35 protein-coding genes, 1 tRNA gene and 2 pseudogenes are annotated in these 49,323 nt (G+C 45.0%); 24 read left to right on the top strand and 14 right to left on the bottom strand.

All coding sequences use genetic code 11. From position 1 onward, the window contains the following. Positions 1–164: 164 nt before the first annotated feature. The gene (gene rmuC, locus AAC033_RS06995) at positions 165–1,478 is read left to right on the top strand and encodes a DNA recombination protein RmuC (RefSeq protein ID WP_339736634.1); all 1,314 of its coding nucleotides are present in this window, start codon (positions 165–167) and stop codon (positions 1,476–1,478) included. 197 nt (positions 1,479–1,675) lie between these two features. On the opposite strand, the pseudogene AAC033_RS06990 reads toward rmuC, so the two are convergent. The 9 genes and pseudogenes from AAC033_RS06990 to tatC form a co-directional block, all read right to left on the bottom strand. Next, positions 1,676–2,020: pseudogene (locus AAC033_RS06990) on the bottom strand (hypothetical protein); the annotation flags it as partial. Positions 2,021–2,214: 194 nt separating this feature from the next. Further along, positions 2,215–3,222 carry an alpha/beta hydrolase gene (locus AAC033_RS06985; RefSeq protein ID WP_339736633.1) on the bottom strand — a complete coding sequence of 336 codons (1,008 nt, stop codon included), beginning with the start codon at positions 3,220–3,222 and terminating at the stop codon, positions 2,215–2,217. 138 nt (positions 3,223–3,360) lie between these two features. Next, complete coding sequence (locus tag AAC033_RS06980) at positions 3,361–3,981, bottom strand: ATP-binding cassette domain-containing protein (protein WP_339736632.1); 621 nt, start codon at positions 3,979–3,981, stop codon at positions 3,361–3,363. Between the two features lie 141 nt (positions 3,982–4,122). Continuing rightward, positions 4,123–5,337, bottom strand: a complete 1,215-nt coding sequence (clpX, locus tag AAC033_RS06975; protein ID WP_339736631.1) for an ATP-dependent Clp protease ATP-binding subunit ClpX — start codon at positions 5,335–5,337, stop codon at positions 4,123–4,125. Positions 5,338–5,361: 24 nt separating this feature from the next. Then, positions 5,362–6,036 (bottom strand): ATP-dependent Clp endopeptidase proteolytic subunit ClpP, encoded by a 675-nt coding sequence (gene clpP, locus AAC033_RS06970; RefSeq protein ID WP_339736630.1) that lies wholly within the window; start codon positions 6,034–6,036, stop codon positions 5,362–5,364. Between the two features lie 144 nt (positions 6,037–6,180). Then, on the bottom strand, positions 6,181–7,536 hold the full coding sequence (tig, locus tag AAC033_RS06965; protein WP_339736629.1) for a trigger factor: 1,356 nt from the start codon (positions 7,534–7,536) through the stop codon (positions 6,181–6,183). Between the two features lie 145 nt (positions 7,537–7,681). Beyond that, positions 7,682–7,762: transfer RNA gene (locus tag AAC033_RS06960), tRNA-Leu, on the bottom strand. A gap of 89 nt (positions 7,763–7,851) precedes the next feature. Continuing rightward, the gene (gene lptB / locus AAC033_RS06955; protein ID WP_339736628.1) at positions 7,852–8,574 is read right to left on the bottom strand and encodes an LPS export ABC transporter ATP-binding protein; all 723 of its coding nucleotides are present in this window, start codon (positions 8,572–8,574) and stop codon (positions 7,852–7,854) included. A 33-nt stretch (positions 8,575–8,607) separates the two neighbouring features. Further along, positions 8,608–9,474, bottom strand: coding sequence for a twin-arginine translocase subunit TatC (gene tatC, locus AAC033_RS06950; RefSeq protein WP_339736627.1), 867 nt, complete (start codon positions 9,472–9,474; stop codon positions 8,608–8,610). A gap of 229 nt (positions 9,475–9,703) precedes the next feature. Between tatC and recQ the strand changes: the two genes are divergently transcribed. Beyond that, positions 9,704–11,890, top strand: coding sequence for a DNA helicase RecQ (gene recQ / locus AAC033_RS06945; protein ID WP_339736626.1), 2,187 nt, complete (start codon positions 9,704–9,706; stop codon positions 11,888–11,890). 125 nt (positions 11,891–12,015) lie between these two features. On the opposite strand, the gene AAC033_RS06940 is transcribed toward recQ, so the two are convergent. The 3 genes from AAC033_RS06940 to ald all read right to left on the bottom strand — a co-directional run bounded on the left by AAC033_RS06940 (position 12,016) and on the right by ald (position 18,401). After that, positions 12,016–14,643 carry a valine--tRNA ligase gene (locus tag AAC033_RS06940; RefSeq protein WP_339736625.1) on the bottom strand — a complete coding sequence of 876 codons (2,628 nt, stop codon included), beginning with the start codon at positions 14,641–14,643 and terminating at the stop codon, positions 12,016–12,018. Between the two features lie 154 nt (positions 14,644–14,797). Further along, positions 14,798–16,795: a hypothetical protein gene (locus AAC033_RS06935; RefSeq protein ID WP_339736624.1), complete on the bottom strand. Its 1,998-nt coding sequence runs from the start codon at positions 16,793–16,795 to the stop codon at positions 14,798–14,800. Between the two features lie 493 nt (positions 16,796–17,288). Then, positions 17,289–18,401, bottom strand: coding sequence for an alanine dehydrogenase (gene ald / locus AAC033_RS06930; RefSeq protein WP_339736623.1), 1,113 nt, complete (start codon positions 18,399–18,401; stop codon positions 17,289–17,291). A gap of 261 nt (positions 18,402–18,662) precedes the next feature. On the opposite strand from ald, the gene AAC033_RS06925 reads away from it, so the two are divergent. From AAC033_RS06925 to AAC033_RS06835, 19 genes are all read left to right on the top strand, one after another. Next, the gene (locus AAC033_RS06925; protein WP_339736622.1) at positions 18,663–19,868 is read left to right on the top strand and encodes a pyridoxal phosphate-dependent aminotransferase; all 1,206 of its coding nucleotides are present in this window, start codon (positions 18,663–18,665) and stop codon (positions 19,866–19,868) included. Between the two features lie 181 nt (positions 19,869–20,049). Further along, a complete protein-coding gene (locus tag AAC033_RS06920; protein ID WP_339736621.1) occupies positions 20,050–21,555 on the top strand; it encodes a glutamine synthetase family protein in 1,506 nt (501 codons plus the stop codon). Positions 21,556–21,598: 43 nt separating this feature from the next. Next, the gene (gene glmM / locus AAC033_RS06915) at positions 21,599–22,987 is read left to right on the top strand and encodes a phosphoglucosamine mutase (RefSeq protein WP_339736620.1); all 1,389 of its coding nucleotides are present in this window, start codon (positions 21,599–21,601) and stop codon (positions 22,985–22,987) included. Between the two features lie 520 nt (positions 22,988–23,507). After that, positions 23,508–24,917, top strand: a complete 1,410-nt coding sequence (locus tag AAC033_RS06910; protein ID WP_339736619.1) for an efflux RND transporter periplasmic adaptor subunit — start codon at positions 23,508–23,510, stop codon at positions 24,915–24,917. 8 nt (positions 24,918–24,925) lie between these two features. Further along, complete coding sequence (locus AAC033_RS06905) at positions 24,926–26,281, top strand: ABC transporter permease (protein ID WP_339736618.1); 1,356 nt, start codon at positions 24,926–24,928, stop codon at positions 26,279–26,281. A gap of 20 nt (positions 26,282–26,301) precedes the next feature. Then, positions 26,302–27,789, top strand: coding sequence for a TolC family protein (locus AAC033_RS06900; RefSeq protein WP_339736617.1), 1,488 nt, complete (start codon positions 26,302–26,304; stop codon positions 27,787–27,789). Between the two features lie 5 nt (positions 27,790–27,794). Next, positions 27,795–29,027 (top strand): efflux RND transporter periplasmic adaptor subunit, encoded by a 1,233-nt coding sequence (locus tag AAC033_RS06895; RefSeq protein ID WP_339736616.1) that lies wholly within the window; start codon positions 27,795–27,797, stop codon positions 29,025–29,027. A gap of 84 nt (positions 29,028–29,111) precedes the next feature. After that, a complete protein-coding gene (locus AAC033_RS06890; protein WP_339736615.1) occupies positions 29,112–31,286 on the top strand; it encodes a DUF5916 domain-containing protein in 2,175 nt (724 codons plus the stop codon). 388 nt (positions 31,287–31,674) lie between these two features. After that, positions 31,675–32,601 (top strand): malate dehydrogenase, encoded by a 927-nt coding sequence (gene mdh, locus AAC033_RS06885; RefSeq protein WP_339736614.1) that lies wholly within the window; start codon positions 31,675–31,677, stop codon positions 32,599–32,601. Positions 32,602–32,627: 26 nt separating this feature from the next. Further along, the gene (locus tag AAC033_RS06880; RefSeq protein WP_339736613.1) at positions 32,628–33,098 is read left to right on the top strand and encodes an aspartyl protease family protein; all 471 of its coding nucleotides are present in this window, start codon (positions 32,628–32,630) and stop codon (positions 33,096–33,098) included. A 95-nt stretch (positions 33,099–33,193) separates the two neighbouring features. Beyond that, positions 33,194–33,601 carry a hypothetical protein gene (locus AAC033_RS06875; protein ID WP_339736612.1) on the top strand — a complete coding sequence of 136 codons (408 nt, stop codon included), beginning with the start codon at positions 33,194–33,196 and terminating at the stop codon, positions 33,599–33,601. Positions 33,602–33,713: 112 nt separating this feature from the next. After that, positions 33,714–36,716, top strand: coding sequence for a protein translocase subunit SecDF (gene secDF / locus AAC033_RS06870; protein ID WP_339736611.1), 3,003 nt, complete (start codon positions 33,714–33,716; stop codon positions 36,714–36,716). A 125-nt stretch (positions 36,717–36,841) separates the two neighbouring features. Further along, positions 36,842–37,330 (top strand): twin-arginine translocase TatA/TatE family subunit, encoded by a 489-nt coding sequence (locus AAC033_RS06865; protein WP_339736610.1) that lies wholly within the window; start codon positions 36,842–36,844, stop codon positions 37,328–37,330. Positions 37,331–37,335: 5 nt separating this feature from the next. Further along, positions 37,336–38,373: a calcium/sodium antiporter gene (locus AAC033_RS06860; protein ID WP_339736609.1), complete on the top strand. Its 1,038-nt coding sequence runs from the start codon at positions 37,336–37,338 to the stop codon at positions 38,371–38,373. A 32-nt stretch (positions 38,374–38,405) separates the two neighbouring features. After that, positions 38,406–39,059 carry an ABC transporter ATP-binding protein gene (locus AAC033_RS06855; RefSeq protein WP_339736608.1) on the top strand — a complete coding sequence of 218 codons (654 nt, stop codon included), beginning with the start codon at positions 38,406–38,408 and terminating at the stop codon, positions 39,057–39,059. A 168-nt stretch (positions 39,060–39,227) separates the two neighbouring features. After that, on the top strand, positions 39,228–39,992 hold the full coding sequence (locus AAC033_RS06850) for a TIGR02757 family protein (RefSeq protein WP_339736607.1): 765 nt from the start codon (positions 39,228–39,230) through the stop codon (positions 39,990–39,992). 80 nt (positions 39,993–40,072) lie between these two features. Further along, positions 40,073–40,849, top strand: a complete 777-nt coding sequence (locus AAC033_RS06845; RefSeq protein WP_339736606.1) for an NIPSNAP family protein — start codon at positions 40,073–40,075, stop codon at positions 40,847–40,849. A 255-nt stretch (positions 40,850–41,104) separates the two neighbouring features. Then, positions 41,105–42,421 (top strand): Na+/H+ antiporter NhaA, encoded by a 1,317-nt coding sequence (gene nhaA / locus AAC033_RS06840; RefSeq protein ID WP_339736605.1) that lies wholly within the window; start codon positions 41,105–41,107, stop codon positions 42,419–42,421. Positions 42,422–42,572: 151 nt separating this feature from the next. After that, positions 42,573–43,271, top strand: a complete 699-nt coding sequence (locus AAC033_RS06835; protein WP_339736604.1) for a hypothetical protein — start codon at positions 42,573–42,575, stop codon at positions 43,269–43,271. Between the two features lie 131 nt (positions 43,272–43,402). On the opposite strand, the gene AAC033_RS06830 is transcribed toward AAC033_RS06835, so the two are convergent. Both AAC033_RS06830 and AAC033_RS06825 read right to left on the bottom strand, forming a co-directional pair. Beyond that, positions 43,403–43,894, bottom strand: coding sequence for a DUF305 domain-containing protein (locus tag AAC033_RS06830; protein ID WP_339736603.1), 492 nt, complete (start codon positions 43,892–43,894; stop codon positions 43,403–43,405). Positions 43,895–44,196: 302 nt separating this feature from the next. After that, positions 44,197–44,397, bottom strand: coding sequence for a hypothetical protein (locus tag AAC033_RS06825; protein WP_339736602.1), 201 nt, complete (start codon positions 44,395–44,397; stop codon positions 44,197–44,199). Between the two features lie 189 nt (positions 44,398–44,586). Here AAC033_RS06825 and AAC033_RS06820 point away from each other — a divergent pair, with 189 nt between their 5' ends. The 3 genes and pseudogenes from AAC033_RS06820 to AAC033_RS06810 form a co-directional block, all read left to right on the top strand. Next, positions 44,587–45,801, top strand: coding sequence for a glycoside hydrolase family 88 protein (locus AAC033_RS06820; protein ID WP_339736601.1), 1,215 nt, complete (start codon positions 44,587–44,589; stop codon positions 45,799–45,801). 22 nt (positions 45,802–45,823) lie between these two features. Then, positions 45,824–49,072 (top strand): TonB-dependent receptor, encoded by a 3,249-nt coding sequence (locus AAC033_RS06815; RefSeq protein ID WP_339736600.1) that lies wholly within the window; start codon positions 45,824–45,826, stop codon positions 49,070–49,072. A 12-nt stretch (positions 49,073–49,084) separates the two neighbouring features. Further along, positions 49,085–49,323, top strand: a pseudogene (locus AAC033_RS06810) (RagB/SusD family nutrient uptake outer membrane protein); the annotation flags it as partial.

Below are 49,323 nucleotides of genomic sequence, written 5' to 3'. Positions count from 1 at the left end.
TTTTTTTTCTATGTGTCTATTGTTGTTTTTTTGAATTCTAATGTATTAGAAGAACCGCTACAAATGTTGACAAGCCTCAATCCAGCATCCAGCACTCCGCCGCTGATTTTATCCTTTCGCCTTCTCTTTCTTCTTTGTACTTTTAGCCTTCAAAGCTAAGGAAGATGGAAATTGTTTATTTGCTTGCCGGGCTGGCTGTTGGATTTGTTGTTGCTTTTCTGTTGTCGAAACTGAATGCCATGAACTCTGAGAATGAGTTGTTGGCGGTACGCAGTGAGTTTGAAAGAAACAAAGCTCAACTGGAGGAGCGGGTGACTTATTTGCAGGACGACAAGGAAAAGCTTACTGCGCGGCTGGAAACCAAGGAGACCGAAAGCGAGCAGCAGGCGCAACGCCTGATCAAATCAGAGGTTGAATTTGCCAACCTTCGCGAGACGCTGACCACGCAAAAACAAGAGATGGAAGAACTTCAAAAGAAGTTTACGACAGAATTTGAAAATATCGCCCACAAAATCTTAAAGCAAAACTCGCGGGATTTTACACTGGTCAATCAGAAAAATATCAGCGAAATACTGAATCCTTTGCGGGAGAAGATTCAGCTTTTCGAAAAGAAAGTGGAGGATACTTACGAGAAAGGCCTGAAGGATCAAACGGATTTAAAGGCCGAACTGAAGAAATTGCACGACCTGAACATTCGGATCAGCGACGAGGCCAGCAACCTGACTAAAGCCCTGAAAGGCGATGTGAAAAAGCAGGGAAACTGGGGGGAAGTGATTTTGGAGCGTATTCTCGAACGTTCGGGCCTGACTGAAGGGCGCGAGTATGAAAAGCAATTCAGTATGCTTGGCGAGAATGGCTCCCGTTTACAGCCCGATGTGGTAATCTATCTGCCCGATCAGAAGCACATTGTGGTCGATTCGAAAGTATCGCTGGTGGCTTATGAGCGTTTGGTTAATGCAACGGAAGAAGCCGATCGGGCGGGCTACATCAAAGCCCACTTACTCAGTATTAAAAGCCACATTAAACAGTTGAGCGAAAAGCATTATCAAAGTGCACCCGGGATGAACAGTCCCGACTTTGTGCTGTTGTTTGTGCCCATTGAGTCCTCCTTCAGCGTAGCCATCCAGGCCGATCAGGATTTATTTTCGTATGCCTGGGATAATAAAGTGGTTATTGTCAGCCCGTCGACCCTGCTGGCCACCTTGCGCACCATCGCTTCCATTTGGCAACAGGAAAACCAAACCCGCAATGCCATGGAGATTGCCAGACAGGGCGGCCTGCTCTACGATAAGTTTGTGAGTTTTATTGCCGACCTCGAGAAAGTAGGATACAACATTGAGCAAACCCGCAAGAATTACGATCTGGCTATGAACAAGCTGAATGATGGACGCGGTAACCTGATCCGCTCGGCCGAAAAGCTTCGCGAACTTGGCTCAAAAGTCAGCAAGGAATTGCCTCAGAAATATTTGGACGAATAGTCCGGACTTGGGGGCCGTCTGCGGATCTACTTGTTCGGTCACCGCTGTCAATGACTGTCATTCCTGGCCATTGATCGTTGTAGGACTATAATCACCTCATGGCGATGAATGACTACTAATGACGATGAATGACCACCCAATGATCATTTTAATAACTTCAACATCAGGTAATCATGCAGATATTCATCCCCGCTATTTTAATACTTGCTGGTTTTTGATTTGCTGTAATCCGGGTGTTTTTCCGCCCGCTTTAGGCGTGGAGTCGGCCGAAAACTGATGTCAGCGGATTTTATCAGGCGGAAACTGTCCGTCCGGGGTTCGTCTGATGCTTCGCTTTTCAGATTCAGGCTAAAGGCTCGCAGCTCACCCAACTCCACGGTCCGGTTGTCGAGTAGCAGTTCAGGTATCAAATCAATCAATCCCACCAAGGTCGCCACTACGTCTCCTCGCGTCTGCGATGATCGGAGGGCAAGTTCGTCAGCTAGTTCATTCAGGGTCGCTTCGGTGCGGTCGCAGGCCCGAGCGTAATACTTGTATTGTCCCCGCCTTTTGCTCCCGGCGGTGCTTGCTTAATAGGCCGGTACTTTACAGTCATTTCCTTTTGTTTTTATAAACGGTTAATACTTGTCTATTGCACATTTAATACGTATTAAAAAGTCATAATGACGAAAGAAAAGTATCAATCGCACCCTGCCTTTTTGGCCTGATGCCGGTATCATTTCTTTCTGAAATCCGCTTATTTATTTAGAAACTCCACGAGTGGTCCGATAAAACGGTCAAAGGCTTCGATGTGGGGAAGGTGCCCAATATCATCCAACTCCACCAGGCGGGCATTCTGGATTTGTTGTTGGGTTCGTTTTCCCAGTTCGGGGTAGTTGCCCATGGTTGCCCTCACTTCGTCACTCACCAGTTGTTTTCCCAGAGCTGTGCGGTCGCGTTGCCCAATAATTAGCAGGGTAGAGGCTTTAATGCGTCCAAACTCATAGCAAACCGGCTGCGTAAAAATCATGTCGTAGGTCAGGGCTGCATTCCAGGCAATGCGCGGATAATCGATGTTCAGTGTCCAGCCGGCAAGCAGGTTCACCCATTCGTCGTATTCGGGTTTCCACTGGTTGTTGTAGTAACTTTCCAGTTGGTATTTTTTGATGCCTTCGTAGGTTTTTCCCAATTCGTTGGTATACCACCATTCCACTGGTTTGTAGGGGACTTTTAGCTTCCAGTCTTCGAGCCCGATGGGATTGGCTAAAATCAACTTGTCGGTTTGTTCAGGATACATCAAGGCGAAGCGCGTGGCCAGCATGCCGCCCATGGAGTGTCCCAACACGGCGATCGTTTCAATTTGAAGGGTATCGAGCAGCGTTTTGGTGTTGGCCGCCAGTTGCTGAAAGGTGTAGTGATAGTGTTTGGGCTTCGACGACTTTCCAAAGCCAATCTGGTCGGGAATGATTACGCGAAAGCCCTGTTCCCCGGCCAGTACGTTGGCGGTTTCGCGCCAGTAGGCACCGTTGAAGTTTTTGCCGTGAAGCAGCAGAACGCTTTGTCCATTGGGTTTAGCGGGCCTTACATCCATATAAGCCATTTGGTAGGTTTCGTTTTGACTGGCAATGGTGAAGTAGTTTACGTCGAAAGGATAATCGTAATTTTCGAGGTTGAGGCCCAAAGTTTTTATGCCGGTTTGTTGGGCCGGAACGCTGATGCCCATGATCAAAGCAATGATCAGCAACAAAAATTTATGGTATTTCATGATTTTCCTGTTTAAGGGTTTATGTGGTTTAAAACAGGAAGCGTGGAGGATGGTTTAATTTTCGGAGGACAACATGAGTTAATAGCTTGGTTTTTGGCTGTTTGTTCTGGTACAAAATTAGCGCTGATAACGGTCAAATTAACTGATTAGGTTGGTAATGACTTTTATATCACGAATTTGCCATGCTTTGTCGTGACTGACACACACTACTGTTTTCTTTGTATGGATAACATAGTTGATGAAGCGATGTTTCTGCTTTTCGTCCATTGCAGAGGTGGGTTCGTCGAGCAACAGCACGGGGCGGTCGAGCAGTTGCACCAAGATCCAGCCGAGTCGCTGTCGTTCACCACCCGAAATGAGACTGGTATTTTTTTGCATCAGTTCTTCCGGCAGTTCGAACTCCTTGATCTTCTCCAATAGTTTTTCGTTGGTGTATTTCAGGTGTTTGTTGGTTGGGAGTTGAAAAATCTCCTGGAATACGTCCTGAACTTTTCCGTTGGGAAAATCAACGTCCTTGCTGAGGTAGGCAATCTGGCTACGGATTTTGTACACGTTCTCTGCTGTGGCTTCTTTTTTGCCGAAAAGGATTTTTCCGGAATCGGGACTGGTAGAGCCCAGAATTAAACGCAGCAGACTTGTTTTTCCACTACCCGACGGGGCGGCCAGCAATACTTTATCGCCTTTGTTGATGCGAAGATTGAAATTTTTCAGCAATTGCTTATTTCCCAGCGTGAGGGAGACTTCTTTAAATCGAATCATTGGAAGAATCAGAAAAAGTAAGACAAAAAAGCCGGAACATGGTGTCCGGCTTTATATATTCTATCTTGCAACACGATCATTTCTCAATTCATATGTTTTTAAAAAACGAAGTGTCATTTGCGTTGTTTTGACTACGCGCCTTTAACTTGCTTTTAAACGGTGCGAGCTACTTGGGTCAATCTTTTGCATGGCATAGTCCTTTGTTATCACCAATTCCCGAATGTCATTGGACGGACTGTCAAACATGGCATCAATCATGATGCTTTCGCAAATTGACCGGAGACCACGGGCGCCGAGCTTAAACTCAACAGCCTTGTCAACAATGAATTCCAAGGCCTCTTCCTCAAAAGTCAGTTCAATGTCGTCGAGCTTAAACAGCTTGACGTATTGTTTGATGATTGAATTCCGGGGTTCGGTCAAAATGGCTCGCAAAGCTTGACGATCAAGTGGCTCCAGGTAGGCAAGCACTGGTAAGCGGCCAATAATTTCGGGAATGAGTCCGAAACTTTTCAAATCCTGCGGTGAGATATATTGCAACATATTCTCGCGATCCAGGTTGTCAACCAGCTTTTGTGCGCCGAAGCCAACCACCGATGTGTTTAGGCGTTTGGCAATTTTCTTTTCGATTCCATCGAAGGCACCACCACACACAAAAAGGATGTTTTTGGTGTTCACCGGAATCATTTTTTGTTCCGGGTGCTTACGGCCTCCTTGCGGTGGTACATTGACAATGGCTCCCTCCAGCAGTTTCAGCAAGCCTTGCTGAACACCTTCGCCCGACACATCGCGCGTGATGGATGGATTGTCGCCTTTGCGGGCGATTTTATCCAGCTCGTCAATAAAAACGATGCCGCGTTCGGCTGCTTCCACATTGTAATCGGCAGCTTGCAAGAGCCGGGTCAGCAAACTTTCAATGTCTTCGCCCACGTAACCAGCTTCGGTCAAGACCGTGGCATCAACAATGGTGAACGGAACATGAAGCATTTTGGCAATCGTTCGTGCCAGTAAGGTTTTTCCGGTACCCGTTTGCCCAACCAAAATGATGTTGGATTTTTCAATTTCCGTTTCGTCGCTGGTCACTTTCTGGGTTAACCGTTTGTAATGATTGTATACAGCTACTGATAAAATCCGCTTGGCCTGATCTTGTCCGATAACATATTGATCAAGAAAATCCTTGATTTCTTTCGGTTTCAATAATTTCAACCCTTTCAGGTCAAATTCGGTATCTCTCTTTAATTCTTCCTCAACAATGGCAAAAGCCTGCTCAATGCAGTGGTCGCAAATATGACCATCCATTCCTGCAATCAACAAGTTCGTGTCTTTTTTCTCTTTTCCGCAAAAAGAACATTTATCCATGATCTACTCCTCTGTCTCTAATGCTTACTTACTCTTAATTAAAATATCATCGATCATACCATATTCTTTGGCTTCTTCCGAGGTCATCCAGTAATCCCTGTCCGAGTCTTTCTCGACTTTTTCATAGGTGTTTTCTGAATGCTTGGCGATGATTTCGTATAATTCTCTTTTCAGTTTTAAAATTTCGCGTGCGGTAATCTCAATGTCTGAGGCTTGCCCTTGCGTTCCGCCCATGGGTTGGTGAATCATGATGCGTGAGTGTTTCAGGGCTGAACGTTTGCCTTTGGTTCCGGCAGTTAGCAATACCGCTCCCATTGATGCGGCCATTCCGGTACAAATAGTGGCGATATCGGGTGAAATGTATTGCATGGTGTCGTAGATTCCTAAACCGGCATGTACCGACCCGCCTGGGCTGTTAAAATAGATTTGAATGTCTTTACTTGGATCGGTCGATTCAAGGAACAGCAACTGGGCCTGAATGATGTTGGCAATGTAATCGTCGATTGGTGTTCCCAAAAAGATAATCCGATCCATCATTAAACGGGAAAAAACATCCATTGAAGCCACGTTCAATTGTCTTTCTTCAATAATATAAGGGGTCAGGCTGTTGGTAAACAGCGAATCAAAACGATGCAAGTTCAGACTACTAATTCCCATGTGCCCTTGGGCGTATCTATTAAATTCTCTTTTATCACTCATTTCTCTAATCTCTAAATTCTGGTTAAAAAAAAACTTTGTAAACTCTGGATTTCTAAAGCTTTTCAACTGAATAAACAGTTTTAGAGCCGAATCCAAGGGTTACAAAGTTATAAAATAATGCTATTAGCCTAAGCTACAGCCGGATTATTTTTCGAGTAATTCATTAAATTCATCCTGGCTGATTGGTTTTTCATCCAGATTAACGTTTTGCTTAATGACTTCCATGATTTTATCTTCCTGAACTTTGGTGGTGATGCGGCGTCTTTCGTCTTCATTCTGAAGAATTTGATCGGCGTAAGCGCTCAGTTGCTCGTCAGGCATGCTAAACATACCGTATTGGCGGAACTGCATGGCAGCAATTTCCTTAGCCATGGCTTTCACATCTTCCTGCTTAATTTCAATTTCATTGTCTTTGGCAATGCGGTCTTTAATCAGCTGCCAACGTAAATCTTTCATGAAATTGTCAAAATCTTCATCAATTTGCTCGTCTGTCAGCTCGTTGTTTGTCGCTTTCAACCAGCGCTTCAGAAATTCCTCTGGCAGTTCCATTTCGATTTTTTCGAGCAGGATTTCACGACTATCGATGGTGAATTTGTAATCACTTGAGTATTTCAGTTGCTCTTCGATATCGGCTTTCAGCTTGTTGCGGAATTCTTCTTCGGTCTTGATCTCAGTTTCGTCACCCAAGGCTTTTTTGAACAGCTCTTCGTTGACTTCTGCTTTTTTGAAGCGAAGAATTTCGGTGATGGTGAATTTGAAATCGCCTTCAATGGTTTCAGCTTCTTCATGCGAAACATTCAGCATGTGACCTACTTCGTGTTTGTTTTCGTACACTTTGATCGGGTCGAATACGATGGTGTCGCCAACCTTTTTACCTTGAATTTCTTTTTTGACTTCCTCGTCTTTCATCACATCCACTGCGATGATCACTTGCTCTGCTTTGATTCCATCTTCCAGTTCGTTTCCTTCGGCATCCAACTGCACAAAATTTCCGCGGATGGTGTCTTTTTCCTCTACGACATCAACATTTTCATTTTCTCCAAAGCGGCTGGTGTACGAGTCAACTTGTTGGTCAAGCATTTTGTCATCCACCTGAATCAGGTAGTAGGGGTATTTTTTGCGCTTGTCGAATTTTACTTCCACTTCGGGAGCAACAGCAATGTCGAAGGCGAATTCAAAATCTTCGGCTGTTTCCCAACTGAATTCGGGCGTTTTTTCTTCGTTTGGAAGTGGTTCACCCAAAATATTCAGTTTTTCATCAACAATATATTTGGTGAGGTTGTGAGACAACATCTTGTTTACTTCTTCAGCCAGAATTGCCTTGCCGTACATTTTTTTCACCAAACCTGCAGGTACTTTCCCCGGTCTGAATCCAGGCATGTTGGCTTTTTTACGATATTCTCTCAATTGTTCATTGATGGTAGCTTCGTAATCGCTTTTTTCAATTTTAACTGTAATCGTCGCATTCAGCTCGTTGATGTTCTCTTTTGTAATATTCATATAATTCCGCTTATAATTTTGGAAAATGTTCAAGTAACCAAATAGTTAACTCTTTTTGTCAAGATAAACTAAAGCCTATAAATCAATAAAAACCGCAGGCTTGGATTCGGTGAACCAAGCTTTGCGGTTGTTTTTCTTTTTCTAGTGCGGGCGAAGGGACTCGAACCCCCACGTCAAAGACACTAGATCCTAAGTCTAGCGCGTCTACCAATTCCGCCACGCCCGCTAATTGCGGTGCAAATGTATATTAATTTTTTTTATTCCCCAAACGCAGAATTGAAACTTTTTCGTGAAAAAGTGGCGTGCTTAAGTGGCTTACCTAAGTGTGAAATTCTGTCCCAGGTAAACCCGGCGGACATCCTCGTCGTTGGCCAGGTCTTCGGCCGATCCGGCTTTCATGATCGATCCTTCAAACAGCAAATAGGAGCGGTCGGTAATGGACAAGGTTTCGTGCACATTGTGGTCAGTGATCAGGACCCCAATGTTTTTTTCCTTCAGGGTCATCACAATTTCCTGAATATCTTCCACCGCAATGGGGTCAACACCGGCAAAAGGTTCGTCCAGTAAAATAAATTTGGGATCAATAGCCAGCGCCCGGGCAATTTCCGTGCGCCGTCGTTCGCCTCCCGATAGCTGGAACCCTTTGCTTTTTCGAATGTGTTGTAGCCGGAATTCTTCGAGCAGCGATTCTGTTTTTTCTTTCTGATAGGCTTTGGTGTAGTTGGTCATTTCCAGCACAGCACGCAGGTTGTCTTCAATGCTAAGTTGCCTGAAGACTGAAGCTTCCTGTGCCAGATAACCGATTCCCAGTTGGGCACGTTTGTACACGGGGAGTTTGGTAATGTCGCGGTCGTCTAAAAATACTTTACCCGACAGGGGCTGGATCAGTCCAACAATCATGTAGAAAGAGGTGGTTTTGCCAGCTCCGTTTGGGCCCAGAAGCCCAACAATTTCGCCTTGTTCAACCTCGATAGACACGCCTTTGACAACGGTTCTTTTTCGATATTTCTTGACTATGTTTTCGCCCCGTAGTTTCATATCTATTTGCTTAACGCCCGTTTCAAAAATTCATTATAAAGCTTCCAGGTCTTCTTCAGCTTTTTTGTTTACCCTCCGCGAAATGACGATCCCGATTTCGTATAGAAAAACCAGCGGGATACATACCATAATTTGGCTGAAAACATCAGGTGGCGTTATGATTGCTGAAATTAGTAGTAGCGCAACGTAGGCATGACGCCGGTATGTTTTCATTAAGCCGGGAGTCAGGATCCCCACCTTGCTCAGAAAATAGACAAAGATAGGTAATTCGAAAATAACCCCGCTTGCCAGGCTGATGGAGGTAACTGTGCCGATGTAGGATCGCATGTTGATTTGATTCACTACTTCGGCTGATATGGAATACGAACCCAGAAAGTGAATGGAAAGTGGTACAATTAAAAAGTACCCAAACATCACGCCTAAAATAAAAAGTACCGACATGTAAAAAACTGCTCCGCCGGAATGTCTTCGTTCTTTTTCATACAAAGCAGGACTGATAAATCGCCAGATTTCATAAAAAACATAGGGTGACGAAACGATTAACCCTGCAATGATGGAAACCATGATGTGGGTCATGAAATTGTCTGCCATCTTGATGCTGATGAGTTGCAGCTCTTTTGAGTTGATGATCAGGTCTTCGATGCCGGTAAATTCTGCCAGTTTGGCAAACATCCGGTTGGTCCAAAAGTCTGCTGTCTTTGGGTTGAAAATTACCGTGTCGAAAATAAAATCCTTGTTTACAAAAGCCAGAATAGCAAAAAAGACAATCGCTAAAAATGCCCGGATCAGGTGCCATCTTAATTCTTCCATGTGTTCGAGGAATGACATTTCCTCCTGTTTATCTTTCTTTGTCTTTTTCTTTTTGGTACTTTGCTGCTCTGAATATTTAGTGTCGGTCATATTGGCAATTTGGTTCAGAAAAAAGAATTAAAATTTGTTTTTCAAAAATCACGACAAATATAGTTTATATTACCGATTAAGCTTTTGTGTGCAGTCTAAATTTTTATGAAAGAAAGGGGACAAAGTTGTTACTTTAATAAAAAGCTTGCGATTTCAATTAGATTTTGTCTATCTTAGATTCTGCGATTGTGAAAAGAGAAAATTTTAACGACAACAAATTCAGGCTTTTATGAAGAATGAGCTATCATTAGCCGGGCAACTCCAAAAGTATTTTGGGTTTGACCGGTTTAAGGGGCAGCAGGAAGAGGTCATCAAAAGTGTGCTTGATGGCCACGATTCTTTTGTGCTGATGCCTACGGGGGGAGGAAAGTCATTGTGTTATCAGCTGCCGGCTTTAATAATGGAGGGGACTGCCATTATTGTTTCGCCACTGATTGCCTTGATGAAAAACCAGGTGGATTCGATTCGTAGTTTTGGAACGGAGGATGGAATTGCCCATTTTTTAAATTCATCATTGACCAAGCTGGCAATTCAAAATGTGAAAGACGACGTACTGAGTGGCAAAACAAAATTATTGTATGTCGCTCCGGAGTCATTGACCAAGCAAGATAACATCGACTTTCTGAAGAATGTGAACATATCTTTTTATGCCATTGATGAGGCACATTGTATTTCGGAATGGGGTCACGACTTCAGGCCTGAGTATCGTCGCATCCGTGCGATTGTTCAGGATATTGGCTCAGCGCCGATTATGGCATTGACGGCCACCGCAACTGCCAAAGTGCAACACGACATTCAGAAAAATTTGGGCATGCTCGATGCCCGGGTGTTTAAGGCTTCTTTTAACCGGCCAAACCTGTATTATGTGGTTAAGCCAAAAGTGAAGCCTGAAAACCAGATCATTCGTTTTATCAAAGAGAATGAAGGAAAATCAGGGATTATTTATTGCCTGAGCCGTAAGAAAGTGGAAGAGCTGGCCGAGGCGTTGCAGGTGAACGGAATCAAGGCCCTGGCTTATCATGCCGGCATGGATTCGGCCACCCGGTCGGGAAATCAAGACAAGTTTTTGATGGAAGACGTGGATGTTATTGTCGCAACCATTGCCTTTGGGATGGGGATTGATAAGCCCGATGTGCGTTTTGTGATGCACTATGATATTCCCAAAAGCCTGGAAGGTTATTACCAGGAAACCGGACGGGCAGGACGTGATGGCGGCGAGGGGCAGTGCATTGCATTCTATTCGTATAAGGATATTCAGAAACTTGAAAAGTTTATGCAGGGCAAGCCTGTTGCCGAGCAGGAGATCGGGCGGCAACTGTTGCTGGATACTGCTTCGTATGCAGAGACCGCTATTTGCCGCAGAATTATGTTGCTGAATTATTTTGGCGAGAAACTGGATGAGCCCTGCGGCAATTGTGATAATTGTCTCAACCCGAAAGAACAGGTGGAGGCCAGCGATGAAGTGGTGCGTGCGTTGAAAGCCATTGCCGAAGTGAATGAAAAGTACAAGGCAGATCACATTTCGGATATTCTGACCGGGAAATTGTCTGCGGCAGTTAAATCATTTAAACATGATGAGCTCGAGTCCTTTGGCTCGGGCGATGATCATAGCGACCGATTTTGGAATGCTGTCTTTCGGCAAAGCATGATTGCCGGTCTGATCAACAAGGATATTGAAAACTATGGCTTGCTGAAAATCAATGAAAAAGGGCACCAGTTTATGGCTAATCCCGAATCGTTTTTGCTGGTTCGAAACCACAACTACGATGAGCTGGAGGAAGAGGCAACATCATCAGGAACTGGGCCATCAGGTGGTTCCGGTGGTGATCCGGAGTTGTTTGCCATGCTCAAGGATCTGAGAAAGAAAGTAGCCAAGAAACACAATCTACCGCCTTTTGTTATTTTTCAGGATCCGTCCTTGTCTGATATGTCTATTCAATACCCGGTCAACTTGGATGAGTTGAAATTTATTCAAGGAGTGGGCGAAGGCAAGGCCCGGCGGTATGGAAAAGAGTTTGTGGAGCTGATAAAAACCTATGTGGACGACAACGAGATTGAGCGGGCACAGGATATGGTGGTGAAGACAGTGGCCAACAAGTCAAAACTAAAAGTATATATTATTCAGAGTATCGACCGGAAATTGTCGCTGGATGATATCGCTGACTCGAAAGGCATTGAAGTGAAGGACGTGATTACAGAGATGGAGGCGATTGTCAATTCGGGAACCAAAATCAATATTGACTACTATATTGATGAGGTTATTGATGAAGACCATCAGGAGGAAGTGTTCGACTATTTCCGCGAGGCTGAAGATGATTCAATCATGGTGGCCCTTGACGAGCTGGGTGAAGATGAATACTCGGAGGAAGATATCCGGCTGATGCGCATTAAGTTCATGTCAGAAATGGGAAATTGATCCAAAAGCCACGCGATAAAAAAGAGGCTGATTCAATGAATCAGCCTCTTTTTTGTGCGCGGTGACCAGTCTCTGCTGGCGGGCAACGAGATGCGAATATCAGGAATTCCGAATTATTCCGGTGCTTACTTCAAATTGGCAATTTGTTCCTGCAGCACTTTTATTTTTGCTTCAGCGTCGGCTTGCTTGGCCTTTTCCTTAGCTACTACCGCTTCGGGTGCGCCACTGACAAAGCGTTCGTTGCTCAGCTTTTTTGTGACTGAATTCAGGAAGCCTTCGGTGTATTTCAGTTCTTCCTTCAGTTTTTTAAGCTCCTCTTCCACATCAATCAGGTCACCCAAATCAATAAAATAGCTCGATGAAAATACACGGTACGAAGCGGCGCCTTTCACTTCTTCGTTCACCAATTCGATAGCCGAAAGGTTGCCCATTTTGACGAGAATCGGATCGTATTTTTGATGATATCCTTTGTCGCCGGGCTGAATTTTCAGCTCCAGCTGGTCTTTCATGGGAAGATTGTTGTTTTTACGAACGGTTCGAATTCCGGCAATCGCTTCCTTCACCGACTCAAAATCATTCAGCAAAGCGGCGTCCACTTCGCCAGCGTCGGGCCATTGGCTGATCATGATGCTTTCACCCTCTTTTCGTTCGCGCAACAGTTGCCATATTTCTTCAGAAATAAACGGCATAAACGGATGCAGCAGGCGCAACACCTTGTCCAGCGCCTCCAAAACCTCTTCGTACGTTTTTTTGTCGATGGGCTGCTGGTAGGCCGGTTTCACAACTTCGAGCAACCACGACGAGAATTCATCGCGAATGGTGGTGTAAATCGTCATTAGTGCGTCCGAAATGCGAAACTTGTCAAAGTGGTCGTTCATGATGGCAATTTGCTCGTCCAGCTTTTGGTTAAACCAGTCGATGGCCAGTCGTGAGTGGTTGGGCTGTTTTAGAAAACCCGCCACTTCCCATCCTTTAATCAGGCGGAAGGAGTTCCAGATTTTTGCGGTAAAGTTTCGTCCTTGCTCGGTTAGCGCTTCATCAAACAGCAGGTCGTTCCCTGCGGGCGAGCATAACAGCATGCCCACGCGAACACCATCGGCGCCATATTGGTTAATGAGTTCAAGTGGATCGGGTGAATTTCCCAGCGATTTGCTCATTTTACGATGTAGTTTGTCGCGCACAATACCGGTGAAGTAGACATTTTTGAACGGTTTGTCCTGGCGGTATTCGTAGCCGGCAATGATCATGCGGGCCACCCAGAAAAAGATAATCTCCGGGGCTGTTACCAAATCGTCGGTGGGGTAATAATAGTTGATGTCTTTGTTATCGGGATCTTTTATACCGTCGAAAACTGAGATGGGCCATAACCACGACGATGCCCAGGTGTCGAGCACATCATCGTCCTGTTTAAGATCAGCCATCGTCAGGGCAGGATCGCCTGTTTTTTCCTTGGCCAGTTCCAACGCTTTGTCGGCTGTTTCGGCTACCACAAAGGTACCGTCGGCCAGGTAGTAGACCGGTATTTGATGTCCCCACCACAGCTGCCGGCTAATACACCAGTCTTTGACGTTACCCATCCAATGGCGGTACAGGTTTTTAAATTTCTTGGGGTGAAACTCCACGTCGTCAGATTCTACCGCTTCGAGGGCGGGTCTGGCCAGTTTTTCCATCGCCAAAAACCACTGGGCCGACAATTTGGGTTCAATCACTACATCTGTCCGTTCCGAATAGCCCACCTTATTTTTATAATCTTCAACCTTCACCAGGTTGCCGGCTTCCTCCAGCATTGGGACAATTTGCTTGCGCGCTTCAAAACGGTCAACGCCAACCAGTATTTGTGCTTTTTCGCTCAGTGTACCATCGTCGTTAAAGGTGTCGATGGTTTCCAGGTTATGCCGCATGCCGATTTCGTAATCGTTGATGTCGTGCGCCGGCGTGATTTTCAAGCAGCCAGTTCCAAACTCCATGTCCACGTAATCGTCCATAATAATGGGGACACTGCGCTGTACCAAGGGCACCAAAACCCGCTTGCCTTTCAGGTGCTGAAAACGTTCATCATTGGGGTTGACACAAACGGCCGTATCACCTAAAATGGTTTCCGGACGCGTGGTGGCGATGGTTACAAAATCCCCTTCTCCTTCAATTTGGTAACGGACATAGTAAAGTTTTGACTGCTCTTCCTTATAAATTACTTCCTCGTCGGATACGGCAGTTTTTGCCTGCGGATCCCAATTGACCATTCGTACGCCACGATACACCAAGCCCTTATTGTACAAGTCCACAAATACCTTGATCACCGATTCGGAGCGGGCCTCGTCCATGGTGAAGCAGGTGCGTTCCCAGTCGCAGGATGCTCCCAGCTTTTTCAACTGCTCCAGGATAATGCCGCCGTGCTTGTCGGTCCAGTCCCAGGCATGCTTCAAGAATTCGTCGCGTGTCAAATCTTTTTTTGCGATTCCTTCGTTTTTCAGTTTGGCCACCACTTTGGCTTCGGTGGCGATGGATGCGTGATCGGTACCCGGCACCCAGCAGGCGTTTTTACCCAACATGCGCGCGCGACGCACCAAAATATCCTGAATGGTATTGTTGAGCATGTGTCCCATGTGCAGCACCCCGGTCACATTGGGCGGCGGAATAACAATGGTGTAGGGCTCACGCTCATCGGGCTCGGAGTGAAAATAGTTTTGCTCCAACCAATATTGATACCACTTATCTTCTACTTCCACCGGATTGTACTTGCTCGGAATTTCCATTATGCTATGTGATTTTTGTCGAATTGTGAATTAAGGCACAAAAATATAAAAATTCCGCTAGTGCCCGTCGGTTTTAAACCGGATTATCCTGCCGGACCATCAGACGGCGGCCGGGGAATCGAATTTACAACGACAAGCGGTTTTGTAACGCATGCTATGTCAGAAGTCTTTGTTTTACCTTTCGAAGAAAAAGAAACAAATGCAAGCCAGGTACTCCGAAGGTGTAGGAAACGGATCCTTGCATCCATACCAATCCGGGTGGCCTCCGAACCGAATTCAGTTTTGATTTCAAGAGTTGAAACAAGATGTGTGGCGATATCCGCACTATAATCTGTTCATTGTCATTGAGGTTATTTCCCACCTTGAATTTTTCAAGGATTTTTGTTTCTTTCCTTTCCGGCTGGTCTATTAAAAGGTACAAGGAGTTGAGTCCGCATGAGGATATGGCTGACTTCGCGTTGGCCATTAACCAGTGAAAAGACGAATACTCTTTGGAAAACAATACAATGGTGTCGTACAACAGGCGCAGGTACTCTTCGGTGTGCCCATCTGGGTTTTCTTTTTCGTCAAACTCCGGAATGATTTTATTCCCAGCCTTTTTATAGGTAATGGTACTGCCGTGGTTGGTCATGGCGAACACTTGCTCAGCCACGGCAATAAAACCACCATTCAACGACCGGTCGATTCTCTCCGACCAGATGGTTTCTTCGGGGTAGAATCCAGCTGTATAAGGTCCGGCCAGGTCAGACAGCATCCGGTCCTTAAATACACCGAAGTAATATCCAAACACTTCGGTTGTGCCGAGGATTGAATTGATAGATTTTTGACAGGTTCGTGTCCATCCCAAATCCACTATGGCTACACGCGCGTTTTCGTCAAGCATCCCTTCCTGCTTCAGGTATTGGCGTGCAGTGGCTTTTTGTTGTACGGCTTCGCGCAGTATTTTGGGCAAGCTGCTCTCATTGGTCAGAAGGTCGAGAAACTGCTCAGAACTTTCCGCGGTTAGTTTTTTGTCATAAAATTGTTGGTCGATAGCGCTGGCATTTAGGGAACTGTCCAGAATATGAACATTCAGGTTGAGGCGCTTCATCATTTGCCTTGGCGTACGTCCGTTGCTTCCGCCCATGATTCTCCGAAACTCCTCTCGGCTTCCATTTTCCAGACCAGCCAAATAAAACGTCCGGCGTGAGCCATACAAGTAAGAGAATTTGATGTCGGGATAGCTCCTGCCAAAAGCCTTTGCGATCTGCATGAAGATATAGGCATCGCGTGCCAGAAAGTAAATCCGATTAATTCCTCGTTTGTGGGCATCTTCCAAAACACCTGCCACAAACGGGACAAACAGCGGAGCAACCACATCAGCAATTAAATCGGTTACGGGTGATTTTTCTGAGCACAGGCGGATAGTCCGGGCAATTCCGGCCATTAATACACCTTGGAGTGGATTATCGGAAAGGGTTGCCGATTTGATCCACTCCAACTCATAACGGGAAAAACCGATGTCGGGCATCAGTTTTGTCGTAATCCCTTTGCTTTTGGGAACCCGGTAGTCGTTTTTTTTGTCGTCGCCGAAGTGATGCCATTTTTTAAAAGAGATCCCTTCTTTTTCTGAAATGAGATCAAATAGTCCGCCGCTTGCCTTAGTGCAGCCCGCTTCGTTCGAAACGTATAGCTTGTCGCCTTCCTGCCAAAAACCGTGCTTGATCAATTGTTTTTTAATGAATGCCGACGGTAAGTACATGTCGGATATGTACATGACGCTTTTTCCCTGGCTGTGAAGAGATTCGATTTCCTTTTTGGTTGAATATATGGGCCGCAAAACCTGGTCTTCAATCTGTAATTCCAACTGAATTAATCTTTCTGAGCCAAATTGTTTTAAAATACCAAGGTTGAAACAAGCATAGATTTCCTGTATGGAAACATCGTCTTGCGTTGAGGTATTTCGCGCAGAAACAGCCTGCTTTTCGGCAGACATTCTCGCATTTACAAAATCATAAATAAGGGTGTCCGCTGCATCTTCGCCATACAGTTCGAGCGCCATGAGGTAGAAAACAACGCTTGGTTTGCCGCAAGCCCGAAGAAGACAGGTATCAAAAATATCAAAAGAATACAGTTGGCAGGAAGGTTTTAGAATGTTACTATATTTAATCATGTGAGTTTTCAATTAGAAATAATGATCGCTTTTCGCTTTCTGTTCAGTGTTCACATGAACTATAACGTTTCTTTGGGCTAACTGATATTAGTCAAAGTCAATATTAACGATTTGGTAACCATTTTTTTTCTGCTGTCAATCCGCTCGGTGATCTCCGAATCTCGATTTTGATTCAATTGCGCATTCGAAGGATTGGAATTGAGATCGAGTCAACTTTCTGCCAAAAGATTAACTTTTGGTGTTTTGTTTGCTTAGCTGAGCTTCAGCAGGCTTGCTTTTTTTCCGTTTCTCTTTAGCCGAGCCTCAGTTGGGGTGTCGCGTTCCTGATTCTGCTCAGCTGAGGCTCAGCCGAGCTGTTGTCGTTCTGCTTCTGACCATCTGAGGTTCTGCCAGCATCAATATTTGCTTCCCGTCTCATGTTTCTTTTTCTGCAAAAAAAAGGTGATCTTAATCAGCAAGATCACCTTCATGGAAATTATCAATCGGTTGGTTTTTACAAGACTGCTTCAACTGGCACATAAGGTAGCCCGAAAGCGTCGGCCACTTCCTTATAAACGATTTTCCCTTCCACCACATTCAGTCCTTTGCGTAAGGGAAGGTCATCGGTGCAAGCTTGTTTCCATCCTTTGTTGGCCAGGTGAAGGGCATTAGGTAAGGTGGCATTGGTCAGCGCAAGTGTTGATGTGCGTGGCACCGCACCCGGCATGTTGGCCACACAATAGTGAATCACATCGTCGATCACAAAATTTGGATGATCGTGCGTAGTGGGTTTGGTGGTTTCAAAACACCCACCCTGGTCAACAGCTACATCCACCATCACCGTTCCCGGGCGCATGGTCGGCAGCATATCGCGCGTAATCAGCTTGGGTGCTTTGGCTCCCGGAATAAGCACAGCGCCTATAATCAAAATGTGCGTCTGCACCATTTCGCGAATATTGAATTCGTTGCTCATCATCGTATTCACATTGGCCGGCATAATGTCGTCTAGGTAGCGCAGGCGTTTCAGGCTTACATCCATAATGGTTACATCGGCACCCAGTCCGGCAGCCATTTTAGCTGCTTCGGTTCCCACAATACCACCCCCAATAATCAGTACTTTGGCAGGCGTTACTCCGGGCACTCCGCCCAGCAATACGCCGTAGCCACCGTAGGTTTTTTCAAGGTACTTGGCCCCTTCCTGTACAGACATGCGCCCAGCCACTTCCGACATCGGAATCAGCAAGGGCAGCGAACGGTCGTCAAGCTCTACTGTTTCGTAAGCCAGGCAAATGGCTTCGCGCGCCATCATGGCTTTGGTTAGTTCTTCCGACGAAGCAAAATGGAAATAGGTGTATAAAATTTGGCCCTTTTTTATCAGCGGATATTCGGAGGCAATGGGTTCTTTTACCTTAATAATCATGTCGGCAATAGCGTAAACATCCTCAATGGTGGGCAACATTTTTGCTCCGGCCATTCGGTAGTCCTCGTCTGTAAAGCCACTTCCGATACCAGCAGTAGCCTGCACATAGACTTCGTGCCCGCGTTTTACCATTTCCGCAGTTCCGGCAGGTGTCAGCGCGACTCTATTCTCGTTGTTCTTAATCTCTCTGGGTACACCAACTATCATCTTATTTTACTTTTAATTTGATTTGCTTTGAGTCCAAAAGTAGCCGATTCGGATTTCGGAAAACATGATAAAAAACAAGAAAACGGACTCTCTTATGGCCTTGTTTCCAAAAAATTAGGGTAAATTTTTCAAGGATCCAAATTGCTTGATAAAATCATAGTCATTTCGATGTTTAAATGTCAAATTACAAGCAAAAAGACTGTTTTTATTTAAAATTGTTAATCGTATCTTTGTCGCCCTAGCGAAATTATATTATTCAACATGCCAACAACATCAATTCGAGGAAACAGGATGCCCGATTCACCGATCCGCAAGCTTGTACCGCTGTCGGATCGTGCTAAAGCGATGGGTAGAAAGGTATATCACCTGAATATTGGACAGCCAGACTTGCCCACGCCCCAGCGTGCACTGGATGCCATTCGGAATATTGACCGGAAGATTCTGGAATATAGTCCAAGTGAAGGAATTTTTTCGTTGCGGCAAAAGCTGGCGGAATATTATCATAAGTACAGCATTTATGTTGATGTAGAGGATATTATTGTTACCACGGGAGGCAGCGAAGCGGTGACCTTTGCGTTTATGTCGTGCCTTGATCCGGGTGATGAAATTATTGTTCCTGAGCCGGCTTACGCCAATTACGAAGCCTTTGCCATTGTGGCGGGTGCGGTTATCAAGTCGATTCCGGCGAAGATTGAAGAAGGTTTTGCCCTGCCGCCTTTTGAAGAATTCGAGAAGCTCATCACTCCCAAAACCAAGGGTATCATGATCTGCAATCCGAATAATCCGACCGGCTATTTGTACACGCAGGAAGAAATGAATAAAATTCGCGACTTAGTTAAGAAGTACGATTTGTACTTGTTTTCTGATGAGGTTTATCGCGAGTTTTGCTATACTGGAGCGCCCTACATTTCGGCTTTCCACCTCGAAGGAATTGAGCAGAACGTGATACTGATTGACTCGGTTTCGAAACGCTACAGCGAATGTGGATTGCGAATTGGCGCTTTAATTACAAAAAATAAAGAGGTTCGAAAAAACGTGATGAAGTTTTGCCAGGCGCGGCTAAGTCCACCACTGATTGGGCAAATTGCCGCCGAAGCTTCGCTGGAATATACCGACGAGTACCTGCTAAATTCATATAACGAATATGTGAGCCGCCGAAATTTTCTGATTGACGGACTGAACCGAATCAATGGGGTTTATTCGCCGATCCCGATGGGTGCGTTTTATACTGTAGCGCAACTACCGGTAGATGATGCCGACCAATTTTGCTCGTGGCTGCTCAGCGATTTCGAATATGAAAATCAAACCATTTTTATGGCTCCGGCATCGGGTTTTTACACTACGCCCGGGCAAGGGAAAGACCAGGTTCGTATCGCCTACGTATTAAATAAAGTAGATTTAGGTAAAGCCCTGAAAGTTTTGGACGAAGCCCTGAAAGTTTATCCGGGAAGTACACTCAAGCGATAGAGGAAGAGATTGGATAAAGGGGTCGCTGGTTGCCGGATGCTGCTTCAAAAGCCTGATATTTTTTGAGCTAACGTTTGAATTTTGATTCTTCGAGCTTAGCTCGCTTTTACTGGATGGAATTTGTCCTGTTCCTTTTAATTTCCGATTGGGCTGACTATTTTTAGGGCTTAATTTGAAACATATGCCGTCAATTCAGAATAATCCAAACTTGCTGGTACAGTACCTTCAAAAACCAGCCTCGGAGTTTAAAAAAGAAGACTTGATCCGGTACATTGAAGAACGGGAGATTGAAATGGTCAATTTTCGCTATGCCGCCGAAGATGGTAAGCTGAAAACCATCAATTTTAAAGTGACCGGTCGCGATGAATTGGATATGATTTTATCAACCGGCGAACGCGTTGACGGCAGCAGTATTTTCTCCGTTCTCGAAGCCGACTCGAGCGATCTATACCTTGTTCCACGTTATAAAACTGCTTTTCTGAATCCGTTTGCGAGTATTCCTTCAGTCGATATTTTGTGTTCTTTTTACAGCCAAAATGGAGACCCCTTGGAAAGTTCGCCTGAGAATATTCTGAGGAAAGCCCAAAAACAGTTCTTTAAGGAAACCAGCATGACGCTCAAGATGATGGGCGAACTGGAGTTTTACGTGATCAGCGAGACCACTGAAGAGGAAGATGTTTCCGAAAACGGATATCAAAGCGGCCAGCCTTTTACCCTTCATGAAGACCTTCGGGTGGAAGCACTTAAGCTGATTGCACAGTGCGGAGGCATGGTGCGTTTTGGACATGCTGAAAATGGACGATTTACCCATCACGGCAAACATTACGAACAACATGAAATAGAGTTTGGACCGGTTGATCCTGAAGATGCGTCCGACCAATTGGTAGTTGCCAAATGGATTCTTAGGATGCTTGGCTTGAAATACAGGGTGAATGTCACGTTCATCCCTAAAATATCACTCAATCAGCCTGGAAGCGGCATGCATATCCATTTTCTGGCCGAACAGGGTGGCAAAAATTGTCTCATCGAGAATGGTGAATTAACGTCAACCAGCTTACGGATGATTGCTGGTGTATTGGATTTGGCGGCAGCCTTAACAGCATTTGCTAATCCAACGCCCATTTCATATCTGCGTTTCATGCCGGGTCAAAATGTGCCGCGCCATATTTGCTGGGGAAAACAAAACCGTTCGACCTTGGTTCGTGTACCTTTGGCCTGGAACAGCAACATTCCTTTCGGGGCAATATTGAATAAGCAGGAACAGGCAAAAATCGACTACACGTTCAGGCAAACCATTGAGTACCGTGGTTCCGATGGATCAGCCAACCCCTATTTATTATCAGCAGCACTGATTGTCGGATTTATGAAAGGTCTTTCAGATCATGAAGCCGTTAAAAAGTCGGACGATTATTACTGTTCTGGTAATTTATTTTTAACTGAACAGCAGATGAAATCCGAAGAAAAGCAATTTGACCATTTGCCGATGTCGTGTCGCGAATCAGCTGAAGTGCTGGAGAATTTCCGACAGGATTTTGAGGCGAATCAAATTTTTCCGAAGTCAATTATCAATCATACCATTTTAAAGTTGCGTTCTTACAATGATAAGGACTTGAGTGAAAACTTTAAAACCTATGGCGAAAATCAGGATTTGCTGGACCTGATTGACGAGTATTTGAATTACATGTAAACAAACAATCTTATATCATAACTTCATCCAAATCAGAATTCATATGACACTTATAAAATCCATCTCAGGAATTAGAGGGACCATTGGAGGAAAACCAGGCGATGGCTTAAGTCCGCTCGACGTGGTCAAATTTACAGCGTCTTATGCCCGTTGGGCTATTGAAGATACGGGCAAGAAAAGCCCCACGATCGTGGTTGGGCGTGATGCTCGTATTTCGGGAGCCATGGTCGAGTCGTTGGTGTGTGCCACACTTTGCGGCATGGGCTGCCAGGTGGTGAACATCGGTCTGGCTACGACACCCACAACCGAGCTGGCGGTGGTGAAGGAAAAGGCCGATGGCGGAATCATTCTCACAGCGAGCCATAATCCGGCCCAGTGGAATGCGCTGAAGCTCCTGGATGGAAAAGGTGAGTTTTTGTCGGCCCACGAAGGTGCTAAAATTCTGGCTTTTGCCGACATGGAAGATTTCATTTTCGCCGATGTTTACGACTTGGGGACCATTTCTGAAAAGGACTATTTGCAGGCCCATATCGATCATGTACTGAATTTGGAGTTGGTAGATGTGCCGGCCATTGCCAAAGCCAATTTCAAGGTGGCTTTTGATGCGGTTAATTCTGTTGGTGGAATTGCCATCCCAGCTTTGTTGAAAGGACTGGGCGTGAAAAGTATTGTGCCAATCAACGAAAAGCCCACCGGTTATTTTGCCCATGTGCCCGAGCCGCTTCCCGAAAATCTGGTAGAAACGTGCCAGCTGGTCAAGGAAAAACAGGTGGATGTTTGCTTTGTGGTCGACCCGGACGTTGATCGCCTTTCCATCATTAGCGAAGACGGTAGCATGTTCAACGAAGAATATACTTTGGTGGCTGTTGCCGATTACGTGCTTTCAAAGACACCGGGCAACACGGTTTCGAATTTGTCGTCCACCAGGGCCTTGCGCGATGTGACGGAAAAACATGGCGGAAGCTACACGGCTTCGGCGGTTGGCGAGGTGAATGTGACCGCCCAAATGAAGGCGACCAACGCCGTGATCGGTGGAGAAGGCAATGGGGGTGTGATTTACCCTGCCTCCCACTACGGACGAGATGCTTTGGTTGGAATTGCCCTCTTTCTGTCGCATCTGGCCAAATCGGGCAAAACATGCACCGAACTACGAGAGACCTATCCGAACTACTTTATTTCGAAAAATAAGATCGAATTAACGCCTGAAATTGATGTGGATGCGGTATTGATACAGATGAAAGAAAAATATAAGCACGAAAATGTTAATGATATCGACGGGGTGAAAATTGACTTCAAAAACGAGTGGGTTCACCTTAGAAAGTCTAATACCGAGCCGATTATCCGAATTTATGCCGAAGCCGGAAATGCCGATTCGTCCCGCAATCTGGCTGAAAAAATCATATCTGAAATAAAAGCGATTACTACCAATTAAACTTTGGCTTCTGGGGCTGGTCTATGTTTAAGAACACAATAAAATTGTGTTCTTAAATTGTTGTGGCAAAACCAAGCCCTTTTTAACGGGCCGCAAAGCAGGAGTATGTTTGCGTCGCTGTGCTCAGTTGTGGGGGTGGTGAACCATTGGTATTTTCAATTTTCTTGAATTGGAGGAAGTTAACTTTGAAAAAAATCGTTCTGATTTATGACAATTGGCATAAATATTGTTAACCTGACCCTCGATTAACAGACAAATTAGTTTCATTGCGTTATTTGCGTGTTGACCGGGTATAATTCTTCCGGGCCAGAAGCTCAATTTAAATCAGTAATCGGTTTTGAAAGTATTGACAAGAATAGTCCAACTAAACGCAGTCAAATTGCAACATTCATGAAGCGAACAATGAAAATCAATTTTGCATGGGAGTAAGTTTCTCCCGGCGGGCTTTGATTATTTTTGAAAACCTGGAAAGTAATTTTTATGACAAAACTTGTACGATCTAAAATGAAAAAATGAATACATGAAAAACAAAAAGACGCTACTCATTGCACTTGTTCCTCTATTATTAATCGTTGGCTATTTGATTTTACAAAGCAGCGATCAGGCCGTTACCGACATTACCGTGAGCGTTGAAAGGGGGCCATTTGAAATCCAGATTTATTCATCAGGCGAACTGGAGTCAGAGAATTCTGAAAATATCACCATTCCTGAAAAAATGAAAGACCGTAATTTGCGGATCTACGAATTGACAATCACCGATCTGATTGATGAAGGCACCTATGTTGATTCGGGTGATTACGTCGGCACACTGGATCACAAGGCAGTGGAAGAAAATATAAAAAGCACCCAAGATGATCTGGAGACGCAGCTGACAGAGCTTCAGGATGCCAAGATTGATTCGAACCTGAATTTGAGTAATCAACGTGACGTGATTATCAATGCACAACTTGATCTGGAAGAAAAGCAGATTGTAATGGATGAATCGATATATGAGTCCCCTTCCGTTCAGAAAAAAGCGGCAATGGATTATGATAAGGCTCTGCGTAAATACGAGCAGGAAAAAAATGCTTACCGGTTGAAGCGGGAACAGGAGGAAAACCGGGTGACCCGCCGGTTTATTGACTACCGCCAAACGGAAGAACGGCTGAGAGAACTTCAGGAGCTGTATAATTCGCTTGAAATTTACGCTCCCAAATCAGGATTGCTTACCTATTACAAATATGGTTACGGCGGGGTAACCAAAGTTGGCTCGCGGGTGACCATGTGGAATCCGATTATAGCTACCATTCCTGATATGACCAATCTGATATCAAGAACGTTTATCAACGAAATCGATATTTCGAAAGTAAAAGTTGGATTGCCGGTGAAAGTTGGTGTTGACGCATTTCCTGATAAGGAGCTTGCCGGAGAAGTCATTTCGATGGCTAATGTCGGGCAAAACATGCCCAACAGCGATGCCAAAGTATTTGAAGTAAAAATTAAGGTTTTTGACGTTGATCCTGATTTGCGGCCAGCCATGACCACCAGCAATGTGATTCAAGCGATGACTTTGAAAGATACCTTGTTTATTCCCCTTGAGTCGGTTTTTTCGAACGACAGCTTGCAGTATGTCTATAAGTCGAATCGTGGCGATTTGGTGAAACAAATTGTTTCACTGGGCGATGCCAACGAAAATTATGTCCTCGTAAGGGATGGTCTTGCCGAAGGGGATGAAGTTTTTCTTTCGGCACCGGACGAAACGGATAATTTAAGCTATGAAGGCCTTGAAATTTATGCGCAGTCGTTGAAAGAAAAAGAAGAGCGCGAAGCGGCCGAGAAAGAAGCTAAAGAGGCTTTCGATAAGAAAGCGGCAACAAAGCCGGCTACGCCGGGAGCACCTGCCGCACAGATGGGAACCATTCGAAACCAGTCAACTTCAACCGGTAACTAGTAGTAGCTATGTGGATCGAACGATATTTTCACGATGTAATCATCGGAATTCAAGCCATTTTTGATAACCGGTTAAAATCAATGCTGACTGCCCTCGGAATTATTTTTGGAGTCGCAGCGGTAATCAGCATGATGGCTATTGGAAATGGAGCTGAACAGGAAATTTTGGAGCAGATAAAAATGGTAGGAGTCAACAATATTGTGGTGACACCAACTGCTGTGAGTGTAGATGGAAAGGATTCGGGCAGTGACGACGAAGGAGCTTCGGCCCGATCAAAGTTTAGCAAAGGATTGAGCTTGATGGATGCTGAAGCGATAGCTAAGGTCATTCCGGCAGTCGATAAAGTCAGTCCGGTAATCTCATTTAATTATTCGGCCATTCTGGATGGAAAGAGTAACCCGGTAGTTCTTGAAGGAGTTGATGCCAGTTATTTTGATGTGTTTAGCATCAATTTGCAGGGGGGCGAGCTGTTTAACGAGTCGCAAAGCACCTTGGGTCAACCGGTTTGCATTATCGGCGATAATATTCGCAATGTCTTTTTTAATCAGGAAGACCCGATAGGAAAAAGTATCAAATGCGGACAGGTTTGGTTGAAGGTGATCGGCGTGGTTGAAAAACGTGATTTTACCAGTTCGGCGTCTGACGAAATGGGGATCAGCAGTTCGGATAACAAGATTTTTGTTCCGGTACAAACGGTTCTGTTGCGGTTTCGAAACCGTTCGCTCATTCGTGCCGACGAGGTGGAACTGGCGAATTCGCGCCAGGAAAACGGCAACAATGGTAGTTCGGGGGCAGTCCTGGATCAGGATAAAAACCTGAACCAGCTAAGTAAGATTATCATTCAGGTAAAGGAAACGGAGCAGTTAGGTGCAACGGCTAATGTGGTAAAACGAATGTTGTATCGTCGCCACTCGCAGTTATATGATTTTGAAGTGACGATTCCTGAGCTGCTACTGAAACAACAACAACGCACAAAAAATATTTTTAATGTGGTGTTGGGCGCCATCGCAGGCATCTCGCTGATCGTTGGCGGCATTGGAATTATGAATATTATGCTGGCTTCAGTGATGGAACGCATCCGTGAGATTGGCACTCGTCAGGCCATTGGTGCATCGCAGAAAGATATTATTGTCCAGTTTTTATCCGAGTCAACGCTGATTAGTGTTTTTGGCGGAATTATCGGAATTATTTTAGGGGTCGCCTTATCCAAAATTATTACGGCAGTTTTCGATATAAAAACCATCGTATCCTTTTTCAGCATCTTCATTGCCTTCGGGGTGTCGGCTGCGGTTGGAATCATTTTTGGTTATTTGCCGGCCAAGCAGGCTGCCGAAAAAGATCCTGTAGAATCACTTCGATATTAACTTGAAACGATAAATCAATTATGAGATCAAAATATTTACAAGCTGCGCTGCTTTTCTTCTTACTTTCTTTTTATGCAACCGCCCAGGAACAACACCTGAAATTGTCATTGGATGATGTTATTGAGCTGGCTTCACAGCAGTCGTTGGATGCCTTTCGGAATGAAAATATGTTCCGAGCCAGTTACTGGGAATATCGTTATTTCAAAGCCGACCGGCTTCCAAGCCTATCGCTTGACGCTACGCCGTTGGATTTTAACCGCTACCGGGCACGCGAATACAACTTTCAAACTAATGAGGAAGAATACGTTCAACGGGAGTATCTTAACTCGGATTTTGGGTTGGCCCTGAATCAGAATGTGGCTCTAACCGGAGGGAGTCTGTTTTTACGTTCCGATTTGGGAATTGTTAAAAACCTGGGAGACGGACAGAATGATTCGTATCAATCCACACCCATCAGCATTGGTTATCGGCAGGACCTGAATGGTTACAACCGGTTGAAATGGCAGGCGAAGATTGAACCGCTGAAATATGAAAAGGCCAAAAAGGTCTTTATTGAATCGAGAGAAGAGCTGGCAATTAAAGCCAATCAGCGCTTTTTTAGCTTGGTTTCCGCCGAAATTAACCTGGCTATTGCCGAAAATAACAAAGCCAGTGCGGATACCTTGTACAAAATTGGTAAAGGACGTTTCCAAGTGGGAACAGTGACGCAGGACGAGTTGCTGAACTTGCAGCTCAGCCAATTGAAAGCCGAACAGGCCTTAAATACGACTAAGTTGGAATTGATGCGTGCCCAGGCCGATTTGAACTCCTTTTTGGGATTGGATAAAAACACAAAGATTTCGTGCATTGTGCCCAGCGAAATCCCCAAACTTGAAGTCCAGGCGGCGGATGCCATTTCGGAGGCATTGGCCAATAATCCTGAAATTCTGGATCAAAAACAACGGCTCTTGCAGGAAGATCAGCGGGTAGCACAGGCGAAATCGGAAACAGGATTGAATACCAGTATTTTTGCCTCCTACGGACTGGATCAATCCTCCAATGATTTTGAAAATGTTTATGACAATCCCGGGAAAAGCCAACGCTTGCGTTTGGGTGTCAATATCCCAATCATTGATTGGGGACGCCGAAAAGGGCGATACCAAATGGCCGAGTATAGCCGCGAAGTGGTAAAAGCCACCGTGAGACAAGCTCGTATTGATTTCGAGCAGGAAATCGCGCAAACCGTTATGGAGTTTAACCTGCAGGGGGCTCAGGTGCGAAATGCTGCCTTGGCCGATACGGTGGCCCAGCAAGGTTTTGAGGTGACCTTCCAGCGCTTTCTGATTGGAAAGGTGGATGTGATTAACCTGAACCAGGCCCGAAACGACCGCGAACAAGCCCGTAAAGACTATATTTTGGCACTCAGCGCCTACTGGCGCTATTATTACACCATCAGGCGTTTGACCTTGTTCGATTTCGCACAAGGGGCAGCATTGTCTGAAGAGTATGAACAAATCCTTGAAAACTAAAGGGCATGACGAAGAATAAAAAACTGTTGATTTGGGGAGTTCCTACTGTTCTGATTCTTGCCACCGCCTTGTTTCTCATACTGGAGGGGGGAGTTGTGGCTGGAGGAAGAAGTTACGTGGTTAAACGTGGCAAACTGGATGCTAGCATTGAAAGTGTTGGCGAAGTGAAAGGCGAGAAAGCAACCGAGATTAATATCCCATTGATTATTCGCGATCGGGAACTCCGAATTTGGCAAATTAAGATTGTTGATATGGTTGAAGAGGGGAAGATCGTCAAGAAGGGCGATTATGTTGCTCAACTGGATCAAACGGAGATTTCAAACCACTTGCGTGACCGAATGCAGGAGAAAGAAAAAAGAGACGCGGACCTGAAGAATGCCAGAATTGACAGTACGGTTAGGCTTACCCAGCTACGCCAGGAGATTGCCAATTCGGTTCTTGACCTGGAATACAACAAAATTGATCTGGAGCAATCACAGTACGAGTCAGAGGCTTATCAGCGTAAAGCCCAGATGGCCTACCAAAAGGCTGAAATTCAGGTTGAAAAGAGAAGGCGTGACTATTTGTTGGAGCAAAACCGCTGGAAAATGCGGGTTCAGCGACACGTTAACCAGTTAGATTGGTTAGACGGACTGATTGCGCGATATGAAGAGGCGATGGAAGCTACCCGGATTATGACCCCGGAAGACGGTATTGTGATGTTCGGAACAAACTGGAACGGATCTAAATATTCGAAAGATGATGAAATAAGCATCTGGCGACCACTGATTGCCACTCTGCCCGATATGTCATCTGTGATTTCAGAAACCTATGTCAAAGAGATCGATATTTCTAAAATCAGCAAGGGAGACAGCGTGAACATCACCATTGATGCTTTGCCCAACAAATCGTATGCTGGAGAAGTAGCGTACATCGCCGCGATTGGCGAAGATCATCCAGGTTTTGAAATGAAAGTATTTAAGGTAATCGTTCGGTTTCAGGATCGTGATGATGATTTGAAACCGGGAATGACCTGTACCAATAGTATTGTTTTTGAACATTATTTGGATCAGCCGCTGATCCCGCTTGAGGCTGTTCATAGTGATAGCTTGCAAAGCATTGTTTATCTAAAAAGTGGTGGTAATGTCACAAAACAACCTGTTAGGCTTGGAGCTGAAAATAAGGGGATGACCGTTGTTTTGGATGGTCTAAAGGAAGGCGATCGGATTTTAATGAATCCACCGGAAGATATGCTTTAGAATGCTTGGTTTTTTCGAAAGTGTCCAGTGTTTGGTTTTTTTTGTACTTTTGTGCACCTAAGCTAACACCCAGTAAACCAAACAATGAAAAAGATGCTTCTGCTATTGGCGCTTATGCTGGCTTTGGGAGGTGTTGTGTCCGGAATCGAAAGCTATCAGCCCGACAGCGTCCAGCAAACGTTCAACAAGGATTATATCCTTCAAGTTAAGAAAGCTCATGAGCCAATCATCATCGACGGGAAAATAGAAGAACCGGATTGGCATCGGGCTGAAAAGGCCGCAAATTTTTTTCGGGTACTGCCGGTCGATACTGGTTTGGCCGAAGCCAAAAGCGAGGTGGTCATGACCTACGATGATCAGGCGTTTTATCTGGCATTTACTTTTTTTGATTCCATTCCGGGTAAGCGGATCATGGAATCTTTTCGGCGCGATTTCGTTTTCGGAAACAATGATAACTTCTTGGTTTTTTTTGATACGTTCCTGGATCAAACCAATGGGTTTTCATTTGGAACTTCTGCATCGGGTGCAAAATGGGATGGAATTATGCATGATGGAAGCGCCATCAACCTAAACTGGGATTGTAAATGGGAATCGAAAACCGTGCACTACGATGACCGTTGGGTAACCGAGATGCGTATTCCCTTCCGTTCTATCCGATTTAAATCGGGCACTGATCAATGGTATGTGAACTTTAGCCGGCTCGATCTGAAAACGAATGAAAAGTCTTCCTGGGCTCCGGTTCCACGACAGTTTCCAACGGCGTCCCTGGCCTATACCGGCATGTTGAAATGGGAGGAACCGCTGCCCAAGTCTAAAACCATGTTTTCGCTAATTCCTTATGTTTATGGATCAGTGGCCAAAGATTACGAAGCTGGTACTTCGACAGACTATCAGAAAGATATTGGGTTCGACGCCAAAATTGGAGTCACTACTTCGATGAATCTGGATCTGACCTATAATCCGGACTTTGCGCAGGCCGAAGTTGATCAGCAGGTGACCAACCTGGATCGTTTCGAATTATTTTTTCCGGAGAAAAGACAATTCTTTTTGGAGAATTCGGATTTGTTTGCCGGTTATGGTTACGATGTGGTCACGCCTTTTTTTTCCCGCCGGATCGGGCTTGATGCGCCTGTGCTTTTTGGGGCGCGGCTCAGTGGAAAACTGAATAACAACTGGCGCCTTGGGTTGATGGATATGCAGACCGAAATGACCACGGATTTGCCAGGGCGTAATTTTGCTGTGGCCTCGGTGCAGCGAAAGTTATTTGCCCGATCAAGTGCCGGATTGATTGTAGTGAATAAGGAGAATATCAATGAGCCCGATGGAGAGCAGGATTTTAATCGGGTAATTGGATTTGATTACAACCTCGCCTCGAGCGACAACTCCTGGAACGGGAAATTCTTTTATCATCAATCGTTTGATGAAGAAGAGCGCGAAGGCGGGCAATATGCCCAAGGCGCCTATCTGGAATATAAAACCCGAAGTATAGGGCTTGGATTTGCTCAAACCAGCGTAGGGACCGGCTACAATGCCGAGGTCGGGTTTGTGCGCCGTAAAGGCTATAATTTTTTGGGACCTTCATTCAGCTACACCTGGGTGCCGAATAGAAAGATTATTTCACATGGTATTTTTGCTGAAAGTGAAAATTTTTATGACACCGAATTTCATAAAATAGATCATGAGCAAACCTTGGGCTACAAGTTTGAGTTTCGGAGCAGGGCAACGGCCCAATTTGGATGGCTGGATTTTTATATCCACTTGTTGGAAGATTTTGATCCGACACACACGAACGACGTCTATTTACCAGCCGGTTCGGAGTATCGATATGGTGGTGCCTGGGTTGAATTTGCATCGGATAACCGAAAAGCATTAAAATGGTCCGGGTCCTACACAAAAGGAACCTTCTACAGTGGTAAGATCGATTTGGTGGAAGGAATGTTGGGCTATCGATTTCAGCCTTATGTTAATTTTGCACTGAATATGAGTTACAACAGCATTCGCCTTCCACAGCCGTTTGAAACAACAAATCTTTGGCTTATTGGACCAAAAATGGATGTGACTTTTTCGGATAAGGTGTTTCTTTCAACCTATGTGCAATATAACGAGCAAATTGATAACATGAACGTCAATTTGCGCTTTCAGTGGCGATATGCGCCGGTTTCTGACTTTTTTGTGGTCTATACAGATAATTATTTCACGGGGGACTGGACATCAAGAAACCGCGCTTTGGTCGTGAAACTTTCATACTGGCTCAACTAAGAACCTTGGTTGGTTTACTTAAAAAATTTCATTTGGTCTGACCTGAATTGGCAGGCCGATGCCCACCAGTGCAACTCGTCTTTGCCAGCAAGCCGAAGAGGTCAATGAGCGGGAGAGTGCTGGATCAGCACCGGCGAATTGGTTGTTGAGTTAATTGTTTATTTCAAAATTGAAACATTTGCTAACAATATTGATGCTTTGTGGTGCTGAAAATATGTGATTGTTATAAATTTCAGCTATTCGGTTTGAATCAGCAATAAGAGGCCTTCAAACCCTTGATCAATCAGTTATTAAATTGTTAAGGCAGTTCAATATTTTTAGGCTTTTTGAAAATACATTTTATCTTTGTCAACGTTTACAATTTTATATAAAACCAAAAAACAAAATTATGAAAGTAACAGTTGTTGGTGCAGGTGCTGTAGGTGCTAGTTGTGCTGAATATATCGCAGTTAAAGATTTCGCGGACGAGATTGTCTTGGTTGACATCAAAGAAGGATTTGCCGAGGGCAAAGCCATGGATTTGATGCAAACAGCATCGTTGAATGGTTTCGATTCAACCATTACCGGAACGACAAACGATTATTCAAAGACAGCAGGTAGTGATGTAGCTGTGATTACCAGCGGTATTCCCCGTAAACCGGGCATGACTCGGGAAGAACTGATTGGGATCAACGCAGGCATTGTGAAATTCGTAGCTTCAAACCTCATCGAGCATTCTCCAAATGTGATTATCATTGTGGTGAGTAACCCGATGGACACCATGGCTTATCTGGCCCACAAAGTAACAGGCCTCCCTAAAAACCGGATCATCGGTATGGGTGGAGCCTTGGATAGCGCCCGTTTTAAGTATCGTTTGGCCGAAGCATTGGATTGCCCGCAGTCTGATGTGGAAGGTATGGTGATTGGTGGTCATTCGGATACCGGTATGGTGCCATTGATCGATAAAGCCGTACGCAACAGCGTTCCCGTTTCTGAATTTCTTACCGAAGAAAAAATGGCCGAAGTGGTGGAAGCCACGAAAGTTGGCGGTGCTACCCTGACCAAATTACTGGGAACCAGTGCTTGGTATGCTCCGGGTGCCGCTGTTTCTGAGTTGGTGAAAGCGATCGCTCTGGATTCTAAAAAGATGTTTGCTTGTTCCGCGTTGCTGGAAGGTGAATATGGCTTGAATGACATCTCACTGGGTGTTCCTTGTGTGTTGGGTAAAAATGGAATTGAGAAGATCATTGAGATTTCGCTTTCTGATGCCGAAAAGGAAAAACTGGTTGCCAGTGCCGAAGGTGTAAAGGCAGTGAATGACCTGCTCGAAGTATAACAAATCGAAGTTAAACACTATATTTAATGCCTCTGCATGTGTGGGGGCATTTTTTTAGTTTTATGGCGAAAATACCGGTCGAATTAATTGAGTTGGAGCATCATAACTACCACTTGTTGGTGCAGGGGAAATTTGAAGATGGCGAAAAAGGCTACTGGATTATTGATACCGGGGCTTCAAAAACAGTATTTGATAAACGTTTGGAGAAGTATTATACACTTGTTGAACCAACAAACGACGAAGAGTACCAAAGTGCCGGAATCAGCGAAGGGATGGTTGAAACAGGAGTTGGGGAACTTCGCTCCATGGCGTTTGGAAAACTAAAAATCACGGCGCAGAAAGTGGCGCTGATAAACCTTGATCATGTGAACGAAATTTACCGGAAGTACCGCGATGTTCGTATTTGTGGATTGCTTGGAAGCGACCTGTTGAAAAAGCACCAGTGCGTGATCGATTACAAATACGAAACAATTTCATTTTCAAGACCCCGGAAATGAAAGAAACTGTTTTAAAATACCCTGCTGTTTTCAGGCGATAATTCATGTTCGTTTCACAAAAATGAATATATTTGCGACCTGTTGACTAAAAGCTGGTGAAATTAAAAAGAATCATATCAAAACAAATTGCCCTGCGCCTGCTGGTGTTTATTACACTGGCAGCCGGAGCAGTAATTTTCGATTTGTGCCATGATCAACTGCCTGAGCAGTTGGTAAAACACCGGCAGGATGCTTCTGAACCACAGGTTGACGTGTCGCCGGCTTACTTTTGTAATCCGGCCAGCAGCTTCAAAATTCGCATGGGTTGCGACCGATTGGTTTCCAAAATCTTATTTACCATTGGGCAGGATAGATTTCTGACTGCCTTTCACAATCAGGAAGCTTACCATTTGCTAAAAGCCGAATCGCTGAAAGAGCGATCGCCGCAAAACCTCATGGTTCATTTTCGTAAATTCATCATCTGTCATCATTCCAGTTCCGATGACAATGCCCCGAAAGCATAAGGTTTATTCGAATTCTCCAATTCGTTTAAGTTTTTGTACGATAGCCGGTTCCGGCCCGAAGTTGATTTCATTAAGAAAATAAACAAACACATAAAATCTAAATTTTAGACAAATGCAAAACAAAGGATTAATCAGAACTTTTGCCATTTTACTGGCTTTGGTTTGTGTTTACCAGCTTACCTTTACTTTTAAAGCCAAGCAGGTAGAACGCGACGCCCGCGAATATGCCCAGGGCGACGCAACAAAAGAGCGGAATTACCTGGATTCAATCGCAGGTGAGGAAGTTTACAACCTTTTAGGAATACGCAGTTACACCTATAAAGAAGTGAAAGCCCAGGAAATGAACCTTGGTCTTGACTTGAAAGGTGGGATGAACGTTACACTCGAGGTGTCGGTGGTTGATTTGATCAAATCATTGTCCAACTACAGTGCCGACGAAACTTTTAACGCAGCGATCAAGCGGGCACAGGAAATGCAGCGCGACAGCCAGGATGATTTTGTAACCCTGTTTGGACGTGCCTTTGAGGAGATTGATCCCGATGCGCGTTTGGCGGCGATCTTCAACACCCTGGAGTTGAAAAATAAAGTGAACTACAATTCATCGAATAGCGATGTTTTGCGTGTGATTCGTCAGGAAACGGATGCTGCCATCGAAAACTCATTTAATATCATCCGAACCCGTATCGACCGTTTTGGTGTGGCCCAACCCAATGTTCAGCCGCTGCAAACGCATGGCCGTATTTTAGTTGAACTTCCCGGAGTTGACAATCCGGAACGGGTTCGCCAACTGTTGCAGGGAACTGCCAATCTTGAGTTTTGGGAAACCTGGGATAACAGCGAAGTGTATCCATACCTGATGCAGGTAAATCAGCAACTGAAGGAAATCCTTGACTTAAAAGCTGCCGCTTCTGAAACTGACTCAGCTGAGGTTGAGGGCGAGGGAGTTGCTGAAGAGGACACAACAACCAGCGAAGAAGGTTCGTTGCTTGATGAGTTGCAAACAGAAACAGACAGTTTGGGCGAATTGGACAACATGGCTGATATCAGACGGAATTTCCCGTTGTTTTCTGTGTTAAATCCAAGCACAACAGCTGATGGACAGTTGTTCCCCGGACCAGTTGTCGGAACTGCACATTCTAAAGATACTTCTACGGTTAATACCTACCTGAATATGCCCCAGATCAAGTCGATCATTCCGCGGAGCATGGATTTTAAATGGACTTCAAAAGCGGTGGACGAAGGCGGAAATTTCTTCCGCTTGATCGCCATTAAAGTGACCAGCCGCGATGGCCGTGCACCACTTGAAGGAGACGTGATTGTGGATGCCCGTCAGGACTACGAACAGTTTGGCAGCCGTCCGGAAGTTAGCATGACCATGAACGCGGAAGGTGCTAAAACTTGGGCCCGCCTGACCAAAGAGAATATTGGCAAATCAATTGCCATTGTATTGGACGATTACGTTCGTTCATTCCCCAATGTAAACGGTGAAATTACCGGTGGTCGTTCGAGTATTACAGGCTTGGAAACTGTTGAAGAGGCGAAAGACTTGGCAAACATCCTGAAATCGGGTAAAATGCCGGCTCCGGCACGCATCCTTCAGGAAGAAATTGTTGGGCCTTCACTGGGGCAGGAAGCCATTAACAGCGGTATGTGGTCATTCTTCATCGCCTTCTTGTTGGTATTGGGCTATATGTTCTTCTTCTATAGCAAAATGGCTGGTCTGACAGCCAACATGGCCTTGCTGGCCAACCTGTTCTTTGTGATTGGAGTACTGGCTTCAATTGGAGCTGTGCTGACGCTTCCGGGTATTGCCGGTATTGTGTTGACCATTGGCATGTCGGTTGATGCCAACGTGCTGATCTTTGAGCGGATTCAGGAAGAACGGAAAGCCGGAAAAGGTTTGAAGCTGGCTATAGCCGATGGTTATAAAAATGCTTATTCAGCGATTATTGACGGACAGGTAACGACCTTGTTGACCGGTATTGTACTTTATATGTTTGGATCCGGTCCGATTAAAGGTTTCGCGACTACCTTGATTATAGGTATTTTTACTTCGCTGTTCTCAGCCATTTTCCTGACTCGGTTGATTTTTGAGCGTCAGTTGGGTAAAGACGCGAAGATTACATTCACCTCTAAAATTACTGACAACTGGTTGAGGAATGCCGATATTAAATTCCTGGAAAAAAGGAAAATTGCTTACATCGTTTCCGGAGCCCTGATTGTAATTTCGATTTTCTCATTTGTAATCCGTGGGTTTAACTACGGTATCGACTTCAAAGGTGGACGTACCTACGTCGTTCGTTTTGACGAAGAAGTGAAAGTGGCTGAGGTAGGACAGGCACTGGCTTCTTTTTACGGACAAGCCCCCGAAGTAAAAACTTTTGGCGGAAGTAACCAGGTGAAAATCACGACCGAATATAAAATTGACGAACTGACCGATGATGTTGACAATGAAGTGGAACAACTCATGCTACAGGGTTTGCAGGAAGGTGGTTTTATTGGTGGTGATATGGATATGGATACCTTCATCAGCGAGCATCGTATGAGTTCGGCAAAAGTTGGGCCGACCATTTCGGACGATATTAAAAAGGATGCCTTGATCGCGATTTCATTCGCACTGGTGATCATCTTCCTGTATATTCTGATCCGGTTCCGAAACTGGCAATATGGATTGGGTGCAGTTGCTGCATTGGCGCACGACTCAATAATAGTGTTAGGGATCTTCTCGATCTTCTACGGGTTGTTACCCTTCTCGCTGGAAATCGACCAGGCTTTTATTGCGGCGATTCTGACGGTGCTTGGTTACTCGATCAACGACACGGTGGTTGTTTTCGACAGGATTCGCGAGTACATTGGCCTGCACCCTAAGCGTAACCGCGAAGAGAATGTTGATGATGCCATGAACTCGACCTTACGTCGTACTTTCAGTACCTCGTTAAGTACGTTTGTGGTGCTGCTGGCCATCTTCATGTTTGGTGGCACATCTATCCAGGGCTTCACCTTCGCCTTGTTGGTAGGGGTTGTGGTTGGTACCTACTCTTCTTTGTTTATCGCAACGCCAATTTCTTACGACACACAACGCAGCGCTTTGAAAGTAGCAGCTAAAAGAAAATAGTCTGAACAGATAATTTATTGGGAACCCCGGCTATTTTAGTCGGGGCTTCTTTTTTTAAACCGAAAAAGGACTTCGGTTACCGATGTACTAAACTTGTTTGTATATTTGTTGAAAATTTTGAAAAAATGACCCTTCATATGCTATTTATTAGTGGTGGTGAGATTGTGCTGGTGATGATGTTGGCTCTTTTGTTTTTCGGATCAAAAGCCATTCCCGATATTGCTAAAACCCTGGGGAAGGGAATGCGCGAGTTTAAAAAGGCAACCAACGAAATTAAACGGGAGTTTGAAGATAATACGGGCGATTTCAAGCGCGAAATCAATGATATTCGCTCAACCGTGAAATCTGAAACCAAAAGAATCAGCCAGGATATTGATCAGGTTTCGTCTAAAATGAAAGATGAAGCGAACAAACTGAACAAAGAAGTTGAACATATTTCGGCTGAAGCAGAGAGAACAACCACAAAACTTGAAAAGGAAGTGGACGATGCTTCGACAAAAGTTGAAAAGAAAACCACAAAGCTTGAAAAAAAGATGGATGAGGCGCCTTCTGAAGCTTCGCCAGAAACGACCAGTATCTCACAGGATATGGATAAAAAAGAAAAAGATCAGTAAATGATATGTCATTAATACTTCCAGGTTTGGCAATGTTGCTCAGTTTTATTTTGCTGGCACGCATTGTCGATAAGTTCTTTGTTGCTTCCCTCGATCGGATTTCCCATGATTTGAAATTGTCTTCGGATGCTGCCGGAGCCACGCTTATGGCAGTTGGATCCAGTGCTCCCGAGCTTTTCGTGGCGCTTTTTTCGGTGTTGAAACCAGGAAGCCATGAAGCAATCGGGATCGGTAGTATCGTTGGGAGTGCCCTGTTCAACCTGTTGGGCATTATAGGCGTGGTTGCACTGGTTAAAAAGTCATTGCTTACCTGGCAACCTGTTGTTCGCGATATTATATTTTATTTTATTGCCGTAGGCCTGCTGCTATGGGGGATTTTCGATGGTAGTTTCGGCCTGTGGAATGCCATCGCTTTTTTGGGTATTTACATCATTTATGTGGTTGCCGTGGTGAAGTGGCGGAAAATATTTCCCTACAAGGACATGAAATACATCCAGGAAGCGGCAGCCGAAGAATGCACCGAAAGCGGGAAAGCCAACTGGCTGGATAAAGGCCTCTGTTTTGTTTTTCCGAACGCCGAGAGATATTACTGGGTATTTTTTATTTCGATTGTTTTGATTGCCGCACTGAGCTGGGTTTTGGTCGAAGCGGCCATCGTGTTTTCCTATGTTCTGAACATCCCCGAAGCCATCATCGGCTTAACTGTTTTAGCCATCGGTACTTCAATTCCCGATCTAATTTCGTCGCTGATTGTGGCCAGGCAGGGACGGGGCGATATGGCTGTGAGTAACGCCATTGGCTCCAATATTTTTGATGTTCTGGTGGGCTTGGGCTTACCGTTTTTGATTGCCATGCTTATTTATGGTGGCGAAATTTCAGCAAGCGGACAAAACTTGTTCGAATCGTCTGCGATTCTGTTTGCATCGATCATCGTTTTTGGGTTGCTGCTAATCATCAAACGCTGGAAGATCAACTGGGTGACCGGCGTTGTTTTGCTGGGTTTATACTTGTTATACCTTGTTCGTGAAATCGTCTTACTTTAGCTATCTTTAGCGATCACAAAAATTCAATCCGTTTGATTCAGGTTCAAAATATCACAAAATCGTTTGGTAAACTTCAGGTGTTGAAGGGCATTGATCTGCAAATTCCGCAGGGAAAGCTTTACAGTATTGTTGGGCCAAGCGGAGCCGGCAAGACCACGCTGTTACAAATTATGGGAACGCTGAGTAAACCCGATTCCGGCCATCTGGAGATTCGCAAGCAGGCAGTTTTCTCTTTGGGAGAAAAAAAACTGGCGGCTTTTCGTAACCGCGAAATTGGCTTTGTTTTTCAATTCCATTACTTGCTGCCCGAATTTACAGCGCTCGAAAATGTTTGCATTCCGGCTTTTATAGCCAAAAAATCGAAAAAGGAAGCGGAAGCGAAAGCCAAAGATTTGCTTCAGTTTCTGGGTTTGGAAAACCGGATGACTCACAAACCGGCGGAACTTTCGGGAGGCGAACGCCAACGGGTTGCCGTAGCAAGGGCGCTTATTAACGATCCGGCGGTGATTTTGGCCGATGAACCTTCGGGAAACCTGGATTCCAAAAACCGCGAAGACCTGCACGACCTGTTTTTTCAGCTACGCGACCAGTTTAACCAAACGCTGGTGATTGTGACCCACGACGAAAATTTTGCCCGCCAATCTGATAAAATTATCCGCATGCGCGATGGGTGGATTGAAGAGTAGTTAGTCATTGGTCGTTCCGTTGTCATTTGATGGTCATTAATTGTCATTGGTCGCCAGTGGGTTGGACTTTTGGAATTTGGAACTTGGAACTTTTCAGCTAGCTGGCGTTTGTAATTTGGAGCCGACTTGAAATCCAGAAAGCTCTCAATTGAACAAGAAATGATCCCTATGAACTACGATACTGAATTATACCAACTCCTGGAAGAGAAAGCCCGGCAATACAACCAGCTATCATTCGTCGAAACTGACCCGATTCAGGTGCCCAAACAGTTTTCAGGAAAAGAAAATATTGAGATTTCCGGTTTCTTGGCGGCCACCATTGCCTGGGGCCAGCGGTCAACCATTATCAAAAACGCGTTCCGCCTGGTGAAGATGATGGACCACAATCCGTATGAATTTTTAATGAACACCAACGAGTCAGATTGGATTCATTTCCTGGAGTTTAAGCACCGGACGTTTAACGGGATCGATTGCTTGTTGTTTCTTCGCTCGCTAAAAAATATCTACCAAAAACACGATGGGCTCGAAGCAGTTTTTACAAGCGGTTACTGCAAAGGTCAAAGCATGGCATCAGCCCTGCGCTATTTTCGGCAGGTGTTTTTTGAAGTCGCTCACGAAAGTCGATCGCAAAAGCATGTTTCGAATATTGACAAGGGAGCCTCGGCTAAACGCTTGAATATGTATCTGAGGTGGATGATTCGAAAAGATGCTTGTGGCGTTGATTTTGGTTTATGGAGTCAAATTCCGATGTCGGCTTTGCTGTTGCCACTCGACGTTCATACTGGTAGGCAGGCACGGCAACTGGGCTTACTTGCCCGGAAACAGGATGACTGGAAAGCCGTGCTGGAATTGACTGAAAACTTGCGACAGTTCGACCCGCTTGATCCGGTAAAATATGACTTCGCCCTGTTTGGGATGGGCGCTTTTGAATAAAGTAACAAAGCTGCGCGTTTTCTGCCGGTAGTTTCGTTTTGAATTTGTATCTTGAAATCCTTAATCACTATACCAAAAAAATGAAAAGAAGAAACTTCCTGAAAGGGTCGGCACTGATCGCCGGCGCTGCTGTTGCCGGACAAGCTACAGCAAAAGTCACTCCTCCCGATTCAGAAAAAGAAATTTACGAATGGCGGGTTTACCATTTCAAAAATGGGGGTCAAAAAAACAAAGTCGATGGTTTTTACCGCGACGCGCTGATCCCGGCTATGAACGAATACGGAGTAAAAGTGGGAGCTTTTGGCGAATACAGCCAAACGGATCCGCCAACCGTCCACTATCTGCTCGTCTACAAATCGATGGCTGACTATCATCGGGTAAAGAAAGCACTTTGGAACAATGAAACGTTTTTGAAGCAAGCGAAAAGCTATTTTGAAGATACAGCTGCTAATGGGGTTTACACCCGGTTTGAGACTTACCTGCTCGAAGCCTTCGATGCTATTCCGCAATTGCGCCAACCCGATAAGAGCCGGGGATTGTTCGAACTGCGCACCTACGAAAGCAACAACGAAGAAGCCGGTCAGCGCAAAATCAAGATGTTTAACGACGAGGAGCTCGCTTTGTTCGACAAGGTTGGTTTGCACGCCACCTTCTTCGGCGAAATTCTGGCTGGACCCCAAATGCCGGCCTTGGTTTACATGCTTTGGTTTAACGACATGGATGAGCGTACAGCCAACTGGCAAAAGTTTGTCAATAGCCCCGAATGGAAGGAGATGAGCGGCAAAGCCGAATATGCCAACACCGTGAGCGTTGTGAATAAAGTGTTTTTGGTGCCGCTGGATTATTCGCAGATTTAGTCCGACCGAATGATCAATAATTAATGACCAATGACTGAAAACCGGCTGATGGCTGCAGGGTCGGTTAGCATTCATTTGTTGGTCTAAAACACTGACTTGATGCAAAATTTGTTATTTCGTCATTTGGACGTGAACTTTTTTTCGAATTGTTTGATATTTTAAAGTGAGTTTGTCATTGTAAACGCGTAGGTCATTGATCGGTTGATAACGTTTGTCGCTTCAATCCGCTTGACTTTTCGCATAATCTATTCATTCATGATCAGAAAAATTGTCACTCCATTTCAGAAGTTTGTTCAAATTGAGAGTTTTAGTGGAATCCTGCTGCTTTTTGCTACCATTCTGGCGCTCGTGTGGGCCAATTCGCCGTTTGCGCATCTGTACCAGTCTTTGTGGGATTACAAACTTGGCTTCGCTTCCGAAGGATTCACCTTAAGCAAACCTTTGATTTTATGGGTGAATGATGGTTTGATGGCCATTTTCTTTTTTCTGATCGGTTTGGAAATTAAACGCGAACTGCTGATTGGCGAGCTGAACAGTGTAAAAAAAGCTGCTTTCCCGTTTTTTGGTGCTTTGGGTGGAATGATTGTTCCGGTAGCCTTGTTTCTGTTTCTGAATACCAATCCTGAAACGGCCCAAGGGTGGGGGATTCCGATGGCTACCGATATTGCCTTCTCGCTGGCCATTCTGAATGTTTTAGGCAAGCGCGTACCCATTGCATTGAAAGTATTCTTGACTGCTTTTGCCATTATCGATGATTTGGGTGCTGTCATTGCCATTGCTGTTTTTTACAGCTCCGGAATCTACTGGTCGTTGCTTTTGTATGCTTTTGGCCTGCTTGCTCTGCTGTTTCTATTGTCGTATCTGAAGCTTTATTCGAAATATGTTTTCTTTATTGTTGGCGTTGTCGTGTGGATCTTGTTCCTGAAATCGGGGATTCATCCAACCATCGCGGGGGTTCTGATGGCTTTAACCATTCCCATTAGGCAGCGGGTCGATGTAAAATCCTATACTGAAAGTATAAGCGGTGTGCTTCAGACGTTGAAAATGTCAAAAGTTGATCATCAGCCCATTTTGAGCCATACACAAATTGAACAACTTGATGAACTGGAAGATTTGACTGGACGCGTGCAGTCTCCTTTGCAACACCTTGAGCACCGGTTACACAATTGGGTGGCCTATTTGGTTATTCCTGTATTTGCTTTGGCCAATGCCGGAATAACCGTCAGCACCGATGTGCAGCTTGATACCAGTTTAATCCTGCACATCGTTATTGGCTTGTTTGTCGGTAAAGGCGTTGGGGTGAGTTTGTTCGCCATCATGGGTAAAAAGCTAAAACTTGTCGATTTTCCAGAAGGTGTCAATTACAAGAACATCATTGGCGTGGCTTTGCTTGCCGGAGTGGGCTTTACCATGTCGATTTTCATTTCGAACCTGGCCTTTACCGATCCGGCTATTGCCGATTCGGCTAAAGTGGGAATTTTGGCAGGCTCTTTCATTTCGGGATTGGCTGGCTATACCTTCCTGTACTTCAACAGTAAATCCAAAGCTTCGAAAGTGACGCAGAACCTCTAGACTCCTTGGATCAATTCATCGATTCCGGCAAATTCAAATCGCCGGGTCTGGCGTGTAGCTTTTCATAAAATAGTGCGCGTGGCATAATTGTTAGTAAATAACTAACCTTATTGCAAACGGACATTTTATGTATTACCATGGGGTAAATAAGATGGACTCTTTCAAAGCTATGGACTACGAATGGCAGGAGATAGACGGAAAGCCCCGCTACCGATGGTACAAATACGCATTAAATTCCGTCCAAATGATATTGGATTGTGACGAAAAGTTTGATATCGACCATGTCGAATTTTCGGATTTGAAAGTCTGGTACGACAGTGTGGAGTGGGTGGCCAACAACGATGAGGAAGCATCAAAATACATTTATGCCGAACTGGTGCCACCGGTACTTCAAATTGTGAAAGACAAATATATTGATTGTCTCACCGATTTGGGCCATTATAAATCGTGTGCAATAGCGCTGAAATACCTTCGATCGTCCCCGGTTCCATCAGAACGAACGCCGGTACGAAAGAAGGAAAAGGCCATCGATAATATCGAGAAAAGTTTGGTGTTATCACTCAAAGGCGTGGACCAAATGCTGGTAAGATTCAAAGCGGAAATCCCGGAGAAACTGAAGAGTTCGAACGACGAGTTGCGACATAGTCTCGGTGTGCTGCTAAATCTGGACGCACAGTTTTACGGAGAATCATCAGACAAAATTTTTGATTATATGGGATGGATTCGGATAAATGCACCCGACAGCCTGAAAGAAATCTTTTTGATTGAAATTAGTTTGGAAAACAAAAAACCAGCTTTTGGACCTGATAACAGAAAAGGAACTCTACCGCCTGAACTAGCTATTGGATAAAACCATCAAGATGACATCCGCTTCCTTTTACTGCGAAGTTCCGGCTGATGAATGAAACCCGCGTGATATTTTAGGTGAGTTTTTTGACACGGATGAGGACAAGTAATTTATCGGGGCAAGCAATGTGTAATCTATTCTTCCATCTGCAATCTTTCGATAAAGGCTTTCATTTCTGCAATTTCCCTTTCCTGGGCTGTTATAATTTCGTCTGCTAATTTCCTTACTTCCGGGTCTTTTATGTCTGCCCTTTTACTTGTAAGAATAGCGATTGAATGGTGTGGAATCATTGCTTTCATATACGCCACGTCACCGATCGGCGTTTGCGTCCTTACCAAGGTTAAAGCAGTTACAAAAAGGATTAAACTGCCCAAAATGATAGCAACATTTTTCTTTTTATTTTTGTACATGTTTAGCATGAATAGTAGCATGATGACTGCCATCGCGGAAATGCCCAGACAAGCCATGTAAAAACGGGTAAGACTGAAATAAGTGTGGTTTATCTCATAGGTATTGAAATACATGGTGATGTACATCGCGATAAAGGATCCTGTCAACATCAGTACGAATTTTGTGTAGTGGTGTTGACCTGTTTTGCTTTGATTCATTCCGTGATTATTTTCCATTTTCCATTTTTTAGGTGAATGTATTTTTTACAACAGATAACGTTTTACAGTATGGAAAGTTCCCGTTCATCCTAATTTACAACAGTCTTGTGCAAAGTGGCTGGGCATTCTGCAAACCTCCTGCATCTAGAGGATTTTGGATATGCTGCAGAGGGGGCTTGATAAACGGGATGCGTGGATGTTTGCTGAAACGTCATGATGTTCCAAATGTGTTAGCGTATCCCGGGTATGCAGCTAACATTTGGATTTTGGAGAAAATCCCAGGACAAACGGATCGTATTTCTGCTTCCAATTGCCGGTTTTCACCCCAAATCAGTCGGGCTTTCCAGCGTGTTGTCGCCGTTGCGCAACGACTTATTCTTTAGGTGATTGAAGAGAATGATAGGCCCGGCAGCCTCTTTTTTTGGGAAAAATACCTCCTGAGTTTGGTACATACAGCCCGCATGTGGGATGCCGGTCGACTCTCTTTGGGAAGTTTTGGCAGGGTCGCTTCTTTGTTTCAATCTATTTTAGTAGGCGTAAAACTACGGGCATAAACTTATGGATAAAATGCATAAAGACTTGAAACGACTTTCCTGGATCATAGCATTCGTTGTGATTGGATTGGTTGTCGCATTGATCATCCTGGTGAATATCATTTTTGTATGATTTGGCCGAAGAAAGTTGGTGCCTTCTAATTTAATAATAATGATATGAACTTACTGAAATTGAAAAAAACTTACCTGTTTTTTGTGCTGATTGGATTGGTATTCAGCCAATGCACAGCTTCCAAAAAAGCTGAGGAATCAGCGGAAGCCGCCAAAGGACTTGACATGGCCAAACGGATGGCCGACTCTGAAATGGTTCACTTTCCAAAGGCTTCAACCGTCGATTTTAATCCAGAAGGTAAATGGAGTTATACACCAGGATTAGTTTCTTTTGCCATGATGGAATTGTATGAAGTGGCGGACGATGAAAAGTATTACGAGTATGCCAAAGGTTACGCCGACCAGTTTATTAATGAAGAAGGAGTCATTGAGCAGTACAAACGAAGTGATTTCAATATTGACAATGTCAATTCAGGAAAATTCTTGTTCGATTTGTATGAAAAGACGGGCGATGAGCGCTACAAAAAAGCGATTTTCCAGTTGCGAGACCAGCTGAACGACCATCCTCGGACTTCGGAAGGTGGGTTTTGGCACAAGAAACGGTATCCGCACCAGATGTGGCTTGATGGCCTGTACATGGGCGCTCCGTTTTATGCCGAGTTTGGAAAAACATTTGGAGAGCCCGAGGCCTTCGATGATGTGGTCAACCAGTTTGTTACGGTTCATAAACACACTTACGACTCAGTAACCGGCTTAAATTACCATGCCTGGGACGAAAGCCGCGAACAGCGCTGGTCCGATCCCGAAACAGGTCTTTCTCCGCACTTCTGGGGACGTGCGATGGGCTGGTACGCCATGGCCCTGGTTGACGCGTTGGATTATATTCCCGAAAACCAACCGGGACGGGCTGATGTCATCAACATTTTGAAAGAAGTGGCTGCTGGTATTAAGAAATTTCAGCACGAGGAAACGGGCTTGTGGTACCAGGTGTTGGATCAGGGAGATCGGGAAGGCAATTACCTGGAATCATCGGTTTCCAGCATGTTTACCTACACCTTGTTGAAAGCTACTCGCCTGAATTATATCGATCAGCAGTATCGTTCGCTTGGCGAGAAAGCTTACGAAGGAATACTGAAAAACTTCATCAAAGTAAATGAAAACGGCACAATCAGCCTCACCGATGTATGCTCGGTTGCCGGTCTTGGAGGCGATCCATACCGAGACGGATCATTCGAATATTATATCAGCGAGCCAGTCAGGGATAATGATCCCAAAGGAGTCGGACCTTTTATTCTGGCTAGTTTGGAAATGAATAAATAAATCAAACCTAATTTTTAAAAGTATGACAGACTTTAAAAAAGAAAAGCAAAGAAGCCTGCGCATGAAAATCTCGCGCGTAGGAGTACTTGTGTTGGGTCTCTTTTTAATGGTAGCCAGCGAGGCCTTCGCCCAGCAGGTTACAGTTAATGGAACCGTGATGGATGCCAGTACAAGTGAACCAGTTCCCGGGGCTAATGTGGTGGTAAAGGGGACAACAAGCGGAACCATCACTGATTTTGATGGTAAGTTTCAGTTATCTGTTCCTTCAGGTGCTACTCTGCAGTTTTCGTTCATCGGCTATGCGCCGCAGGAAATTGCTGTCAATGGAAGGACAACCATCAATGTGTCGCTTGAAACCGACACGAGAGAACTGGATGAAGTGGTAGCCATTGGTTATGGAACCATAAAGAAACGCGACATCACCGGCTCAGTGGCTTCCGTTTCCGGAGACGACCTGCAGGCCATTCCGGTAGCCAGCGCTGCCGAAGCTATTACTGGTAAACTGGCCGGTGTTCAGGTGTTATCCACTGAGGGGTCACCCGATGCCGAAATGCGCATTCGAGTACGTGGTGGAGGTTCTATCACACAGGATAATTCACCCTTATTTATTGTTGACGGGTTTCCGGTCAACAGCATTTCCGACATCGCTCCTTCAGATATTCAATCGATTGATGTATTGAAGGATGCGTCATCAACCGCAATTTATGGTTCGCGTGGAGCTAACGGGGTTATCATTGTAACCACGAAAAGCGGACAAGCAGGTAAAGTGACCGTTGGATACAATGCGTATTACGGTGTGAAGCGGATTGCCAATAAGCTGGATGTTTTGGATGTTGAAGACTACGTGAACTGGCAGTATGAATATGCCGTTTTGGACAACGGAATTGACGAATTGGAATCGTATGAACGGTATTACGGTGCCTGGCAAGACAAGGACATGTATGCCGGCAAAGTTGGAAATAACTGGCAGGAGCAAGTTTATGGACGTACCGGAGAAGTATTTAATCATGACCTGAGCGTGCGTGGAGGAAGCGATAAAATGACTTACTCGTTCAACTACGCCCATATTGATGAGAAAGCAATTATGGTGGGTTCAGATTACAAACGAAACAACCTTTCGTTGAAGATGAACCACAAGCCCAATGACAAAGTTGAACTGGCTTATTCGTTCCGTTATTCTGACACCAAAGTAAACGGAGGCGGAGCCAACGAGCAAAACGAAGTGTCTTCGGCCGACTCGCGTCTGAAACACAGTGTCACCTATTCACCAATTCCACTGGGAGGTTTAACCACTGGCGAAACCGACGAATCAATTGCCAGCTACCTGGTGAACCCGCTGATTGCTGCTGCCGATAACGATCGCGAGCAATTTCGTAAAAACTACAACATGGCAGCCAGCTTTGCCTGGGATATCATTGATAACCTGAGATTCAAATCAGAAATTGGTTTGGATAACTATAATTTCAACGACAACCGCTTTTACGGGTTAACGACATATTACGTATCGAACACACCAACTGCCGAAAATCAAGGGCAGCCAGCTGTGATCCTTCGCGACCGCAAACAGGAAAGGATTCGTAATACCAATACGCTGACCTACGACTTTAGCGATTTTTTCAGCGAAGATCACAATCTGAATCTTTTGGTAGGCCAGGAGATGATTGAAACCAATACCAACGAGTTAACATCTGTGGTTCATGGTTTCCCAGAACTGTTTACTTTCGATCAGGCGTTGAAACTAACCACACAGGGAACACCACAGTCAACCGATAACAATTACAGTCCGGACGACAAGCTGCTTTCGGGTTTTGCTCGTGCCAGCTATGACTACCAAAGTAAATACCTGGTTTCTGCTACCTTCCGTGCCGACGGTTCAAGCAAGTTCTCTGACGGCAACCGCTGGGGGTATTTCCCATCAGCCGCGGTGGCATGGCGTGTTTCTTCGGAAGAATTTATGGAAACAACTTCTGGTTGGCTTGACGACCTGAAACTGCGTGTAAGTTATGGTACCGCCGGTAACAACAACATTCCTTCGGGCCAGATGACGCAATCATTCGAATCGAGAAACAGCTCATGGATGAGTGGGTTTGATAGCTATTGGGCGGCTTCAAAAACCATGGCTAACCCCGATTTAAAATGGGAAACAACGTATACCCGTAACGTCGGTCTCGATTTTGCGCTGTTCAACAGCCGCCTGAGTGGTAACTTCGAAGCGTACTTAAATAACACCAAAGACCTGCTGATCGAATTTCCGGTAGCAGGAACCGGTTACGATACCCAGTTCCGCAATATGGGCGAAACGGAAAACAAAGGGTTGGAGCTTTCATTAAACTACATTGTCCTCGATAAAAAAGACTATGGATTGAGCTTCAATTTCAACATTGGGTTCAATAAAAACGAAATTAAGTCGCTGGGAATTATGGAGGACTTTGGCGAAACAACAACTTGGGCATCAACTGAAATTGGCGATGACTTCTGGATTGCCAAAGGGGGTTCAGTAGGCGAAATGTATGGCTATTTGTCTGACGGACGTTATGAGGTTTCTGACTTTGAAGGATACGATGAGGCAAGCAGTACCTGGGTTTTGAAAGAAGGGGTAGCCAACGTAAACAATGTTGTCGGAACACCGGCTCCGGGTATGATGAAGTTGAAGAATATTGCCGGTGACGATGAAATGGTGACGATCGACGACCGGACCATTATTGGTGATGCCAACCCGCTGCATACTGGTGGTTTTACGCTCAACGGGCGCGTTTATGGCTTCGATATGGCGGCTGTGTTTAATTGGAGTTATGGAAACGACGTATACAATGCAAATAAAATCGAATATACTTCGTCAACGGCACGTTACCAGTACCGCAACATGATTGACATCATGGCTGAAGGCAATCGCTGGACCAACATTGATGAGGCAACCGGCCAACTGGTAACCGATCCGGCTACCTTGGCCAGTATGAATGCCACCACCACCATGTGGTCACCGTATATGGATCGCTACGTGTTTAGCGACTGGGCCGTGGAAGATGGTTCATTCCTGCGTTTAAGCACTCTCACCCTGGGTTATACTCTGCCTTCGGATTTGACCCGGAAAATGAACATTCAAAACCTAAGGTTTTATGTCACAGGCTACAATGTATTTTTGCTGACTAACTACTCTGGTTTCGACCCGGAAGTTTCGACCCGAAGAAGAACAGCGCTGACTCCAGGGGTTGACTATTCAGCCTATCCACGAAGCCGGCAACTTGTTTTCGGGTTAAACCTTAACTTTTAAACTGAATTGAATATGAAAAAAATAGTATATATCATCGGAATCTTTGTTGCGGCACTCACTGTGTCATGCAGCGACGACTACCTGGATGCACCCACCAAATCGTCTCTTGACGAATCCGTCATTTTTTCGACTCCTGATTTGGCAAAAGGTGCAGTTGACGGAATTAAAATTCCTTTTGCAGAAACCAACTCCTACCGTGGGCGTTTCATTCCCTGGTATGGAATGAACACCGATGCTGAATGGTACAATTC

The sequence above is a fragment of the uncultured Sunxiuqinia sp. genome (assembly GCF_963974515.1).
Lineage (GTDB): Bacteria > Bacteroidota > Bacteroidia > Bacteroidales > Prolixibacteraceae > Sunxiuqinia.
The sequence above is the reverse complement of the archived record's forward strand: the minus strand, read 5'-3'. Positions and strand labels throughout refer to the sequence as shown.

Coding starts and splice junctions, on each gene's coding strand:
- AAC033_RS06815 (WP_339736600.1), top strand. CDS start 45,824: ATGACAGACTTTAAAAAAGAAAAGCAAAGAAGCCTGCGCATGAAAATC.
- AAC033_RS06845 (WP_339736606.1), top strand. CDS start 40,073: ATGAAAAGAAGAAACTTCCTGAAAGGGTCGGCACTGATCGCCGGCGCT.
- AAC033_RS06935 (WP_339736624.1), bottom strand. CDS start 16,795: ATGATTAAATATAGTAACATTCTAAAACCTTCCTGCCAACTGTATTCT.
- tatC (WP_339736627.1), bottom strand. CDS start 9,474: ATGACCGACACTAAATATTCAGAGCAGCAAAGTACCAAAAAGAAAAAG.
- AAC033_RS06865 (WP_339736610.1), top strand. CDS start 36,842: ATGACCCTTCATATGCTATTTATTAGTGGTGGTGAGATTGTGCTGGTG.
- AAC033_RS06905 (WP_339736618.1), top strand. CDS start 24,926: ATGTGGATCGAACGATATTTTCACGATGTAATCATCGGAATTCAAGCC.
- lptB (WP_339736628.1), bottom strand. CDS start 8,574: ATGAAACTACGGGGCGAAAACATAGTCAAGAAATATCGAAAAAGAACC.
- AAC033_RS06940 (WP_339736625.1), bottom strand. CDS start 14,643: ATGGAAATTCCGAGCAAGTACAATCCGGTGGAAGTAGAAGATAAGTGG.
- AAC033_RS06985 (WP_339736633.1), bottom strand. CDS start 3,222: ATGAAATACCATAAATTTTTGTTGCTGATCATTGCTTTGATCATGGGC.
- nhaA (WP_339736605.1), top strand. CDS start 41,105: ATGATCAGAAAAATTGTCACTCCATTTCAGAAGTTTGTTCAAATTGAG.
- rmuC (WP_339736634.1), top strand. CDS start 165: ATGGAAATTGTTTATTTGCTTGCCGGGCTGGCTGTTGGATTTGTTGTT.
- ald (WP_339736623.1), bottom strand. CDS start 18,401: ATGATAGTTGGTGTACCCAGAGAGATTAAGAACAACGAGAATAGAGTC.
- recQ (WP_339736626.1), top strand. CDS start 9,704: ATGAAGAATGAGCTATCATTAGCCGGGCAACTCCAAAAGTATTTTGGG.
- glmM (WP_339736620.1), top strand. CDS start 21,599: ATGACACTTATAAAATCCATCTCAGGAATTAGAGGGACCATTGGAGGA.
- AAC033_RS06835 (WP_339736604.1), top strand. CDS start 42,573: ATGGACTCTTTCAAAGCTATGGACTACGAATGGCAGGAGATAGACGGA.
- secDF (WP_339736611.1), top strand. CDS start 33,714: ATGCAAAACAAAGGATTAATCAGAACTTTTGCCATTTTACTGGCTTTG.
- clpX (WP_339736631.1), bottom strand. CDS start 5,337: ATGGATAAATGTTCTTTTTGCGGAAAAGAGAAAAAAGACACGAACTTG.
- AAC033_RS06900 (WP_339736617.1), top strand. CDS start 26,302: ATGAGATCAAAATATTTACAAGCTGCGCTGCTTTTCTTCTTACTTTCT.
- AAC033_RS06830 (WP_339736603.1), bottom strand. CDS start 43,894: ATGGAAAATAATCACGGAATGAATCAAAGCAAAACAGGTCAACACCAC.
- clpP (WP_339736630.1), bottom strand. CDS start 6,036: ATGAGTGATAAAAGAGAATTTAATAGATACGCCCAAGGGCACATGGGA.
- mdh (WP_339736614.1), top strand. CDS start 31,675: ATGAAAGTAACAGTTGTTGGTGCAGGTGCTGTAGGTGCTAGTTGTGCT.
- AAC033_RS06980 (WP_339736632.1), bottom strand. CDS start 3,981: ATGATTCGATTTAAAGAAGTCTCCCTCACGCTGGGAAATAAGCAATTG.
- tig (WP_339736629.1), bottom strand. CDS start 7,536: ATGAATATTACAAAAGAGAACATCAACGAGCTGAATGCGACGATTACA.
- AAC033_RS06925 (WP_339736622.1), top strand. CDS start 18,663: ATGCCAACAACATCAATTCGAGGAAACAGGATGCCCGATTCACCGATC.
- AAC033_RS06850 (WP_339736607.1), top strand. CDS start 39,228: ATGAACTACGATACTGAATTATACCAACTCCTGGAAGAGAAAGCCCGG.
- AAC033_RS06890 (WP_339736615.1), top strand. CDS start 29,112: ATGAAAAAGATGCTTCTGCTATTGGCGCTTATGCTGGCTTTGGGAGGT.
- AAC033_RS06895 (WP_339736616.1), top strand. CDS start 27,795: ATGACGAAGAATAAAAAACTGTTGATTTGGGGAGTTCCTACTGTTCTG.
- AAC033_RS06880 (WP_339736613.1), top strand. CDS start 32,628: ATGCCTCTGCATGTGTGGGGGCATTTTTTTAGTTTTATGGCGAAAATA.
- AAC033_RS06820 (WP_339736601.1), top strand. CDS start 44,587: ATGAACTTACTGAAATTGAAAAAAACTTACCTGTTTTTTGTGCTGATT.
- AAC033_RS06910 (WP_339736619.1), top strand. CDS start 23,508: ATGAAAAACAAAAAGACGCTACTCATTGCACTTGTTCCTCTATTATTA.
- AAC033_RS06860 (WP_339736609.1), top strand. CDS start 37,336: ATGTCATTAATACTTCCAGGTTTGGCAATGTTGCTCAGTTTTATTTTG.
- AAC033_RS06920 (WP_339736621.1), top strand. CDS start 20,050: ATGCCGTCAATTCAGAATAATCCAAACTTGCTGGTACAGTACCTTCAA.